This is a genomic window from Amycolatopsis sp. WQ 127309, from assembly GCF_023023025.1.
Classification (GTDB): domain Bacteria; phylum Actinomycetota; class Actinomycetes; order Mycobacteriales; family Pseudonocardiaceae; genus Amycolatopsis.
The window spans coordinates 10,506,115-10,563,208 of sequence record NZ_CP095481.1 but is presented as its reverse complement, the minus strand read 5'-3'; the positions used below and the strand labels follow the sequence as shown (position 1 = coordinate 10,563,208).

The 57,094-nt window shown below is 72.4% G+C and carries 53 protein-coding genes and 1 riboswitch (2 of these 54 running past the window's edge); of the genes, 42 read left to right on the top strand and 11 right to left on the bottom strand.

Annotated elements, in window-relative coordinates; genetic code table 11:
* The 3 genes in view from MUY22_RS46665 to MUY22_RS46655 are tightly spaced (at most 28 nt apart) and all read right to left on the bottom strand, a layout consistent with a single transcriptional unit that may run on beyond the window.
* Positions 1–828, bottom strand: partial view of a DUF3488 and transglutaminase-like domain-containing protein gene (locus MUY22_RS46665; protein WP_247054605.1) — the 5' portion only. Its footprint begins 1,680 nt before the window's first position; the window shows 828 of its 2,508 coding nt (coding positions 1–828); its start codon is at positions 826–828; its stop codon lies beyond the left edge, outside the window.
* Positions 825–2,099 (bottom strand): DUF58 domain-containing protein, encoded by a 1,275-nt coding sequence (locus MUY22_RS46660; RefSeq protein WP_247054603.1) that lies wholly within the window; start codon positions 2,097–2,099, stop codon positions 825–827. The genes MUY22_RS46665 and MUY22_RS46660 overlap by 4 nt, the downstream gene beginning before the upstream one ends.
* Before the next feature lie 28 nt (positions 2,100–2,127).
* Positions 2,128–3,201: a MoxR family ATPase gene (locus MUY22_RS46655; protein WP_247054601.1), complete on the bottom strand. Its 1,074-nt coding sequence runs from the start codon at positions 3,199–3,201 to the stop codon at positions 2,128–2,130.
* A gap of 316 nt (positions 3,202–3,517) precedes the next feature.
* Here MUY22_RS46655 and MUY22_RS46650 point away from each other — a divergent pair, with 316 nt between their 5' ends.
* The 17 genes from MUY22_RS46650 to MUY22_RS46570 all read left to right on the top strand — a co-directional run bounded on the left by MUY22_RS46650 (position 3,518) and on the right by MUY22_RS46570 (position 22,413).
* Positions 3,518–3,868, top strand: a complete 351-nt coding sequence (locus MUY22_RS46650; protein ID WP_247054599.1) for a hypothetical protein — start codon at positions 3,518–3,520, stop codon at positions 3,866–3,868.
* 4 nt (positions 3,869–3,872) lie between these two features.
* Entirely contained in the window at positions 3,873–4,406 is a 534-nt protein-coding gene (locus MUY22_RS46645; protein ID WP_247054597.1) for a DUF3558 domain-containing protein, read from the top strand.
* Positions 4,407–4,488: 82 nt separating this feature from the next.
* Positions 4,489–4,992, top strand: a complete 504-nt coding sequence (locus tag MUY22_RS46640; RefSeq protein ID WP_247064455.1) for a PPE domain-containing protein — start codon at positions 4,489–4,491, stop codon at positions 4,990–4,992.
* The gene (locus MUY22_RS46635; protein WP_247054595.1) at positions 4,989–5,744 is read left to right on the top strand and encodes an ESX secretion-associated protein EspG; all 756 of its coding nucleotides are present in this window, start codon (positions 4,989–4,991) and stop codon (positions 5,742–5,744) included. Before MUY22_RS46640 ends, MUY22_RS46635 begins: the two co-directional genes overlap by 4 nt.
* 586 nt (positions 5,745–6,330) lie before the next feature.
* The gene (gene mraZ, locus MUY22_RS46630) at positions 6,331–6,762 is read left to right on the top strand and encodes a division/cell wall cluster transcriptional repressor MraZ (RefSeq protein WP_247054593.1); all 432 of its coding nucleotides are present in this window, start codon (positions 6,331–6,333) and stop codon (positions 6,760–6,762) included.
* A gap of 226 nt (positions 6,763–6,988) precedes the next feature.
* Positions 6,989–7,942 (top strand): 16S rRNA (cytosine(1402)-N(4))-methyltransferase RsmH, encoded by a 954-nt coding sequence (rsmH, locus tag MUY22_RS46625; RefSeq protein WP_247054591.1) that lies wholly within the window; start codon positions 6,989–6,991, stop codon positions 7,940–7,942.
* Complete coding sequence (locus MUY22_RS46620) at positions 7,939–8,685, top strand: hypothetical protein (protein WP_247054589.1); 747 nt, start codon at positions 7,939–7,941, stop codon at positions 8,683–8,685. Before rsmH ends, MUY22_RS46620 begins: the two co-directional genes overlap by 4 nt.
* Positions 8,685–10,610, top strand: coding sequence for a penicillin-binding protein 2 (locus MUY22_RS46615; protein ID WP_247054587.1), 1,926 nt, complete (start codon positions 8,685–8,687; stop codon positions 10,608–10,610). The genes MUY22_RS46620 and MUY22_RS46615 overlap by 1 nt, the downstream gene beginning before the upstream one ends.
* A 236-nt stretch (positions 10,611–10,846) precedes the next feature.
* The gene (locus MUY22_RS46610) at positions 10,847–12,391 is read left to right on the top strand and encodes a UDP-N-acetylmuramoyl-L-alanyl-D-glutamate--2,6-diaminopimelate ligase (protein WP_247064453.1); all 1,545 of its coding nucleotides are present in this window, start codon (positions 10,847–10,849) and stop codon (positions 12,389–12,391) included.
* Entirely contained in the window at positions 12,388–13,893 is a 1,506-nt protein-coding gene (murF, locus tag MUY22_RS46605) for a UDP-N-acetylmuramoyl-tripeptide--D-alanyl-D-alanine ligase (protein ID WP_247054585.1), read from the top strand. Before MUY22_RS46610 ends, murF begins: the two co-directional genes overlap by 4 nt.
* Positions 13,890–14,966 (top strand): phospho-N-acetylmuramoyl-pentapeptide-transferase, encoded by a 1,077-nt coding sequence (mraY, locus tag MUY22_RS46600; protein WP_247054583.1) that lies wholly within the window; start codon positions 13,890–13,892, stop codon positions 14,964–14,966. Before murF ends, mraY begins: the two co-directional genes overlap by 4 nt.
* A 1-nt stretch (position 14,967) precedes the next feature.
* Positions 14,968–16,374, top strand: coding sequence for a UDP-N-acetylmuramoyl-L-alanine--D-glutamate ligase (gene murD / locus MUY22_RS46595; protein WP_247054580.1), 1,407 nt, complete (start codon positions 14,968–14,970; stop codon positions 16,372–16,374).
* Positions 16,361–17,866, top strand: a complete 1,506-nt coding sequence (gene ftsW, locus MUY22_RS46590) for a putative lipid II flippase FtsW (protein ID WP_247054578.1) — start codon at positions 16,361–16,363, stop codon at positions 17,864–17,866. Before murD ends, ftsW begins: the two co-directional genes overlap by 14 nt.
* A complete protein-coding gene (gene murG / locus MUY22_RS46585; protein WP_247054576.1) occupies positions 17,863–18,987 on the top strand; it encodes an undecaprenyldiphospho-muramoylpentapeptide beta-N-acetylglucosaminyltransferase in 1,125 nt (374 codons plus the stop codon). The genes ftsW and murG overlap by 4 nt, the downstream gene beginning before the upstream one ends.
* Positions 18,980–20,377, top strand: a complete 1,398-nt coding sequence (gene murC / locus MUY22_RS46580) for a UDP-N-acetylmuramate--L-alanine ligase (protein ID WP_247054574.1) — start codon at positions 18,980–18,982, stop codon at positions 20,375–20,377. Before murG ends, murC begins: the two co-directional genes overlap by 8 nt.
* Positions 20,378–20,381: 4 nt before the next feature.
* Positions 20,382–21,224: a cell division protein FtsQ/DivIB gene (locus MUY22_RS46575; protein ID WP_247054573.1), complete on the top strand. Its 843-nt coding sequence runs from the start codon at positions 20,382–20,384 to the stop codon at positions 21,222–21,224.
* A gap of 364 nt (positions 21,225–21,588) precedes the next feature.
* Positions 21,589–22,413, top strand: a complete 825-nt coding sequence (locus MUY22_RS46570; protein ID WP_247054571.1) for an NAD(P)H-binding protein — start codon at positions 21,589–21,591, stop codon at positions 22,411–22,413.
* A 10-nt stretch (positions 22,414–22,423) separates the two neighbouring features.
* Here MUY22_RS46570 and MUY22_RS46565 read toward each other — a convergent pair whose 3' ends face one another.
* Both MUY22_RS46565 and MUY22_RS46560 read right to left on the bottom strand, forming a co-directional pair.
* Positions 22,424–23,407: a LuxR family transcriptional regulator gene (locus MUY22_RS46565; protein WP_247054569.1), complete on the bottom strand. Its 984-nt coding sequence runs from the start codon at positions 23,405–23,407 to the stop codon at positions 22,424–22,426.
* Positions 23,408–23,522: 115 nt separating this feature from the next.
* A complete protein-coding gene (locus MUY22_RS46560) occupies positions 23,523–24,698 on the bottom strand; it encodes an MFS transporter (protein WP_247054567.1) in 1,176 nt (391 codons plus the stop codon).
* A 77-nt stretch (positions 24,699–24,775) separates the two neighbouring features.
* Between MUY22_RS46560 and MUY22_RS46555 the strand changes: the two genes are divergently transcribed.
* The gene (locus tag MUY22_RS46555) at positions 24,776–25,324 is read left to right on the top strand and encodes an ABATE domain-containing protein (RefSeq protein WP_247054566.1); all 549 of its coding nucleotides are present in this window, start codon (positions 24,776–24,778) and stop codon (positions 25,322–25,324) included.
* A gap of 48 nt (positions 25,325–25,372) precedes the next feature.
* Here the strand turns inward: MUY22_RS46555 and MUY22_RS46550 are convergent, their stop codons facing one another.
* Positions 25,373–25,807, bottom strand: a complete 435-nt coding sequence (locus tag MUY22_RS46550) for an OsmC family peroxiredoxin (RefSeq protein WP_247054564.1) — start codon at positions 25,805–25,807, stop codon at positions 25,373–25,375.
* Positions 25,794–26,252 carry a MarR family winged helix-turn-helix transcriptional regulator gene (locus MUY22_RS46545; RefSeq protein WP_247054561.1) on the bottom strand — a complete coding sequence of 153 codons (459 nt, stop codon included), beginning with the start codon at positions 26,250–26,252 and terminating at the stop codon, positions 25,794–25,796. The genes MUY22_RS46550 and MUY22_RS46545 overlap by 14 nt, the downstream gene beginning before the upstream one ends.
* 85 nt (positions 26,253–26,337) lie before the next feature.
* On the opposite strand from MUY22_RS46545, the gene MUY22_RS46540 reads away from it, so the two are divergent.
* On the top strand, positions 26,338–26,844 hold the full coding sequence (locus MUY22_RS46540) for a DinB family protein (RefSeq protein WP_247054559.1): 507 nt from the start codon (positions 26,338–26,340) through the stop codon (positions 26,842–26,844).
* On the opposite strand, the gene MUY22_RS46535 is transcribed toward MUY22_RS46540, so the two are convergent.
* Together MUY22_RS46535 and MUY22_RS46530 are read right to left on the bottom strand one after the other, a co-directional pair.
* A complete protein-coding gene (locus MUY22_RS46535; protein ID WP_247064451.1) occupies positions 26,831–27,607 on the bottom strand; it encodes a DUF1295 domain-containing protein in 777 nt (258 codons plus the stop codon). The genes MUY22_RS46540 and MUY22_RS46535 overlap by 14 nt on opposite strands.
* Positions 27,607–28,878, bottom strand: coding sequence for a cyclopropane-fatty-acyl-phospholipid synthase family protein (locus tag MUY22_RS46530; protein ID WP_247054556.1), 1,272 nt, complete (start codon positions 28,876–28,878; stop codon positions 27,607–27,609). The genes MUY22_RS46535 and MUY22_RS46530 overlap by 1 nt, the downstream gene beginning before the upstream one ends.
* An 82-nt stretch (positions 28,879–28,960) precedes the next feature.
* Between MUY22_RS46530 and MUY22_RS46525 the strand changes: the two genes are divergently transcribed.
* The 12 genes from MUY22_RS46525 to MUY22_RS46470 all read left to right on the top strand — a co-directional run bounded on the left by MUY22_RS46525 (position 28,961) and on the right by MUY22_RS46470 (position 38,596).
* Positions 28,961–30,232 carry an NAD(P)/FAD-dependent oxidoreductase gene (locus tag MUY22_RS46525; protein WP_247054555.1) on the top strand — a complete coding sequence of 424 codons (1,272 nt, stop codon included), beginning with the start codon at positions 28,961–28,963 and terminating at the stop codon, positions 30,230–30,232.
* Positions 30,226–30,960: a DUF1365 domain-containing protein gene (locus MUY22_RS46520; RefSeq protein ID WP_247064449.1), complete on the top strand. Its 735-nt coding sequence runs from the start codon at positions 30,226–30,228 to the stop codon at positions 30,958–30,960. The genes MUY22_RS46525 and MUY22_RS46520 overlap by 7 nt, the downstream gene beginning before the upstream one ends.
* Positions 30,953–31,567 carry an ECF RNA polymerase sigma factor SigK gene (gene sigK / locus MUY22_RS46515; RefSeq protein WP_247054553.1) on the top strand — a complete coding sequence of 205 codons (615 nt, stop codon included), beginning with the start codon at positions 30,953–30,955 and terminating at the stop codon, positions 31,565–31,567. The genes MUY22_RS46520 and sigK overlap by 8 nt, the downstream gene beginning before the upstream one ends.
* 11 nt (positions 31,568–31,578) lie before the next feature.
* Positions 31,579–32,328, top strand: a complete 750-nt coding sequence (locus MUY22_RS46510; RefSeq protein ID WP_371827713.1) for an anti-sigma factor domain-containing protein — start codon at positions 31,579–31,581, stop codon at positions 32,326–32,328.
* Between the two features lie 253 nt (positions 32,329–32,581).
* Complete coding sequence (ftsZ, locus tag MUY22_RS46505) at positions 32,582–33,886, top strand: cell division protein FtsZ (protein WP_247054548.1); 1,305 nt, start codon at positions 32,582–32,584, stop codon at positions 33,884–33,886.
* An 80-nt stretch (positions 33,887–33,966) separates the two neighbouring features.
* Positions 33,967–34,671 (top strand): peptidoglycan editing factor PgeF, encoded by a 705-nt coding sequence (gene pgeF, locus MUY22_RS46500; RefSeq protein WP_247054546.1) that lies wholly within the window; start codon positions 33,967–33,969, stop codon positions 34,669–34,671.
* Positions 34,668–35,396 (top strand): YggS family pyridoxal phosphate-dependent enzyme, encoded by a 729-nt coding sequence (locus tag MUY22_RS46495; protein WP_247054544.1) that lies wholly within the window; start codon positions 34,668–34,670, stop codon positions 35,394–35,396. Before pgeF ends, MUY22_RS46495 begins: the two co-directional genes overlap by 4 nt.
* 97 nt (positions 35,397–35,493) lie before the next feature.
* Positions 35,494–36,093 (top strand): cell division protein SepF, encoded by a 600-nt coding sequence (locus MUY22_RS46490; RefSeq protein ID WP_247054543.1) that lies wholly within the window; start codon positions 35,494–35,496, stop codon positions 36,091–36,093.
* Positions 36,094–36,208: 115 nt separating this feature from the next.
* A complete protein-coding gene (locus tag MUY22_RS46485) occupies positions 36,209–36,484 on the top strand; it encodes a YggT family protein (protein ID WP_013224824.1) in 276 nt (91 codons plus the stop codon).
* Between the two features lie 52 nt (positions 36,485–36,536).
* Positions 36,537–37,385 (top strand): DivIVA domain-containing protein, encoded by an 849-nt coding sequence (locus MUY22_RS46480; protein WP_247054541.1) that lies wholly within the window; start codon positions 36,537–36,539, stop codon positions 37,383–37,385.
* Positions 37,386–37,519: 134 nt separating this feature from the next.
* Positions 37,520–38,182 carry a hypothetical protein gene (locus tag MUY22_RS46475; protein ID WP_247054538.1) on the top strand — a complete coding sequence of 221 codons (663 nt, stop codon included), beginning with the start codon at positions 37,520–37,522 and terminating at the stop codon, positions 38,180–38,182.
* 270 nt (positions 38,183–38,452) lie between these two features.
* Positions 38,453–38,596, top strand: a complete 144-nt coding sequence (locus MUY22_RS46470) for a hypothetical protein (RefSeq protein WP_247054536.1) — start codon at positions 38,453–38,455, stop codon at positions 38,594–38,596.
* Here MUY22_RS46470 and MUY22_RS46465 read toward each other — a convergent pair.
* Positions 38,593–40,161, bottom strand: a complete 1,569-nt coding sequence (locus MUY22_RS46465) for a soluble NSF attachment family protein (RefSeq protein WP_247054535.1) — start codon at positions 40,159–40,161, stop codon at positions 38,593–38,595. The genes MUY22_RS46470 and MUY22_RS46465 overlap by 4 nt on opposite strands.
* 373 nt (positions 40,162–40,534) lie before the next feature.
* Here MUY22_RS46465 and ileS point away from each other — a divergent pair, with 373 nt between their 5' ends.
* The 10 genes from ileS to MUY22_RS46415 all read left to right on the top strand — a co-directional run bounded on the left by ileS (position 40,535) and on the right by MUY22_RS46415 (position 53,288).
* Positions 40,535–43,702 (top strand): isoleucine--tRNA ligase, encoded by a 3,168-nt coding sequence (gene ileS, locus MUY22_RS46460; RefSeq protein ID WP_247054533.1) that lies wholly within the window; start codon positions 40,535–40,537, stop codon positions 43,700–43,702.
* Positions 43,703–43,834: 132 nt separating this feature from the next.
* Positions 43,835–45,463, top strand: a complete 1,629-nt coding sequence (locus tag MUY22_RS46455) for a penicillin-binding transpeptidase domain-containing protein (protein ID WP_247054531.1) — start codon at positions 43,835–43,837, stop codon at positions 45,461–45,463.
* A 43-nt stretch (positions 45,464–45,506) separates the two neighbouring features.
* Positions 45,507–46,187, top strand: a complete 681-nt coding sequence (locus tag MUY22_RS46450; RefSeq protein ID WP_247054529.1) for a helix-turn-helix transcriptional regulator — start codon at positions 45,507–45,509, stop codon at positions 46,185–46,187.
* 97 nt (positions 46,188–46,284) lie between these two features.
* Positions 46,285–47,763 carry a potassium/proton antiporter gene (locus tag MUY22_RS46445; RefSeq protein ID WP_247054527.1) on the top strand — a complete coding sequence of 493 codons (1,479 nt, stop codon included), beginning with the start codon at positions 46,285–46,287 and terminating at the stop codon, positions 47,761–47,763.
* Positions 47,764–48,585: 822 nt separating this feature from the next.
* A complete protein-coding gene (locus MUY22_RS46440) occupies positions 48,586–49,236 on the top strand; it encodes a M23 family metallopeptidase (protein WP_247054526.1) in 651 nt (216 codons plus the stop codon).
* A gap of 93 nt (positions 49,237–49,329) precedes the next feature.
* A riboswitch (SAM riboswitch) is annotated at positions 49,330–49,444 on the top strand.
* Between the two features lie 38 nt (positions 49,445–49,482).
* Positions 49,483–50,826 carry an aminotransferase class V-fold PLP-dependent enzyme gene (locus MUY22_RS46435; protein WP_247054524.1) on the top strand — a complete coding sequence of 448 codons (1,344 nt, stop codon included), beginning with the start codon at positions 49,483–49,485 and terminating at the stop codon, positions 50,824–50,826.
* A 70-nt stretch (positions 50,827–50,896) separates the two neighbouring features.
* Positions 50,897–51,472, top strand: coding sequence for a hypothetical protein (locus MUY22_RS46430; RefSeq protein WP_247054522.1), 576 nt, complete (start codon positions 50,897–50,899; stop codon positions 51,470–51,472).
* Positions 51,421–51,669 carry a hypothetical protein gene (locus MUY22_RS46425; protein ID WP_247054520.1) on the top strand — a complete coding sequence of 83 codons (249 nt, stop codon included), beginning with the start codon at positions 51,421–51,423 and terminating at the stop codon, positions 51,667–51,669. The genes MUY22_RS46430 and MUY22_RS46425 overlap by 52 nt, the downstream gene beginning before the upstream one ends.
* Positions 51,670–51,744: 75 nt before the next feature.
* On the top strand, positions 51,745–52,362 hold the full coding sequence (lspA, locus tag MUY22_RS46420; protein WP_247064447.1) for a signal peptidase II: 618 nt from the start codon (positions 51,745–51,747) through the stop codon (positions 52,360–52,362).
* Entirely contained in the window at positions 52,359–53,288 is a 930-nt protein-coding gene (locus MUY22_RS46415; protein WP_247054518.1) for an RluA family pseudouridine synthase, read from the top strand. The genes lspA and MUY22_RS46415 overlap by 4 nt, the downstream gene beginning before the upstream one ends.
* Here the strand turns inward: MUY22_RS46415 and MUY22_RS46410 are convergent.
* A complete protein-coding gene (locus MUY22_RS46410) occupies positions 53,285–54,301 on the bottom strand; it encodes an AsnC family protein (protein ID WP_247054516.1) in 1,017 nt (338 codons plus the stop codon). The two genes, MUY22_RS46415 and MUY22_RS46410, sit on opposite strands and share 4 nt — an antisense overlap.
* 134 nt (positions 54,302–54,435) lie before the next feature.
* Between MUY22_RS46410 and MUY22_RS46405 the strand changes: the two genes are divergently transcribed.
* Positions 54,436–57,094 carry the 5' portion of a DUF885 family protein gene (locus tag MUY22_RS46405; RefSeq protein ID WP_247054514.1) on the top strand. The gene runs 2,333 nt beyond the window's last position, so 2,659 of the gene's 4,992 nt are visible here — the first part of the coding sequence; it begins with the start codon at positions 54,436–54,438; its stop codon lies off the right edge, out of view.

The window sequence follows — 57,094 nt, the reverse complement described above, 5'->3', positions numbered from 1 at the left end:
GAACCCGCCGGCGCCCGCGCCCGGGCCGTCGCCGCCGTTGCCGAACGGGATCCGCCCGACCGTGCCGACCCAGGTGATCGCCCCGCCGAAGAGGCCGAGCACGACGGCCGCGGCCACGACCGCGACCGGCGCCGACAGCACGCCCGGCTTGCCGCTGCGCCCGGGGGCGTCGCGGGTGCGCCAGCGCTGGTGCCGGTGGTTGCCGTCGACGGCGAGCAGGCCGGCGAACGCGGCCCCGCCGAGCAGGAACGTCCACCAGGGCAGCATGTCCTCGGACAGCGCGGCCGGCACGGCGTAGACGCAGAGCAGCACGAGCCCGGTCGCGGCGGGCGCCGCGGCGGCCACCGTCAGCGTGTCGACCAGGACGGCGACCAGGCCGATCAGGATCGTGATGAGGCAGAGGATCGGCTGGCTGCCCTCGACCGGTGGCAGCCCGACGCGGATCTGCTCGGCCGCCGCCGAGAGCGTGTTCCCGAGCTCGGTGAAGGCGTCCGGGCCCGGCACGACCAGCAGGATCCCGTGCGTGGTGAAGGCGCCGGTGATGAGGAAGAGCAGGACCAGCAGCTGGCCGAGGCCGACCAGCACGGTCGGCACCTGCAGCGAGCGCAGCGCGAGCCCGGTGGCGCCGATCAGCAGGACGGCGACGAACAGGTAGCCGAACCAGGCCAGGCCGGCCACGACGCTGGTCACCGACGTCGCCGCGCACAGCGTCGCGATCGCGGCGCAGGCCGGGGCGAGCAGGCTGGCGCGCCAGGCGGAGAGCGGGTGCTGGGAGGACGGACGCCGGGGCGGGGTGGCCGGCGGACGCGGCGGGGCGGCGGTGCTCATCGGTTCCCGCCGATCAGAGTGCCGCGGCGGGCGCCCGCCTGGCAGAGCTCGGCCCACACCTGCGGCATCGGCGAGCCGGGGCCGGCGATCACCACGCCCCAGCCGGCCGCGCGCAGCAGCGCGGCCGAGTCCTCGGTGGCGGCGGCCCGCTGCTCGGGCGCGCTCACCCCGGCCGACCACGTGGGCGTGTCGAGCAGGACGGCGAGGCTGCGGATGCCGCGCGGGCGGAACTGGGTCAGCTCGTGGACGGCTTCGGTGCTGACGGTGCCGAGCACGGCGACCAGCTCCTGGCCGTCGGCCGGGTCGCGGGCCAGCGTGATGTCGCGCTGGTGCGCCGGCTGCAGCGCGGCGAGCGCGTCGAGCACGATGTGGTCGTAGTGGTCGCCGCCGTCGCCGGGGGTGTCGGCCAGCGTGACGCCGTGCTCGCTGACCAGCCGGACGCGGTGCCCGGCGCGGCGCAGGTGCAGCGCGGCCGACGCGGTGAACGACACCGCCCACTCCAGGCTGGCGGCGGGACCGGAACCGTGGTGCGCGGCGGCGCGGTTGTCGAGCAGCACCGTGGTGCCGCCGCGCCAGGGCCGTTCCTCGACGCGGACCATGATCTCGTCGCGGCGGGCGGTCGAGCGCCAGTGCACCTTCCGCAGGTCGTCGCCCTGGCGGTACTGCCGGACGATGACGTCGGCCTCGCCCTGCCCGGCGTGCAGCCGGACGGTGCCGTCGTCGCCGACGCCGATGCCCGCGCCGCTCGGCAGCCCCCACAGCGCGACGACGCGCGGGACGACGACCAGCCGCGAGTGCCCGATCAGCTCGCGTTCGAACTCGCACAGCCCGAACGGGTCGGTGATCGTCGCGCGCAGCGGCCCGACCTGCTGGATCCCGCGCAGCACCGGCTGCAGCGGGTAGCGCAGCGCGACGCGCCTGTCGTGCGGGAGCCGTTCGACGACGAACCGCGGCCGGGAGCCCAGCGCGTACGGCACGCCGTCCTCGAGCAGGATCTCGCCGGCCGGCAGCCGCCCGCTGCGCCACAGCTCCAGCTGCACCTCGCCGTTCGCGCCGACCGCGACGCGCTGGGGGTGCAGCGCCCGGGTGGCGCCGATCCGCAGCCGCGTCGCCGAGATGAACACGGCGACCAGCAGCGGCAGGGCCACCACGAAGACGGCGACCCGCAGCAGGTCGCGTTCGTTGAGGACGAACGAGCACACCGCGGCCGCGAGCCCCGCGGCCAGCAGGCATCGGCCGCGGGTGGTCAGGCCGGACAGGGCACGCAGCATGCGGTTCTCTTCACCTTCGCCGAAGGGACTACTGGCGCGGGCCGGAGCCCTGGGGCACCGGGACGCGGTGCAGGACAGCCCGCACGACGTCGGTCGCCGAGCGGCGGGCCGCGTGGGCCTCGGTGGTGAGCATGAGGCGGTGCGCCAGCACGGGGACCGCGACGGTGTGCAGGTCGTCCGGGACGACGTAGTCGCGACCCGACAGCGCCGCCTGGGCGCGCGCCGCGCGGACCAGGTGCAGCGTCGCGCGCGGGGACGCGCCGAGCCGGATCTCCGGCAGCTGCCGCGTCGTCGCGACGAGGTCGACCGCGTAGCGGCGGACCTCGGGGGCCAGGTGCACGCCGCGGACCGTCTCGATCAGCCGGTGCACGGTCTCGCCGTCGGAGACCGGCTGCAGGTCCTCGATCGGGTTGTGCCCGGCGTGCTCGTCGACCATGGCCAGCTCGGCCTGCTGGTCGGGGTAGCCGATGGAGACCCGCGCGGTGAAGCGGTCGCGCTGGGCTTCGGGCAGCGCGTACGTGCCTTCCATCTCGATCGGGTTCTGCGTGGCGATCACCATGAACGGCTCTTCGAGCTTGTAGGTCGAGGTGTCGACGGTGACCTGGTGCTCTTCCATGCACTCCAGCAGCGCCGACTGCGTCTTCGGCGAGGCGCGGTTGATCTCGTCGCCCACCACGATGTTCGCGAACACCGGGCCGGGGCGGAAGTCGAACTCGCCGGACTGGCGGTTGTAGATGGAGACGCCGGTGACGTCGCTCGGCAGCAGGTCCGGCGTGAACTGGATGCGGCTGACCGTGCAGTCGATGGACCGGGCCAGCGCCTTGGCCAGCGACGTCTTCCCGACGCCGGGCACGTCCTCGACCAGCAGGTGGCCCTCGGCGAGCAGGGTGACCAGTGCGATCCGGATGACGTCGGGTTTGCCGACCAGCACCCGTTCGACGTTGGCGGCGATCTTCCGGGCGGCCTCGTGCAGTTCGTCCAGCGACACTCTGCCCGGCCGGGCGTTCACCCGGCCGTTGCCCGAGGCGTCCGCCGGATAAGGCGGTCGCCCGGATGCCTGCTCGCCCGATCCGGGCGTCGCAGACTGGATTCTCGACGTCACTCGACCTCCTGGTGGCGCATGGCTGGGCGCGGAGTGCGCACCAGCCGGGCCGGTCGGCCCCCTGGCTGCTGTCCGCGCAGCGACCAGCCTTCCATCCAGTGTGTCAAACCCGGGCGAACCGAGGGGCGGAACCCCGCGAAGCCGCCGGCCTGACCGTCGCGATGGCGATCGATGACACTGCGCAAGCAGGGACGATACTCCGATCGGGTGCAGTGTCACCCGATTCCGGGTGCTCCTGCTGACGCCCTGCACGGCGTACGCTCTTCTTGTCAGAGGTCGCCCGACTGTTTCCGCTTTCGGAGAGGCGTAACCGCTTATGAGCGAGGTGCGAACGCAGCCGCCGTTCGACGTCCGCGGGTTCGCGGTCGCGCCCGAGCTGGCGACCGACGCCTACGCGAAGCTCGGCCAGCTGCAGGACGTCGTCGGCGAGATGGTGCGCGAGGCCAAGGTGCTCGGCCGCAGCGTCCCGCTGGGCGGCGGGTACGCCGGGGAGATCGGCAAGTTCATGGCCGAGTACGGCATCGGCGGGCAGGGCTCGGCCGTGCAGCAGCTGACCGCGTTCGGCAAGGAGCTCGAGACGCTCAAGCACCGGATCGGCCAGGCGCTGGCGAAGTACCAGCACGCCGACGAGACGGCGGCGGACGGCGTGGACTGCACGGGTGGCTGAGGGCGTGCACAAGAAGTATCTGTGGGCCCCGGCCCTCTTGCTGCTCGCGGCTTGCGGACAGCAACCCGCGCTGCCGGCCGTCGCGGGCGGCGCTTCGACCGTGGCGCCGTCGACGTCGCGGCCCCCGGCCGAGCCCGGCACGCTGGCCGCGCTCGACCCGTGCACGCTGCTTTCGCCGCAGGACCGCTCCAGCGCCGGGGTGAGCGTGCTCGGCAAGCCGAAGGACATCGCCGGCGCGCGGGCGTGCGACTGGACGGTGCCCGCGAGCTTCGGCGTCACCGTGACCCTCGACGAGCGCAACGGCCTGGCCGACCTCGCCGTCGCGAAGAAGACGGCCACCAGGACCACGGTCGGCGCCCACCCGGCGCTGCGCGTCTCGGACAAGAAGGCCGCCGACGGCACCTGCGCCGTGCTGCTCGGGGTGGGGGACTCCGGCAGCGTCCAGGTCGACGTCAGCAACTCCGGCTTCACCGACACCACGCTTGCGTGCCGCCGCGCGGGCACGGTGGCCGGGCTGGTCGAACCCAAGCTGCCCTGACCCGACGACCGGAAGGTGTGCCGTGCCCGACGCCGAACCCCCCGTCCCCGCCGCGCGGTACGAGTCCTACAGCCACGAGGCGATGGCCGCCGAGGTCGAGCGGGACAACGACCCGGTCGCCGCGGGCGAGGTGGGCGCCCGCTGGGACGGGCTCGCGAAGCGGCTGCACGAGTCGACCGCCGACCTGGCCGCGCTGATCGCCGGCACGCACGACACCTGGCAGGGGCCGGGCGGTGACGCGGCGCGCGCCTCGCTCGGCCGGGCCGCGCAGTGGCTGTCGCACTCCGCCGCCGTGTCGGCGTCGGTCGGCACCGCGGTCGGCGCGCAGGCGGACGCGGCCGCGCGGGCCCGGGCCGACATGCCGCCGCCGGTGACCTACGACCCGGCGGCGATGATCCGCGACGCCGCCGGCGCGGGCAACATCCTCGTGCTGGCCGGGCTGGCCGACGAGATGGAGGCGCGCCGCGCCGAGGCGGAAGCCGCGCGGCAGAAGGCGATCGACGTCCTCCGGACCCGGGACACGGCCCTGCGTGGCCACGTCCCGGCCGGGACGTTCGCGGCCCCGCCGGCGCTGGGGCAGGCTTGATCCGCGTCTCCGCGTCGGCGTTCGACATCCTCTGGACGGACCTCGGCCACGACCGGCCGCCGGAGCCGCTCGGCGTGCGCAGCGTCGGCGGCACCGACGAGGAGCGCGAAGGGGTCCGCAAGGCGGTCTACGAGAACCTCGCCGGGCGCGGGCTCTACGACGGGACCCGGCTGGAACCCGCGCTGGCGCACCGGCTGGAGCTGCTCGCGGCGGGGGAGGTGTTCGTCGCCTGCGAGGCACTGGCCGACATGACGGCGGCGGTGCCGTTCCGCGCGGTGGCGGCGGTCCGCGGCCGCCGCGGCGTGCTGGCGACCCAGCCGGAGCAGACGATCAGCTTGGACGGCATCCGCGAAAGCGAGCTGTGCACGGCGATCGTCGACGTCCTGCCGGAACTGACGGCGGGCCCGGGCTACGGCGTCAGCCTCGCCGCGGCCGCGCTCGCCGCCGGCGTCGAAGACCCGGTGTTCGCCGAGCGCGGCGCGCGCTCGGCGGCGTCGTCGGCCCAGCTGCGGGAGGTGCTGGCGATCCAGGCCCGCCCGGTGTACGCGGCGGGCCAGTTCAGCGTCAGCCGCCGGGCCGCGTCGGGCCGGGTCGAGCGCACGGGCGGCTTGACGTGGTTCGACACCGACGTCGGCGCCTACTGCGCGACGAAGACCGCGGGCCGCGGCGGGCAGGAGTGGGTGACCGTCACCCCGGTCGACAGCGCCCGCCTCGCGTCCCGCGTCGCCGCCCTGCTCACCCCCGAAACCTGACCCGGGTGCCCGAAGGGGCACGAACCGTGGCCGGACGGGCAGTCCCGGTGATCAAGCCCAGGACCCGCGTGATCGACGGCGGAAGTCACGTGATCGGGGCCGTGACTCGCGTGATCGAGGGCGGAACTCGCGAGTTACGGGTCCCGTCACGCGAATGGCGGCTGCGATCACGCGAGTTCCGGGTTCCGTCACGTCGGTGTGCTGGTCACCCGGGTTCCCCGCTTCTCACCACCCGTGTCCCCACCGGACCCCACCCGGATCCCCACCGCACCCCACCGGAGTCCCCACCCGGCCCCGCGGCGGGTGGTACTGGTTCTTTCGCGGCCGTTATGCGGACGTTTCGGGGGCAGCTGAGGTTGCTTTGGTCCACCACGGCGGGGGATCTTGGCCACGGTGCCCCACCGCACCCCCCACTCACCCCCACCTTGCTGACCAGCGCAAACGGGAGACACGACGGAGTGAGACGCGGTTTTGTCGCGTTGACTGTGGTGAAAAGTGGGGTACGGTGGTGGCCAGTGGGGCGGAAGGGAAGCCCCGGAGCCGCAGCCAGTGGTCCGCCACCGGATGCGGTAGGGAGGTGGAGGCCGTGTTCCTCGGCACCCACACCCCGAAGCTGGACGACAAAGGGCGGCTCGCGCTGCCCGCGAAGTTCCGCGACGCCTTGGCCGGCGGGCTGATGCTCACGAAGGGGCAGGACCACTGTCTCTTCGTCTTCCCCCGCGCCGAGTTCGAGCAGATGGCGCGCAAGGTCGCCGAGGCCCCGTTCACGAACGAGGCCGTCCGGGCCTACCAGCGTTACCTGTTCGCCGGGACGGACGAGCAACGCCCTGACGGGCAGGGGCGCATCAGCATCGCGCCCGAGCTCCGCCGCTACGCGGGGCTCAGCAAGGAATGCGTGGTGATCGGGGCGATCACCAGGCTGGAGATCTGGGACGCCGAAGCGTGGCAGGGGTACCTGGAGGAACACGAAGACAGCTACGCGAAGGCTCGAGAGGAAGTACTGCCGGGCGTCTTCTAGGCGCGTGGTCGCGGTGCACCCACGTCGTCGGGGGACGGGGGTACGCCACCGCCCGCGCACCGTGGAGACGCCCACCCGGATGCCGTGAGGCCTCTGTCCGCTCAATGGCCCTGGTGCACCTTCCCCGGTACCAGGTCAGCAGCGGGCGGACAGGGACCTGACGGCATCCGCTGCATTTCCCCCCGAGTCGCCCACGGAAACGGGCACCGAGAAAGGGGGAGGGGACATGACGGCACCCGAGCACGTCCCGGTGCTGCTCGACCGCATCGTCGAGCTGTTCGCTCCCGTGTTCGCCGACCGCGACGCGATCCTCGTGGACGCGACCGTCGGGCTCGGCGGGCACTCCGACGCCATCCTCGAAGCCTTCCCGCGCCTGCGCCTGGTCGCTCTCGACCGGGACCCGGCCGCGCTGGAGCGCTCCGCCGAACGCCTGGCCCGCCACGGCGACCGCGTCGACTTCGTGCACACGATCTACGACGAGCTGCCCGAGGCGCTGGCCGGGCTGGGACTGTCCCGTGTGGACGGCATCCTGTTCGACCTCGGCGTCTCCTCGATGCAGCTGGACCGCGCCGAGCGCGGGTTCGCCTACTCGAAGGACGCGCCGCTCGACATGCGGATGGACCCGACGACCGGGTTCACCGCCGCCGACGTCCTCAACACCTACGCCCCCGGCGAGCTGATCCGGATCCTGCGCGACTACGGCGAGGAACGGTTCGCGCAGCGGATCGTCCGGTCGGTCGTGAACGCCCGCGAGAAGGAACCGTTCACGATGAGCGGGCGCCTGGTCGAGCTGCTCTACGACGCCGTACCGGCGGCGAGCAGGCGCACCGGTGGGCACCCGGCCAAGCGGACGTTCCAGGCGCTGCGGATCGAGGTCAACGGCGAGCTCGAAGTGCTGCGCCGGGCCATGCCCGCCGCGCTGCGCGCGCTCGCCGTCGGCGGCCGGATCGTCGTCGAGTCCTACCAGTCACTGGAGGACCGGCTGGTCAAGCAGGCACTGGCCGAGCTCGCGAAGTCCCGCACGCCGGAAGGACTTCCCGTGGAGCTGCCGGGGCACGGACCGGAGCTGAAGCTCCTGACCCGAGGGGCCGAAAAGGCCGGCGAAGAGGAGACCGACCACAACCCGCGCGCCGCTTCGGTGCGGTTGCGGGCCGCCGAGAGGATCGGAGAGCCGCGATGACCGCTCCCACGAAGCGCCGGGCCGGCGGGCCCGCGACGCGCAAGCGTGACAGTAGTGTCGCGCGCGGGACCACCGTCGAGGTGGAAACCGAGCCGAAGACCGACGAGCCGGGCCAGGCCGCGCCCCGGCGCGCGTCGCGCGGGCGGACGTCCGCGGCCGAGCGCGCCTACGCCCGCCGCGCCCAGCGCGCCGACCTGCTGAAGGAGCGCGAGCCCCGTACCGCGCCGAAGGCGAAGCCGGCGGAGCGCCGGCCGGACGTGCCCAAGCCCAAGCTGAAGCTCCGGCTGCCGAAGTCGCGGGCGTCGTTCGTGCTGCTCATGATGGCGCTGCTGGCCGCCGGCGTGGCGACCACGCTGTGGCTGACCACGCAGGCGATCGCCGACTCCTACCGCCTCGAGCAGCTGCGCACCACCAACTCGAACCTGGCGGAGACGAAGGAGCAGCTGCAGCGCGACGTCGCCAAGGCCGAGTCGCCCGCGTCGCTGGCCCCCGCGGCCCAGCAGCTGGGCATGGTGCCCGGTGGCGACCCGGCGCGGATCCTCGTCGGGCCCGACGGGAAGACGTCGCTGGTCGGCGAGCCCAAGAAGGCCAAGGCGGACACCCCGGCGGTGCCGGCCGCGCCGCCGGCCGCCCCCGCCGCGGGCACGCAGTCGCAGCAGGGCGCGCCGATCGAGGGTGACCAGCCCGCGGTGCCCGCCGAAGACCAGCCGGCGCCGCCGCCGGCCCAGCCCGGGGGCCAGTGATGGCCGCGAGCCGGGGCGGTCAGGCCCGGGCGCGCAACGCGGGCAGCGCGCGGCGGACCTACGCCGCCGGGACCCGGAGCGCGGCCGCGAGCCGGGGCAACGGCGGCCACCGCAGCCGGTTCTCCGCGGTGCGCCTCATCCTGGTCGCCGTGCTCGTCGTCGCGGGCGCGAAACTGGTGCAGGTGCAGTGGTTCGAGGCCGGCGAGCTGTCGCTGGCCGCGGAGAAGCAGCGCACCCAGACCATCGACATCCCGGCCCAGCGCGGGTCCATTGTGGACCGCAACGGCGCCAAGCTGGCGTTCAGCGTCGAGGTCCGCACGCTGTCGGTGAACCTCAAGGCGTTCCACAAGAGCATGGACGACCTGGCCGTGAAGACCCCCGGCACGAAGAAGACGTTCGACACCGAGACCGGCGCGGCCGCGAAGTACATCGCCGCGAAGGTGCCGAGCCAGCTCACCGAGCAGCAGCTGCTGGACCTGTTCCACAAGCAGGCGTCCTTCACCTACCTCGAGAACAACGTCGAGCCGTCGGTCGCCGCCGACATCGTCAAGCAGTTCCCCTGGATCGGCGTCGAGAAGCGCGCGCTGCGCGAGTACCCGGGCGGCAGCCTCGCCTCCAACATCGTCGGCGCCGCGAACTGGCGCTCCGACGACCCGGACGTCTCCAAGCACAACCTGCACGGCCTCGTCGGGCTGGAGCTGGTCCGCGACAACGACCTGGCGGGTACGCCGGGGCGGATGCTGGTCAACACCAAGAACGGCAGCGACAACGTCGTCATCCCGGGCACCGAGCGCGACCTGCAGGCCGCCGTCCCGGGGTCCGACCTCGAGCTGACCATCGACTCCGACCTGCAGTACGAGGTGCAGCGGCAGCTGACGGACTACGTCCAGCAGTCGCACGCCAAGGGCGGGCAGGCCGTGGTCGTGGACGCGAAGACCGGCGAGGTCTACGCGCTGGCCAACGACAAGTCGTTCGACCCCAACGACCAGTCGACCTGGACGACCGACGACCTGGCCAACCCCGCGGTCACCACGCCGTTCGAACCCGGCTCGGTGAACAAGATCGTCACCGCCACCGGGGCGATCGAGTACGGCGTCGCGACGCCGGAGTCGACCACCGCGGTGCCCGGCGCGCTGCAGATCGCCGACAAGACGGTGCACGACGCCTGGACCCACGGCACGCAGAACTTCACCACCGCCGGGATCTTCGCCAAGTCGTCCAACATCGGCACGCTGCTGCTGGCGCAGAAGATCGGCCCGGACCGCTACTCGGACCTGCTCAAGAAGTTCGGGCTCGGCCAGCGCACCGGCGTCGGCCTGCCCGGCGAGAGCGCGGGTGTGGTGCCGGCGCAGAGCCAGTGGTCGGCGACCACGTTCGGCAACCTGCCGATCGGGCAGGGCCTGTCGATGACCGTGCTGCAGATGGCCGGGATGTACCAGGCGATCGCGAACGACGGCCTGCGCGTCGAACCGCGGATCGTCAAGGCGAAGGTGAACCCGGACGGCACCACGGTGCCCGAGCCGGCGCCGAAGTCGGTGCAGGTGGTTCCCGCGCCGACGGCGAAGACGGTGCGCGACATGATGCGCGCGGTCGCGCAGAACGGCAAGGGCCTGCAGAAGGGCACCGCGCCGACGGCGGCGGTCGAGGGGTACCAGATCTCCGGCAAGACCGGCACCGGCCAGCAGGTCGACCCGCGGACGAAGGCCTACAGCGACCACCTCTACAACATCACCTTCGCCGGCATCCTGCCCGCCGACCACCCGCGGTTCGTCGTCGGCATCCGGCTGGACGCGCCGGACACCACGCTGCCGGTGGGCCACTCCGCCGCGCCGCTGTTCCACACCATCGCCTCGTACCTGACGCAGCGGTTCCAGATCCCGCTGTCCGACGGCCCGGCGCCGGAGGTCCCGCTCATCGAACCGTGAGCACGGTCTGTGAAAGCCCCCTCACCGCGGTGAGGGGGCTTTTCCGTGCTCACCGTCCACATCGGCCCCGCGCGTGCGGGAAACTGTTGCGCCGCAAGAGGGTCTGCCGGCGCGTCTAGCACATGTGCCGGGCGCGCACGCAATCGCCGTACCGCGTGCGGGCCCCCGAACCGGCCGCCGGTAGCCTCTTGGCCGTGTCCGTGTCCTCGTCCAGTTCCCCGGTGCCGGAAAGCCCGGTGAAAGCGGTCCCCGCACCGCCGCGCCCGGCGCGCATCGTCCCGGTCCCGCTGGCGACGCTGCTCGCCAGGGCGGACGCCCGCCTGATCGCCGGCTCGCCCGACGCCGCCGACCTCACCGTCACCGGCACCACGCTGCGGGCCCAGCACGTGCTGCCCGGCGACCTGTTCGCCGCGCTGCCCGGCGCCCGCGCGCACGGCGCCGACTTCAGCGACCAGGCCGTCGCCGCCGGGGCCGTCGCCGTCCTCACCGACGCCGCGGGCGCCGAGCGGCCCGCGCTGCGCGACGCCGGCGTCCCGATCCTCGTGCACGCCGACCCGCGCGCCGCCCTCGGCGAGATCGCCGCCTGGATCTACGGCGAGCCGTCGCTGCGGCTGTCCGTGCTCGGCGTCACCGGCACCTCCGGCAAGACCACGACGTCCTACCTGGTCGACGCCGGGCTCGAGGCCGCCGGGCTGACCACCGGCATGATCGGCACGGTCGAGACCCGGATCGCCGGCGAACGCCTGGTCAGCGGGTTCACCACGCCGGAGGCCCCGGACCTGCAGGCGCTGCTCGCGGTGATGCTGGAGCGCGGCGTGACGCACGTGGCGATGGAGGTCTCCAGCCACGCGCTCGCGCTCGGCCGGGCCAACGGCACCCGGTTCACCGTCGGCGCGTTCACCAACCTCTCCCAGGACCACCTGGACTTCCACAAGGACATGCAGGAGTACTTCGCCGCGAAGGCGCTGCTGTTCGACGGCCGCTCGACCACCGAGGTCGTCGTGGTCGACAGCGCGTGGGGACAGGCCCTGCTCACGCCGCAGACGGTCACCGTGACCACGGATCCCGGCACCGACGCCGCGTGGAAGGCCACCGACCTCGAAGCCACCCCGCACGGCGAGCAGACGTTCACCCTGCACGGCCCGGACGGCGTCAGCGCGCCCGCCCGGATCCCGCTGCCGGGCGAGTTCAACGTCGCCAACGCCGTGCTCGCCGCCGCGATCCTGAGCACCGCCGGGGTCGGCCTGGAGCACATCGTCGCCGGGCTCGCCCGGGTGCAGGTGCCGGGCCGGATGGAGCGCGTCCACGTCGGCCAGGAGTTCACCGCCGTCGTCGACTACGCCCACAAGCCGGCCGCGGTCGCCCAGGGCCTGGACGCGCTGCGTGCCCGCACCGACGGCCGGATCATCACCGTGCTCGGCTGCGGCGGCGACCGGGACACCGCGAAGCGCCCGATGATGGGCGAGGCGGCGGCCCGCCGCAGCGACATCCTGATCGTCACCGACGACAACCCGCGCTCCGAGGACCCCGCGGCCATCCGCGCGGCGATGCTGGCCGGCGCCCGGGGCGTCGGCCCGGCCGAAGGCGGCGAGATCGCCGAGATCGGCGACCGCCGCGAGGCCATCGCGCGCGCCGTCGCGCTCGCCGGCCCGGGCGACATCGTCTTCCTCGCCGGCAAGGGGCACGAGACCGGCCAGGAGGCCGGCGGCGTCGTGCACCCGTTCTCCGACCGCGACGAGCTGGCCGCGGCCATCCGCAACAAACTCGAGGTGAGTGTGTGATCGTGCTCAGCCTGGCCGAGATCGCCGACGTCGTCGGCGGCCGGCTGCACCGCGCCGACCCGGGCGCCCAGGTGACCGGCAGCGTGGAGTTCGACACCCGGAAGCTCGTCCCCGGCGGCCTGTTCGTCGCCCTGCCGGGGGAGAAGGTCGACGGCCACGACTTCGCGGCGCAGGCCGTCGAGTCCGGTGCCGTCGCCGTGCTGGCCGCCCGGGAGGTCGACGCGCCCGCGATCGTCGTGCCTCCACTGGCGGCGGGGGAAGCCCACGAGCGGTCGGTCGCGCTGACCGGCGACCAGGACGGCTCCGGCGCGGCGGTGCTGGGCGCGCTCGCGAAGCTCGCCCGCTACGTCGTGCAGCGCCTGGCCGAAGGAAATCTGACCGTCGTCGGCGTCACCGGCTCGTCGGGCAAGACGTCCACCAAGGACGTCATCGCGCAGCTGCTCGAACCGCTCGGCCCGACGGTCGCGCCGCCCGGGTCGTTCAACAACGAGCTGGGCCACCCCTGGACCGCCCTGCGGGCCGACGCGAGCACCCGGCACCTGGTGCTGGAGCTGTCCGCGCGCGGGCCGGGCCACATCGCCCACCTCGCCGAGATCGCCCCGCCGAAGATCGGCGTGGTGCTCAACGTCGGCTCCGCGCACGTCGGCGAGTTCGGTTCCCGCGAAGGCATCGCGAAGACCAAGGGTGAGCTGGTCGAGGCGCTGCCCGAAGACGGCGTCGCGGTCCTCAACCTGGACGACCCGCTGGTCGCGGCCATGGCGAGCCGGACGAAGGCCCGCGTGGTGTTCGTCGGCGAGACCGCCTCCGCCCACATCCGCGCGGAGCGCATCACCCTCGACGACGAGGCCCGCGCGTCCTTCCGGCTGGTCACCCCGGCCGGCGACGCCGACGTCACGCTCCCGCTGCACGGCGAGCACCACGTCGGCAACGCGCTGTCCGCCGCGGCGGTCGCCCTCGAACTGGGCGCGACCCCGGCGGCGATCGCCGCCGGGCTGTCGTCGCTCGAACGGCGGTCCGCGCGGCGCATGGAGGTCGTCACGCGCGCCGACGGCGTCACGGTCCTCAACGACTCGTTCAACGCCAACCCCGAGTCGATGCGGGCCGGCCTGAAGGCCCTGGCGGCGATGACGCGCGAGAGCGGCCGCCGGTCCTGGGCCGTGCTCGGCGTGATGGGCGAGCTCGGCGCGGACACGATCCCCGCGCACGACGAGATCGGCCGGCTCGTCGTGCGGCTCAACATCGCCAAGCTCGTCGTGATCGGCCCCGAGGCGGCGGCCATGCACCAGGGGGCCACCCAGGAGGGCTCCTGGGGCGAGGAAGCGAAGCTGGTACCCGACGTCGAGGCCGCCGCCGCCCTGCTGCATGATCAGCTCCGTCCCGGGGACGTGGTGCTGGTCAAGGCCTCCAAAGCCGCCGGTCTCTGGCGGGTGGCCGAAGCTCTGCTCGACCCCGGGAACTCCCCCCAAGACAACCGAGAACGCTCGAACGGTGGTGACGCGTGATCAGCATCCTGATCGCGGCCGCTGCGGGCCTGCTGGTCTCCATCCTGCTCACGCCCTACCTGATCCGGGTCTTCTCCCGGCAGGGCTTCGGCCAGGAGATCCGCGAGGAAGGCCCCCAGGGACACAAGTCCAAGCGCGGTACCCCGACCATGGGCGGTGTCGCGATCATCATCGCGATGGTCGTCGGGTACTTCGCCGCGCACCTGATCAACTGGATGTTCAACGCCCGCAGCGGCGCGCCGACGGTCTCCGGGCTGCTCGTGCTGATGCTCGCGGTCGGCCTGGGCGTCGTCGGGTTCCTCGACGACTTCATCAAGATCCGCAAGCAGCGCAACCTCGGGCTGAACAAGACCGCGAAGCTGGTCGGCCAGCTCGTCGTCACCATCGCCTTCGCGGTCCTGGCCCTGAACTTCCCGAACGAGCAGGGCATCACGCCGGCGTCGGAGAGCCTCTCCTACGCCCGTGACCTCGCGCTGATCACCTTCCCGTCGGTGATCTTCGTGATCTTCTGCTACATCGTGATCTCCGGCTGGTCGAACGCGGTGAACTTCACCGACGGCCTCGACGGCCTGGCCGGCGGCGCGGCGGCGATGGTGCTGGCCACCTACGTGGTCATCTCGTTCTGGCAGGAGCGGCTCTCCTGCGCGAACGGCCCGGCGGCCGCCTGTTACGACGTCCGCGATCCACTCGACCTGGCGGTGGTCGCCGCGGCGGCGGCCGGCGCGTGCGTCGGGTTCCTCTGGTGGAACGCGGCCCCGGCGAAGATCTTCATGGGCGACACCGGCTCGCTGGCCCTCGGCGGCCTGGTCGCCGGGCTGTCGATGACCACCCGCACCGAGCTGCTCGCCATCGTCATCGGCGGCCTGTTCATGGTCGAGATGATCTCGGTGGTCGCGCAGATCGCGGTGTTCCGGACCACCCGGCGAAGACTGTTCCGGATGGCCCCCTTCCACCACCACTTCGAACTGGCCGGCTGGGCCGAAACCACGGTGATCATCCGGTTCTGGCTGTTGTCGGCGATCTGCTGCATGTTCGGCCTCGGCCTGTTCTACTCCGAGCAGCTCGGGGGCTGACGTGCAGATCGACGGTCGTCACGTCCTGGTCGCCGGTGCCGGTGTGACCGGCAAGTCGATCGTTCCCGTGCTGGTCGAGCTGGGCGCGCGCGTCACCGTCACGGACGGCAACGCCGAGCGCCTGGCCGAGCTGGACGGCCTGGGCGCCGAGCTGGTGCCCGGGCTGGCCGAGCCGCCGTCCGACGTCGTCCTCGTCGTCACCAGCCCCGGCTGGCGCCCGACGTCGCCGCTGCTGGTGGCCGCGGCCGAGGCGGGCGTCGAGGTGATCGGCGACGTCGAGCTGGCCTGGCGGGTCGGGCAGCTGCGCGAGCACCCGCCGTCGTGGCTGGTCATCACCGGCACCAACGGCAAGACGACCACCGCGGGCATGCTCGAGTCGATCCTGCGGGCCGCCGGCGCCCACGCCGTGGCCTGCGGGAACATCGGCTACGCGGCGCTCGACGCCGTGCAGGCCGGGTACACCGTGCTGGCCGTGGAGCTGTCGAGCTTCCAGCTGCACTGGTCCTCGACCCTCGCGCCGGACGCCGCGGTCGTGCTGAACCTCGCCGAGGACCACATCGACTGGCACGGCTCGATGGACGACTACGGCGCCGCCAAGGGCCGCGCGTACGCCAACGCCAAGGTCGTGGTGCACAACGCCGACGACGAGTGGTCGAAGCGGATCGCCGACGAGCACGCGCCGCAGAGTGCCCGCCGCGTCGCGTTCCGGCTGGACACGCCGTTCGCCGGCGAGCTCGGCCTGGTCGAGGACCTGCTGGTCGACCGCGCCTTCACCGCCGACCCGGCGGTCAGCGCCGAGGAGCTGGCCACGATCGCCGACGTCCGCCCGGCCGGCCCGCACAACGTCTCGAACGCGCTGGCCGCGGCCGCGCTGGCCCGCGCCCACGGCGTCACGCCCGACGCCGTGCTCAAGGGCCTGCGCGGCTACCAGCCGGCGCCGCACCGGGCCGTCGAGGTCGCCGAGGTCGCCGGCATCCGGTACGTCAACGACTCGAAGGCGACCAACCCGCACGCGGCCGCCGGGTCGCTGCGCGCGCACGAGAGCATCGTGTGGATCGCCGGCGGCCAGCTCAAGGGCGCCTCGGTGGACGAACTGGTGAGCAGCATCGCGGGCCGCCTGCGCGGAGTTGTGCTACTCGGGGTGGATTCACCCGTGATCGCCGCCGCGGTTGCGCGACACGCGCCGGATGTCCCGGTGAACAGCCTCCATCCGGGTGACCATGAACCCATGACTGCGGCGGTGAGTGCGGCCAGCGCGATGGCCCGGCCAGGTGACGTGGTGCTGCTCGCACCCGCCGCGGCGTCGTTGGACATGTTCACGGGTTACGGCGAGCGCGGCGACGCGTTCGCCGCCGCGGTGCGCGTCCTCCACGACGACGCAGCGGGGGCGCCGAGTGACGGCAGTTGAGCAGGCCAAGAAGCGGCAGCCACCGCCGAAGCGGCCGCGCCGGGAGCGCAAGGAGAGCGGCTTCGTCGTCTTCCGGACCGCGCTGACCGCGTGGCTCTCGCGCCCGCTGGCGTCCTTCCACCTCGTGCTCGCCCTGACCGGCGTGCTCACCGTGATCGGCATCGTCATGGTGCTCTCGGCGTCGTCGGTCGGCTCGTACGACCCGAAGACCGGCAGCGGCGTGTACGCGCTGTTCACCAAGCACCTGGTCTTCGTCGCGCTCGGCGGCGTCGTGTTCTGGGTGGGCATGCGGGTCAAGCTCGAGCGGATCCGGCGGATGTCGGCCACCGCCACGGTCGTCTGCCTCGGCCTGCTGGTCCTGGTGCTGACCCCGCTGGGGTCGACCGTGAACGGCTCGCAGGGCTGGTTCCGGATCGGCGACTTCACCTTCCAGCCGGTCGAGGCCGCGAAGGTCGCGCTCGCGTTCTGGGGCGCGCACATCCTGGTGATCAAGTACAACGTGATCCACCAGTGGCGGCACCTGCTGGTGCCCGTGGTGCCGATCGCGCTGCTGATGTTCGCCCTGGTCATGCTGCAGCCCGACCTGGGCGGCACGGTCACCCTGGCCGTGGTGCTGCTGGCTCTGCTGTGGTTCGCCGGCGCGCCGAAACGGCTGTTCGGCGTCATCCTCGCGGGCGGCCTGGCCGGCGTCCTCGTGCTGGCGCTGATCGCGCCCTACCGCCTCGCGCGCGTCATGTCGTTCCTCTCGCCGGACCCCGACACCAGCGCCGCCGGCTTCCAGGCCAACCAGGCCAAGCTGGCGCTCGCCGACGGCGGCTTCCTGGGCAAGGGCCTCGGCCAGGGCGCGTCCAACTGGGGCTACCTGCCGAACGTGCAGAACGACTTCATCTTCGCCCTGATCGGCGAGGAGCTCGGGCTGGTCGGCTGCGTCGTCGTGCTCGCCCTGTTCGGCGGGGTCGCCGTCGTGGGCCTGCGGATCGCCACCCGCAACATCGACCCGTGGATCCGGATCGTCTCCGGCACGCTGACCGTGTTCCTCGTGGCGCAGGCCGGCATCAACATCGGCTACGTCGTCGGCCTGCTGCCGGTCACCGGCGTCACGCTGCCGCTGATCTCCTACGGCGGCACCTCGCTGGTGATCACCATGCTCATCATGGGCGTGCTCGCGAACGCCGCCCGGCACGAACCGGAGGCGGTGGCCGCGCTGCGGACACAGGGGCCGGGTAAATTCGGGCGTCTGCTGCGGCTGCCCGCGCCCGACCCGTACCGCCCGCCCGCCACGCGCAAGGGGGCGGCACGCGCCGGGGCGAAGGCGGCCAGGCCCGCGCCCCGTGCGGCGCGGCCCGCCCCGGCGCAGGAACGGCGCAAGTCGGTCCGCGAGCCGGTGCGCCGCAGCGCGGCACGGACGAGCACGGCCACGTCTCGCGGGGCCGCGCGGACAACAGCGAGCCGTGGTACCCGGAGTACCGCGAACCGGAGAGGTCATTGGTGAGTAAGCCCGTCAAGGGAACCGAGCGAACCGTCGCGGGCAAAGCGCCCGTGGTCGTGGTCGCCGGTGGTGGCACCGCAGGACACATCGAACCCGCCCTCGCCCTGGCCGACGCCGTCATGCGGCTGCGCCCGGACGCGACGGTGGTCGCGCTCGGCACCGAGCGCGGTTTGGAGAACAAACTCGTCCCGGCCCGCGGGTACGCCCTCGAGCTGATCCCGCCGGTCCCGCTGCCCCGCAAGCCCACGCCGGAGCTGCTGCGGCTGCCCCTGAAGGTCCGCGACTCGGTGCGCAGGACCCGCGAGGTGCTGGAGCGGGTCGGCGCGGACGTCGTCGTCGGCTTCGGCGGGTACGTCGCCCTCCCGGCCTACCTAGCCGCGCGCGGGCGCACCCCGATCGTCGTGCACGAGGCCAACCAGTCGCCGGGCCTGGCGAACAAGGTCGGCGCGCGGTTCGCCGCGCGCGTCGCGGTCGCCGTCCCCGGCACGCCGCTGCCCAAGGCCGAGGTCGTCGGGATCCCGCTGCGGCGGTCGATCACCTCGCTCGACCGCGCCGCGCTGCGCGCCGAGGCCCGTGAGTACTTCGGGCTGGACCCGGACGCGCCGACGCTGCTGGTGTTCGGCGGCTCGCAGGGCGCGCAGTCGATCAACAGCGCGGTGTCCGGCGCGGCGAAGGAGCTGGCCGACGCCGGCATCGGCGTGCTGCACGCGCACGGCCCGAAGAACACCCTGGTCGTGCAGGAGTTCCCGGGCAAGCCGGCGTACGTGCCGGTGCCCTACCTGGAGCGGATGGACCTGGCCTACGCGGCGGCCGACGTCGCGATCTGCCGCTCCGGCGCGATGACCGTCGCCGAAGTGACCTCGGTCGGGCTGCCCGCGGTGTTCGTCCCGCTGCCGATCGGCAACGGCGAGCAGGCGACCAACGCCCGCCCCGCCGTCACGGCCGGCGCGGCGCTGATGGTCGAGGACGCCGACCTCACCGCGGCGAAGGTCGCCGAGCTGGTCGTCCCGCTGACCGTCGACGCCGACCGGGTCGCGAAGATGGGTGCCGCCGCGGTCGGCATGGGCCACCGCGAGGCCGACGAGCTGCTCGCCAAGATCGTCCTGGAGGCCGCAGGTGCCTGAGCTCCCCGAAGAACTGCGTCGCGCGCACCTGATCGGGATCGGCGGCGCCGGCATGTCCGGGATCGCGCGGATCCTGCTGGCCCGCGGGGCTTTCGTGTCCGGTTCGGACGCCAAGGAGTCCCGCGCGCTGCTGTCGCTGCGGGCCCAGGGTGCCGAGCTGTTCATCGGCCAGAGCGCTGCGAACATCTCCGCTTTGGCCGAGCCGCCGTCCGCGGTCGTCGTCTCGACGGCGATCAAGGAGACCAACCCCGAGCTGGCCGCGGCCCGCGCCGCCGGGATCCCGGTGCTGCACCGGGCGCAGGCGCTGGCCGGTCTGATGGCAGGCCACCGCGTCGCCTGCATCGCGGGCACGCACGGCAAGACGTCGACGACGTCGATGCTCACCGTGGCGCTGCAGCACTGCCGGCTCGACCCGTCGTTCGCCATCGGCGGCGACCTCAACGAGTCCGGCGCCAACGCCCACCACGGTGAGGGCGGCGTCTTCGTCGCCGAAGCCGACGAGAGCGACGGCTCGTTCCTGACCTACTCGCCGTCGGTCGCGGTCGTGACCAACGTCGAGCCGGACCACCTGGACCACCACGGCACCGCCGAGGCCTACACCAAGGTGTTCACCGAGTTCGTCGGCCGGATCGTGCCGGGCGGGCTGCTGATCGTCTGCGGTGACGACCCCGCGGCCGACGAGCTGGGCGACCAGGCCGCGGAGCAGGGCGTCCGCGTCCGGCGCTACGGCCGCACGGTCACCGGTGAGGGCGACGCCCGCATCCTCGGCTACACGCCGGCCCCGGACGGCGGCGTCGTCCGCCTGGCCCTGGACGGTGCGGAGCTGTCCGTCCGGGTCGCGGTGCCGGGGGAGCACATGGCGCTCAACGCGATCGCCGCGCTGCTCGCCGGGCTCGAGCTGGGTGCCCCCGCGGCCGAGCTGGCCGACGGGCTCGCCGCGTTCGGCGGTGTGCGCCGCCGGTTCGAGTTCAAGGGCCGCTCCGGCGACGTCCGCGTCTACGACGACTACGCCCACCACCCGACCGAGGTGGCCGCGCAGCTGCGCGCGGTGCGGACCGCGGCCGGGACCGGCCGGGTCGTCGTCGTGTTCCAGCCGCACCTGTACTCGCGGACCAAGCTGTTCTCGGCGGAGTTCGCTTCGGCTTTGTCCCTGGCGGACGAGGTGGTCGTGCTGGACGTCTACGGCGCGCGCGAAGAGCCGGAGCCGGGCGTCAACGGCGCGTTGATCGCGGACGCGGTGACGGTGCCGGTGCACTACGAGCCCGCCTTCGACGTCGCGGCCGGACTGGTCGCCGGGCTGGTGAAGGGCCACGACCTCGTCGTCACCATGGGCGCCGGCGACGTCACGCAGCTGGGCCCGGAGATCCTCGCCGAGCTGGACAAGCGCTGACGCCATGAGTTCGACCAGCCAGCGCCGCCGTCCGTCCGAAGAGGACGAGCGGGATCGCGCTGCCCTGGCCCGGGAGCGGCGCGGCCGGCGGTCCGAAGAGGAACGCCGCCGGACCCGCGCCACCGCCACGCGGCCGCAGGCCCGGGCCCGCGCCACCCGCCCGAACCGGCGCGTCGAGATCCGGCGCCGCTGGGTAGCGCTGCTGAGCGTGCTGACGTTGATCGCGCTGGTCTACCTGCTGTTCTTCAGCTCGATGCTCGGCGCGAAGGACGTCTCGGTGACGGGCTCGCGCACGGTGACGGCCGACCAGATCCGCGCGATGGCCGCGGTCCCGCTCGACAAGCCCCTGCTGCGGCTGAGCACCGACGAGATCCGCGACCGGGTGGCGGGCATGCCGGGCATCGCCACGGTCGAGGTGTCGCGCTCGTGGCCGAACACGGTCGACATCACGGTGACCGAGCGCACGGCGATCGCGTTCTTCGACAGCGGCCCGGGCGGCGACGGCGTCCACCTGGTCGACGACGGCGGCGTCGTCTTCAAGACGGTCCCGGCCCGCCCGGCGGGCCTGCCGGAGCTGAAGCTGCCCAAGGTCTCGGCGGACGACCCGGTGACCCGGGCGGTGACGGCGGTCCTCGGCGTGATCCCGGAGCAGCTGCTGAAGCAGGTGACAACGGCGACGGCCAAGACCCCGGCGAGCGTGGAGTTCACGCTGTCGAGCGGCAAGATCGTCCGCTGGGGGACCGCGGAGCAGACGGACCGCAAGGCCAAGGTCCTGGCGGCGCTGCTCACCCAAGAGGGCAAGGTCTACGACGTCGCGGCACCCGAACTGCCGACGATCACGTCCTGATTTCCGCTGGATCCCTTCCCCGGAACTCGTGTGCCCCGAACGGGGAGCGCCCAGAAGCACTGCCCACCACTTGCGTTGAGTTGGCCATCAGCACCGAGCGGCACCCGCGGCCTCCTGCTTGTCTTGGGGCGTCTGCTCGTCGCCTTCATCGCCGTGCTCGGCCTCGCGGCTTCATCGTGCACAAGACCGGAGACACCAAAGGGCTCCGCGACCTCGCGATCCTGGTTCGCGCCGTGCGTCCGTCGTGGCCGTTCAAGTGGCCCCGTCGGCACTGACGTCCTCTCGCTGATCCAGGCAAACCCTGTGCCCTGAGTTCTCGTATGCCGTACGATCTCGTACGGCATACGAGAACGAGGAGGGCATCATGACGATCCTGGTGACCGGCGCGACCGGCAGCGTCGGACGGCTGGTCGTGGACGAGCTGCTGGCGGCCGGTGCGGACGTGCGCGCGCTGACCGTCGATCCCGGGCGGGCTGCCCTCCCGGAGGAGGCCGAGGTGGTCGTCGGCTCCCTGGCCAGACCGGACGAGGTGCCGCTGAAGGGCGTCGACGCCGTGTACCTGGCTCCGATGGCGCGGACCGTGCGGCGGTTCTGCGAGCTGGCGGCCGGCGCGGGCATCGAGCGGGTCGTCGCGCTGTCCGGCAGCAGCATCGGCGATGGGCACGCGGCCTCCAGCGGCAACGCCTACGCCGCCGTCGAAGCGGCGGTCGAGCGGGCCGGGTTCGCGCGGACCTTCCTGCGGCCCGGGTCCTTCATGAACAACACCCTCGACTGGGCCGGCATGGTGCGCGGGGGCGAGGTCGCCATGGCCTACGGCGACTCGACGCAGACCCCGATCGACCTCGGTGACATCGCCGCGGTAGCCGCGCGCGTGCTGACCACCGGCGGGCACGTCGGCGCCACCTATGTCCTCAGTGGACCCGAAGCGATCAGCCTGCGCTGGCAGGTCGCGACGCTCGAAGCCGTGCTGGGCAAGGAGATCCGGTTCCGCGAGCTGACTCCCGGCGAGCAACGCGCGCGGTGGCTCGGCTTCGGCGTCCCGGAAGAGGTCGCCGGCTGGCTGCTGACCGGCTTCGAAGCGACCACGCGCACCCCGGAGGTGCCGACCGGCGTCGTCGAAGAACTGCTGGGGCGCCCGGGAACGACCTACGCCGAGTGGGTCGCCGCGCGCCGGGAGCACTTCGCCTGACGGAACCCGCTCAGATCCAGCCGCGTTCCTTGGCGAGCAACGCGGTCTGGAACCGGTTGGCCGCACCGAGTTTGGCCATCACGTCGGCGACGTGCTTGCGGAACGTCCGCACCGACACGCCCATCTCGCGCGCGCCGAGCTCGTCCTTGTCCGCTTGGCAGAGGATCGCCAGCACCTGCTTCTCGGTGGTGCTCAAGCCGGCGCGCGCGGTCGGGTCGGCGGCGCCCACCGGCGTCGCCTGCCGCCAGACGCGTTCGAACAGGCTCACCATGTTCGCGACCTGCCCCGGCCGCGACACGACGACGGCGCCGCGTTTGCTGTCCTCGGCGTCGATCGGGGCGACGAAGACCGTGCGGTCGAACAGGATCAGCCGTTCGAGCCGGCCGCCTTCGGCCGTGCGGACCTCGGCGCCGTGCGCGCACAGGTCGAGCAGGTACGACCGGGTCCGCTCGTCGTCGAGGATCTCGGCCCGCACCACCGTGCGCATCCGGACGCCGCGGCGCAGGCAGCGCAGGTCGAGCGGCCGGGCGGCCGAAATCGTCTCGGGGCTCCACGGTCCGCTCGGCTGCAGGCCCATGATTTCCCTGCGGGCGAAGAAGGCCAGCTCGTCGAGCTTCTCCCGGACGCGGTCGAGACCCTGGACGTGCTGGACGTCCGGCCGGGTCCCGCGCGGCGCGGCGGCGGTGAAGTCCTCGTACAGCGGGCCGATCCGGCTCCGGCACGCGTCGAGCCGGCCGACCTGGTCCCGCAGCCGGGCGATCTCGAGCGAGATCAGGTTCTCCAGGGCGATCGCCGGGTCGAGCCCCTCGAACGTCTGCGCGTCGACCTGCCGGACCAGCCCGAGCCGGACGAGCTCGCGGACGATCCCGGCGGTTTCCGCGCGGTCGAGGTGCAGGGCTTCGGCGAGACCGGCGGCGGTCATCGTCTTGTCCCGCAGGCAATGGCGGTACGCGCGCTCGGCGGTGGCGTCGAGCCCGAGGTCCGCGAGGGTCATGGATCGCTCCCCTGGGTAGCAGCCCAAGGGCGTACGGTAGCAGTTTCGCGATACCCGGACAGCGGCCATGCGCTGACAAGAACGGGGGAATTCGCCGGGCTGCGGTGACTTTGCGTCAGCGCCGGGTGCGCGTCATCCCGGCCAGGGCGAGCAGCGGCAGCACCCCGGCGAACACGGCGACCGCCGTCCAGCCGCCGAGGTGGTAGGCGATCGAGCCGGCCTGCGAACCGATGGCGCCGCCGACGAAGAACGTCGCCAGGTAGATGCTGTTGATCCGGGCGCGCGCCGACGGGTCGAGCTGGTAGATCGTGTGCTGGCCGACGACCAGGGTGGCCTGCACCGCCGCGTCGATCGCGATCGCGGCGATGGCCAGCAGGACGACGCTGTGCGCGCCGAGCCCGGCGACCGCGAACGCGGCCGCGCACACGATGAACGCGGTCGTGGTGAGCCGGCGGCCGTGCCCATGGTCGGCCCAGCGCCCGGCGAGCGGGGCGATCAGCGCGCCACCGGCGCCGGCCAGGGCGAACAGGCCGACGCCCAGCTGGGAGTAGTTGAACGGCGGGGCCGTCAGCACGAACGCGATCGTCGTCCAGAAGGCGCTGAACGCGCCGTACATCGCCGACTGGAAGAGCGCGCGGTGGCGCAGCGCGGGGTGTTTCCGCACCATCGCCAGGGTCGAGCGGATCAGCCGCCCGTAGCCGACGTCGGTCTTGGGTGCCCGCTTCGGCAGGCTGAACCGCAGCACGACGGCGAGCACGGCCATCGCCACGGCGGAGATGAGGAACACCACGCGCCAGCTGGTGACCTCCGCGAGCAGGCTGGCGATCACGCGCGAGAGCAGGATGCCGAACACGAGCCCGCTCACCACGCGCCCGACGATCCGCCCGCGGATGGCGTCGGGGGCCAGGTCGGCGGCGAACGGGATGAGGATCTGCACGACCACCGACGTCGCCCCGACGAGCAGGGAAGCCAGCAGCAGCACGGCGAACCCGGGTGCGAAGCCGGTGACGACGAGCCCCGCGCAGGTGACGGCGAGCAGGCTCGAGACGAGCGTGCGGTTCTCCAGCCGGTCGCCGAGCGGGACGAGCAGGAGCATGCCCGCGGCGTACCCGATCTGCGTCGCGGTGACGATCCCGCCGGCGGCGGCCTCGCCGACCCCGAAGGTGTGCCGCAGCTCGGCGAGCAGCGGCTGGGCGTAGTACAGGTTGGCGACCGTCAGTCCACAGGAGACGGCCAGCAACAGCACCAGCCAGCCGGGCGGCGCTTCCTGCTGCGGCTTCGTCTCGGTCATCGTCACCCCTCGGGAACCGGTTTGATCGGTTCCCGGACGGTACCAGTCAAACCGGTTCCCGAGGTACGGTGACGTGCATGACAGAGCGGTTCCGGTCGGGCGCGGGCAGGTTGTGCCTCGATTTCGTGCGCACGCTGCGGTATCGCGGCACGTCCGATGCTACGGAGGAGCTGCCGGACGGCGCTTCCTGGCGTGCGTGGATCGAGGAGTTCGGCAAGTTCGGAGAGGCCGTCGTGCCGTCGGACGCTTCGGTCCGCGACGCCCGGGTGCTGCGCGAGGCGATCCACGAACTGGTCTCGGACGGCGCCGTCTCGTGCCGCCCGGCGACCCGTCAGCGCCTGAACCGCTTCGCGGCGTCGCCGGTCCCGGCGCCGGCGCTGACCCCGTCGGGCGAACTCCGCTGGCGCGCCGGGGATCCCGCGTCGGCGATGTTCTCGGTGCTGGCCCGCGACGCCCTGGACCTGGTGACCTCCCCGGCGTTCGACCGGATCCGCCACTGCGCGGGCGCGCGGTGCGGGGCACTGTTCCTGGACACGTCGAGGCCGGGAACGCGCCGGTGGTGCTCGATGGACGTCTGCGGGAACCAGGCGAAGAAGTCGACTTATCGAGCCAAAGCCGCCCACTGACGGCGAACGGCCGCCCTGCCGGAGCGGGACGGCCGTTGCGCTGAAACCTCAGACCAGTGCCGCGTCCAGGGTGATCGTCGTGCCCGCGAGGGCCTTCGACACCGGGCACGTCTTCTCCGCCGTCTCCGCGTACTCCGCGAACTTCTCCGCGCTCACGCCGGGCAGTGCCGCGCGCAGGGTGATCGCGATGCCGCTGATCTCGAAGCCGCCGCCGGCGGCCGGGCCGAGGGTGACCTCCGCGCTGACGTCGATCGAGTCCGCCGTCAGCTTCTCGGCCTCCAGCACGCCCGACAGGTTCATCGCGAGGCACGACGAGTGCGCCGCGGCGATGAGCTCTTCGGGGCTCGTCTGGCCGTCGGGGTTGCCCGCGCGGGTCGGGAACGAGACGGAGAACGTGCCGGCGTTGGACGAGTCCAGCGTGACCTCGCCCTTCCCCTTCTGCAGTCCGCCGGTCCAGTGGGTGGTCGCGTCACGGCTGGGCATGGGTGCCTCCAGGTGGGTAGGCGGCGGCTGACGCCGTCAACCGCCGCAGGGTTTCGATCAGCTGTCGCCGCTCGGTGTCGTCGAGGCCCAGTGCGCAGCCGATGGCCGGGGGGACGCCGGTGGCGCGCTCGCGCATCGACCGGCCCTCCTCGGTCAGGCCGACCACCACGGTGCGTTCGTCGGCGGGCCGCCGCGTCCGCGTCACCAGTCCGTTGGCCTCGAGTCGTTTGAGCAGCGGGGAAAGCGTGCCGTAGTCCAGGTGCAGCCGTTCGCCGATCTCCTTGACCGGCCGGTCGCCGGACTCCCACAGCACCAGCAGCACCAGGTACTGCGGGTACGTGAGGCCCAGCTCGCCGAGCAGGGGACGGTACGTGTCCGTCACGGCCCGGGACGCCGCGTACAGCGCGAAGCAGGCTTGCTCGTCCAACGAGAACTCATCCGGCACGTCCGCAAACCTAGCCCACGATTACATCGTGCGCAAGGTATTCGGCCCGCGAAAGTGTCGGACCCTTCTGGCAGAGTCCCCGGCCATGACCGAACGACCGGACCGCCCGAAGATCCCGCTCACCGGCGGCGAGCGGGAGATCCTCACCAGCCTGCTCGACTACCACCGCGCCACCGTCGCCTGGAAGAGCGGCGGGCTGAGCCCCGAGCAGGCCCGGCGGGTCCACCTGCCGAGCGAGCTGACGACCGTCGCCGGGCTGCTCGCGCACCTCACGCTCAACGAGTGGTACTGGTTCGCCGTGGTCGTCGACGGTGAACCGGACACCTGGGAGGAGAAGCTGGAGCTGGACCCGGACGCGGAGTTCCGGGTCGCGCCCGAGGCGACGGTGGAGCAGCTGCTCGCCGGCTACGAAACGCAGTGCGTCCGCAGCCGCGAGATCGTCGCGCAGCACGACCTCGCGGACGAGGTGACGCACAAGGACGAGACGTTCAACGTCCGCTGGGTCGTCGCGCACATGATCGAGGAGACGGCCCGGCACGTCGGCCACCTCGACGTGCTGCGCGAGCTGACCGACGGGCTCACGGGGGAGTGACGCGCTTGGGGGGCAGGGGGAAGAACCCGCTGGTGCGCTCGACGTAGTGGGCGTACGCCGGGCGCGTGCGGGCCATTCCCTTCTCCAGCAACGGTTTCCCCGTACCGCGGGCCAGGGTGTAGGTCATCGCGATCGGGGAGAGGATCGTCAGCGCGCCCGGCCACGTCGAGCACGCCAGGAGGTACAGGCCCCACCAGACGCACGCGTCGCCGAAGTAGTTCGGGTGCCGCGTGTAGCGCCAGAGCCCGGTGTCGAGCACCTTGCCCTGGTTGCCGGGGTCGGCCTTGAAGCGGCGCAGCTGGTCGTCGCCTGCCGTCTCGAAGGCGAATCCGACCAGCCACACGGCGACGCCTAGCCAGCCCAGCACGCCGATGTCCGTGCCGTACTGCGCGAACTGCACCGGCAGTGACACGAAGTACAGCACCACGGCCTGCACCAGGTACACGCGCACGAACATCTTCGCCGGCGACGCCTTCCTGGCCATCCGCACGTACCGCGGGTCCTCCGGCAGCTTGTGGTTGCGCAGGTGCAGGTGCGTCGAGAGGCGCACGCCCCAGACGACGGTCAGCGCCGTCACCACCAGCCGCAGCGGCAGCGGCCCGTCGCCGAACGGGAACGCGGCCAGCGCGACGATCGCGAAGCCGAGCCCCCAGAACGTGTCGATCGTGTCGTAGCGCTTGCGCGCCCGCGCGATCCCGAAGGTCACCACCACCGCCACGACCGTGACGCCGGCGGTGACCAGCAACGTGCCGCCCAGGGGCATCAGTTCCACTCCCGGGTCGCCGGCATGCCGCTGACGCCGCCGGCGTCCGGTCGCACGCTCAGGATCTGGTCCACACCCATCCGGTTCTCCTCGAACGCCAGCGCCCCGCCCACCAGGTAGAGGCGCCAGACCCGCGCGCCGGACTCCCCGATGAGCGCGACGACGTCGGCCCAGTTCTCCTCCAGGGTGTCGGCCCAGGCCCGTACCGTCCAGACGTAGTGCTCGCGCATCGCGTGGACGTCACGCACCTCGAGGCCGGCGGTTTCGAGGTGTTCGACGGTCCGGCCGACCGGGCGCATGGTCATGTCGGGCGCGATGTAGCGCTCGATGAACGCGCCGCCGCCCGGGGCGACGTTCCCGCGGGACATCTGCTGGATCAGCACGCGCCCGCCGGGCTTGACCATCTTGTGCAGCGTCGCGGCGTAGGTCGGGTAGTTGACCTCCCCGACGTGCTCGCCCATCTCGATCGACGCCACCGCGTCGAACGGCGCGTCCGGCAGCTCGCGGTAGTCCTGGCGCCGCACCTCGACGCGGTCTTCGAGGTCGTGCTGGGCGAGCCGGCCGCGGATGTGCTGCAGCTGCTCGGCCGAGAGCGTGATGCCGACGGCGTGCACGCCGTGGTGCTTGGCCGCGTGGACCAGCAGCGAGCCCCAGCCGCAGCCGACGTCGAGCAGCCGCATGCCCGGGCGCAGGCCCAGCTTGCGGCAGATCATCTCCAGCTTGTCGGACTGCGCCTCCGCCAGGCCGTAGCCCGGCTCGTCGGAGGTGAAGTACGCGCTGGAGTAGGCCATCGAGTCGTCCAGCAGCAGCTGGTAGAAGGCGTTGCCCAGATCGTAGTGGTGGGCGATGGCGGACTTGTCGCGCAGCAGGCTGTGCAGCTTCCCGGACAGCCGGGCCTCTTCGACGGGCGGCTTCGGGGGCAGGCCGATGACGCCGAGCGCACCGGCGAGCTTGGCGGCCTCCGCCCACTCGCGCGGGCCCAGCTTCACCCGCTTGAGCTCACCCGCGCGGGTGAGGGACCAGATGCGGCGGAAGCCGTCGGCGAGATCGCCTTCGACGTCGAGGTCACCGGTGACGTAGGCGCGGGCGAGACCCAGCTCACCCGGCGCGAAGAGCAGGTGGCGGAGGGCGCGGCGGTTGCGCAGCACCACGGTGGGCGCGTCCACTGGTCCGGCGCGGGTTCCGTCCCACGTCCGGAGGCCGATGGGGAGCTGCCCGCCGAGGAGCTTTTCGGCGAACGAGGCGAGGCGGTGCGCGGTGCTGTTCGGCATGTCCGGGATTCGCTCCCTGCTGCGCGGTGGATTGGTGCCGCGCTCATCCAATCCACATCGGCGGCGGCGGCGAAGTACCGGTGTGGAGATCACGGGAGAACGCATCGCCGTCATCGGCAGCGGGGTGGCCGGACTGACTGCCGCCTACCTGCTGCAACGCAAGTACGAGGTCCTGCTGTTCGAGGCCGACGACCGGCTGGGCGGGCACGCGCACACCCACGACGTGCCCAGCGCCCACGGCGGCACCATCGGCGTGGACTCCGGGTTCATCGTCCACAACGAGCGCACCTACCCGACGCTGCTGCGGCTGTTCGGCGAGCTCGGCGTGCAGACGCGCGACACCGAGATGTCGATGAGCATCCGCTGCGACGGCTGCGGCCTGCAGTACGCCGGCGCGAAGGGGCTGCCCGGGCTGTTCGCCCAGCGCGGCAACGTCGTCCGCCCGCGCTACGTCCGCATGCTCGCCGAGGTGAAGCGGTTCCACCGCCACGCGAAGCGGCTGCTGGAGGCGAAGGACGCCGGTGATGTGACGCTCGGCGCGTTCCTCGCCATCGGCGGCTACTCCCGCTACTTCGTCGACCACTTCATGCTGCCGGTGGTCTCGACGGTCTGGTCCGCCGACCGCAGCGACACCCTGCGGTACCCGGCGCGCTACCTGTTCGAGTTCCTCCGCAACCACGGCATGCTGAGCGTCAAGAACTCGCCCGCCTGGCGGACGGTCGTCGGCGGCTCCCGCGAATACGTCGAACGCGCGGCCAAGCAGCTCACCGCCGTGCACCTGTCGACGCCGGTGCGGTCGGTGCTGCGGACCGCGGGCGGCGGCGTCGAGATCCGCGACGACGCCGACACCCCGCACCGCGTCGACCGGGTCGTCATCGCCACGCACGCGGATCAGGCGCTTTCCTTGCTGGCCAACCCGTCCGGCACCGAACGCGACGTGCTCGGCGCGTTCCGCTACTCGGAGAACGAGGCCTGGCTGCACACCGACACCAGCGTGCTGCCGTCGCTGGCCGACGCCCGCGCGGGCTGGAACTACCGGGCCCCCGAGTGCGGCGCCCCGACCGGCGCGGTCCAGGTCAGCTACGACATGAACCGCCTGATGCGGCTGGACGAGCCGACCGGGTACGTCGTCACGCTCAACCCGGGCGAGGGCACGGGCCGCACCGGGCTGGTCGCCAAGATGCGCTACGAGCACCCGGTCTACACGCCGGAAGCCGTTGCGGCGCAACGGCGGCTGCCCGAGCTGAACGACGGCGTGATCGCCTACGCCGGCGCCTACCACGGCTGGGGCTTCCACGAAGACGGCTGCGCCTCCGGGGCGCGGGCCGCCGAAACCCTGGGGGTCACCTGGTGACGACCGCGCTCTACGACGCCACCGTCGCGCACGTGCGCCGGATCGACCCGCCGCACGCCTTCGCGCACCGCGTGTACCTGTGGCTGGTCGACCTCGACGCGCCGCCGCGGTTGCCGTGGTGGGCGCGCCCGTTCGCCGGTTTCGACCGCCGCGACCACTTCGTGGCCGGCGACGACCGGGGGATCCGGGAGAAGCTCGACGGGTGGCTCGCGGAGCGCGGGGTGGACCTGCGCGGCGGCAAGGTCGTGATGCTGGCCGCCGCGCGCGTGCTCGGGTACGTGTTCAACCCGATCAGCGTCTACTGGTGCCACGGTCCCGACGGCACGCTCGAGTGCGTCGTCGCCGAGGTGCACAACACCTACGGCGGCCGGCACGCCTACCTGCTGCACCCGGACGAGGCCGGGCTCGCGCGCGCGGAAAAGGAGTTCTACGTCTCGCCGTTCCAGGAGATGGACGGCGAGTACCGGATGCGCCTGCCCCACCCGGAAGCGTTGCTCGACCTCACGGTGGCGTTGCGCCGTGGGGGCACCACACCGCTGGTCGCTACGCTTCGGGGAGTTCGCCGCCCGGCGAGCCCGCGGTGGCTGGCCCGGCTGGTCCTGGCCCGGCCCCTGCTGCCGCAGCGGGTGTCCGCGCTGATCCGCCGCCACGGGATCGCCCTGTGGCTGCGGAAGGCGCCGGTCATCCCGCGCACCCCGCAGAACGCCGGAGGACAGCTGCATGGATGAGGCGGCTCGCCAGCGCCACATGGCCCCCGTGCCCGCGGACGAACCCGAGGGGCAGGCCGGCCCCAGCGCCGAAGAGCTGATGGTGCGCGTCGCCAAGGGCGACGAGCGGGCGTTCGAGCTGCTCTACGACCAGTTCTCCGGGCCGATCTTCGGGCTCGTCCGCCGGATCGTGCGCGACTCCGCGCAGTCCGAAGAGGTCGCCCAAGAGGTGCTCGTCGAGCTCTGGCGCACCGCGACGCGCTACTCGCCCGAGAAGGGCTCCGCGCTGAACTGGGCGATGACGCTGGCGCACCGCCGCGCCGTCGACCGCGTCCGCTCGGCGCGCGCCAGCACCGAGCGCGAGCAGAAGGCGACCTTCGAAGCCGCCCGCGGCCGCCCGTTCGACGAGGTGGCCGAATCCGTCACCGCGAGCCTGGAACGCTCCCAGGTCCGCCGGTGCCTGTCCTTCCTGACCGACCTGCAGCGCGAGTCCGTGCTGCTGGCCTACTACCAGGGCTACACCTATCGCGAGGTGGCCGAAGTGCTGTCGACGCCGCAAGGAACGATCAAGACGCGGTTGCGGGACGGCCTGATCCGCCTGCGGGACTGTTTGGGGGTGACCGCGTGAGCACACCGGAGATGCACACGCTGGCGGGGGCGTTCGCGCTCGACGCCGTGTCGGACATCGAGCGCGCGGAGTTCTCCCGCCACCTCGAACAGTGCGAGTCGTGCGCGCAGGAGGTCGCCGAGCTGCGCGCGACCGCGGCCCGGCTGGGCGTGGCGATGGCCGAAGAGCCGCCGCCGGAGTTCAAGGACCGCGTCATGACGGCCATGCACGCCACCCGGCAGCTGCCGCCGCGGACGCGGCCCGGCTCGGCCGAGCGGAGCCGCCGTTCCGGGCGCGCCCCGCGCTGGGCGGTGTTCACGGCGGCCGCCGCGGCCGTCGTCGGGCTCGCCGCGGGCGGGGTGTTCGGCGGGATCGCGCTGACCCAGCAGCAGGAGCTGCAGACCGCGCAGACGCAGCTCGACCAGGCCCAGGCGCGGTACGCGCCGGTGGCGGCGCTGCTGTCGGCGCCGGACGCGAAGACCGGCCACGGCGAGGCACCGACCGGCGGCGGCGTGACGGTCGTGCTGTCCCGGTCCCAGAACCGCCTGATGGTGATGGACGCCGGCCTGCCGTCGCAGCCGGACGGCAAGGTCTACCAGGCCTGGCTGCTCACCGGCACCGAAGCGCCGCGTTCGGCCGGCGTGATCGCGGCCGACAGCGGGCTGGTCGTGGCGGACGGCGTGGGCAGCGCCGACAAGGTCGCGGTGAGCCTCGAGCAGGCCGGTGGATCGCCCAGCGGGGCGCCCACGGACGTCCTCATGAGCATGCCCGCGCCCGCCTGATCGGGGTCGTTTCGCGAGCCATAGCAGACCCCGCGCGGGGGCCGCTTCCGGCTCCTCGCTCTTGCGCGCACGAACGTGTTGTGGCAAAACACCTTTGCGACACACGGCGTGCCTACTGGATTAGAGCCTGCCTGGTGCCTACCGTCCTGCCTAACGTCGGCGGTTGACATAACTCTCAATCTGGGGTTTAGGTTGAGAGTTGATCACCGGCCGGCGGGCTGTACGGGCACAACGATCAGGAAGGCGGACTTCGATGACGCCCCCGCACAACTACCTTGCGGTGATCAAGGTGGTCGGCATCGGCGGTGGCGGCGTGAACGCCGTGAACCGCATGATCGAGGTCGGCCTCAAGGGTGTCGAGTTCATCGCGGTGAACACCGACGCCCAGGCACTGCTCATGTCCGACGCCGACGTCAAGCTGGACATCGGCCGCGAGCTGACCCGTGGCCTCGGCGCGGGCGCCGCCCCCGAGGTCGGCCAGAAGGCCGCCGAAGACCACCGTGAAGAGATCGAAGAGGTCATCAAGGGCGCCGACATGGTGTTCGTGACGGCCGGCGAAGGCGGTGGCACCGGTACCGGTGGCGCCCCGGTCGTGGCGCAGATCGCCCGCAAGCTGGGCGCGCTGACCATCGGCGTCGTGACGCGCCCGTTCACCTTCGAGGGCAAGCGCCGCGGCAAGCAGGCCGAAGACGGCATCCAGTCGTTGCGCAACGAGTGCGACACCCTCATCGTGATCCCGAACGACCGGCTGCTGCAGCTCGGCGACATCGGCGTCTCGCTGATGGACGCGTTCCGCTCCGCGGACGAGGTGCTGCTCTCCGGTGTCCAGGGCATCACCGACCTGATCACCACCCCGGGCCTGATCAACCTCGACTTCGCCGACGTCAAGAGCGTCATGTCCGGCGCGGGCTCCGCCCTGATGGGTATAGGGAGCGCACGCGGTGAAGGCAGAGCCATCCAGGCCGCGGAGAAGGCGATCAACTCGCCCCTCCTCGAAGCCTCCATGGATGGTGCGCACGGCGCACTGCTTTCGATCGCGGGTGGTTCGGATCTGGGCCTGTTCGAAATCAACGAAGCGGCGTCGCTGGTGCAGGAGTCCGCGCACCCGGACGCGAACATCATCTTCGGCACGATCATCGACGACTCGCTCGGCGACGAGGTGCGCGTCACGGTGATCGCGGCCGGCTTCGACGCCGGCGCGCCGACCCACAAGAAGCTCGACCCGTCGACCTTCGGCTCCGGTTCGCGCCAGGGCGCGGGCACGGCGTCGGCCTCGGCCGGGCAGGTCTCGAACCAGCAGGGACCGCCGTCGGGGGCCACCCCGGTGCCGTCCGCTTCGGGCTCGGGCTACCCGGTCGCGCCGCCGCGGTCGCACACGCCGCTGCCGTCGGCCGGCGGCCAGAACACCGGCGGGCTCCCGCAGCCCGGTGGCGGTTCGCGTGGCTACTCGCCGATGGGCTCCAACGCGACCCAGGGCAGCCTGCCCGGGCGCGCCATGCCGGTGCACGACGACCCGTCGGACGACGAGGTCGACGTGCCGCCGTTCATGCGGCGCTAGAAACTGTGGTCCGTGAAGGCCTCCTTACCGGCTCTAAAGGCCGGGAAGGAGGCCTTCACGGCGTTTGGGAGGATGGCACCATGCGGGTTCGGCGAGTGGTCACGACCAGGGCGGGTGGCGCGTCACGGCCGCCGTACGACACGTTCAACCTGGGGGACCACGTCGGCGACGACGACGGTGACGTCTACGCGAACCGCAAGCGGCTCGCGGCCGAGCTGGGCCTGGCCGAGGACAAGCTGGCCTGGATGGAGCAGGTCCACGGCCGGACGGCGACCACTGTGGACGGCTCGGAGACCGGCGCCGCCGAGGCGACCGACGCGCTGGTGACCGCGACGCCGGGCGTCGCGCTGGTGGTGCTCGTCGCCGACTGCGTCCCGATCCTGCTGGCCGACGCCGAGGCCGGGGTGGTCGCGGCGGTGCACGCGGGCCGCGTCGGCACCCGGGTCGGCGTCGTCCCGGCCGCCGTGGCGGCGATGCGGGACGCGGGCGCCGAGCCGCAGCGGATCGAAGCGCTGCTGGGCCCGGCGATCTGCGGCGACTGCTACGAGGTGCCGGCCGCGATGGCCGCCGACGTCGAGAAGCACGTCCCCGGCACCGCCTGCAAGACCCGCAAGGGCACGCCCGGTCTCGACCTGCGCGCCGGGCTCTGGCAGCAGCTCGCCGGCCTGGGCGTCGGCAAGATCGGCGTCGACCCGCGGTGCACGAACGAGGACAAGACGCTCTTCAGCTACCGGCGCGACGGGACGACCGGGCGGCTCGCCGGCATCACCTGGATCGAGGCATGACCGACCGCAAGGCCGAGCTGGCCGCGAACCTGGCGGAGGTCGAGGAGCGGATCGCGGCTGCCTGCCGCGCCGCCGGGCGGGCCCGCGACGAGGTCCGGCTGATCGCCGTGACCAAGACCTTCCCGGCGTCGGACGCCGCGCTGCTCGCCGACCTCGGCGTCACCCACGTCGGCGAGAACCGCGACCAGGAGGCCGGGCCGAAGGCGGCCGAGGTCGCCGAACTGCGCCCCGGCTCCGCGCTGCGGTGGCACATGGTCGGCCGGCTGCAGCGGAACAAGGCCCGGTCCGTGGTGGAGTGGGCGCACGAAGTGCAGTCGCTCGACTCGGCCCGGCTCGCCGACGCGCTCGCCAAGGCCGTGCACACCGCGCGTTACGCCGGTAAACGTGACGAACCGCTCGACGTCCTGATCCAGGCGAGCCTCGACGACGACACCGAGCGCGGCGGCTGCCCGCTCGGCGAGCTCGCGGCGCTCGCCGAGCACGTAACTCACACGGGTGAACTGCGGTTTCGTGGCCTGATGGCCGTCGCGCCGCTCGGCGCCGATCCCGGGGAAGCCTTCGAGAAGCTCGCCCGCGCGGCGGAAAGCCTCCGAAAAGATCACCCGAATGCCGCAGAAGTCTCCGCCGGGATGAGCCATGATCTCGAGCAGGCGATCACGCACGGCTCAACCTGTGTGCGTGTCGGAACCGCACTGCTCGGCGGGCGCGGTTTAGCCTCGCCGTAGGGAGCTCGTGTGCCGGTCACGTTTAGTGGTCGTCCATACGGGGCACTGACGGCGTGGAGAAGCGTTGGTGCGGGAGCGGCTAGGGCTAGGGAGAGGCATGAGCGCGCTGCAGAAGCTGAAGGCCTACTTCGGGATGGTGCCCGCTGACGACGACGGTTACGACGTCGAAGAAGATTATCGACGCGGCTACGCGGACGACGAGTACGACTCCTACGAGGAGCCTGCTCCTCGGTCGCGCTCACGGTACCGCGACAGCGAGGACACGTACGACGAGCCCGTCAGCCGAGCCCGTTCACGCTCCGTGCCCGGGTCGGAGCCCGCGGTCCACGGCGCGCTCGCCATGGACCGGCAGCCGGAGCCCGTGGCGCGCCTGCGACCGGTCACCGAGCCGGTCGTGCGCCAGCCGGTGCGTGACCCCTTGAGCCGGATCACGACGCTGCACCCGACGAGCTACGCGGAAGCGCGCGCCATCGGCGAGCACTACCGCGAGGGCATCCCGGTGATCATGAACCTCACCGAGATGGACAACGCGGACGCCAAGCGGCTCGTGGACTTCGCCGCCGGGCTCGCTTTCGCGCTGCGCGGGTCGATGGACAAGGTCACCAACAAGGTGTTCCTTCTCTCACCGCCCGATGTGGACGTGACCGCGGAGGACCGCCGGCGGATTGCCGAGGGCGGATTGTTTCTGCGCGGCTGAAGTCGCGCGGACCGCTGAGCGCAAGCAAACGTGATTTTGTCGACCCGATGCCGCGTCGACCCCCTCAACTGCGTCTTCGACGTGGACGCCCGGTTAGAGTAGGTACGTGGAAGCTGTGTGGCTGGTCGTCTGGTACGTGCTGTTCGCGTTTTGGCTGTTGCTGACGGCACGTATCGTGGTCGAACTCGTCCGCACCTTTGCACGGGAGTGGCACCCGGCCGGAGGGGTTGCGGTGACGCTCGAGACCATCTACACAGTGACGGACCCGCCGGTTCGCCTGTTCAGGCGAATCATCCCGATGGTGCGGATCGGCGGCGTCGGACTGGACTTATCGATTATGGTTCTGCTGTTGGTTGTGTTCTTCGCGATGCAACTGGCGACTCCAAGTTGATCGGGGAGACTTGGGTGGACCCTGCAGGCCATGGAGTGCGTGAGGTGATCTGATGTCGTTGACCCCCGCTGACGTGCATAACGTCGCGTTCAGCAAGCCGCCCATCGGCAAGAGGGGCTACAACGAGGACGAGGTGGACGCGTTCCTCGACTTGGTGGAGACCGAGCTGGCCCGCTTGATCGAGGACAACAACGAGCTGCGCCAGCAGATGGAGCAGCTCGACGCCGAGCTCGAATCGACTCGTAGTGAGCTCGACAGCGCGAAATCCGCACAGCCCCCGATGCGGGAAGAGCCGTCCCGGCGTCTCGCGCCGGTGCCGCCGCCGGCGTCCGCGATGGAGCAGACCCAGGCCCACTCGATGGTGGCCGACAGCGGCGAGCCCAACGTGCAGGCGGCCAAGGTCCTCGGGCTCGCCCAGGAGATGGCCGACCGGCTGACCGCCGAGGCGAAGACCGAGTCCGACGGGATGCTGGCCGAGGCCCGCACCAAGTCCGAGCAGCTGCTCTCGGACGCCCGGGCGAAGTCCGACTCGATGGTCAACGAGGCGCGCACGCGCGTCGACACGATGCTGAACGACGCGCGGACCCGTGCGGAGACGTTGGAGCGCCAGGCGCGCGACAAGGCCACCACGCTGGAACGCGAGTCGCAGCGCAAGTACACCGAGACGATGAACAGCCTGAACTCCGAGAAGGGCGGGCTGGGCAAGAAGATCGAAGAGCTGCGCACCATCGAGCGGGAGTACCGCACGAGGTTGCGCGGGTTCCTCGAGTCCCAGCTGCGCGAGCTCGACGACCGCGGCTCCGCCGCACCGGCCTCGGCTTCCTCGAACTCCGGGCAGTCGTCCGGATCGTCGAGCGGCGGCCAGGGCTACTCGTTCGGCCCCCGGGCCGAAGCGGGCTGATTTCTCCGGGCACACCCCGCCGGCGCCGGCAGTTCTGCGGCGCCGGCGGGGTTCTGCCACGGTCAGGAGTCGATCCGGTACCGCACGTGGGCGGGTCGTGGACCGAACCCGGCCCGTTCATGCTGTAATTCACCGTGCTCTACATCGTGCTGGTACTGGTACTGGCGGCTCTGGGGTTGCTCGTCTCCGCGCTCATCACGGCTTCTTCGCTGTGGGCGTGGGTTTCCATCGGCCTCTCGGTGCTCGCCGGGGTGATCCTCGTCGTCGACTGGCTGCGCCGTCGCCGGCGATCCGCGACGCCCGCCGCCGCGCCTGCTTCCGTCGTCGAGCCTTCGGAGCCGGCGTCCGACGCACAGCCGAGCCTGTTCAAGGAGCCGGAGAAACCGGTCGGCGAGGACCAAACCGTCCTCATTCCCGCCGCCGGTGAGCTGGGAGATCCGGCCGACACGCCCGAACCCGACGTCACCGAAGAACCCGCCGCCGAGACTTCCGAGTCTCCTGAGGCACCCGCTGCTTCCGCCGCCACGGCCGCGTCCGCGGCTTCCGTGGCGGAAAAACAGCCCGACGACGCCGAACCCGGTGAGGAATCGACGTCGGACGCGGACATCGCGTTGCTGGCCGACCTCGAGGACGAGGTCGTCGTCGTCGACGAGCACCCCCGCTACCACGTCCGCGGCTGCACGTGGGTCGGCGCTCGCGACACCATTCCCATCGGCATCGGCGAAGCCCGGCAGCTGGGCTTCACCCCGTGTGCTCGCTGTGCCCCGGACGCGACGCTGGTGGCCGCGCACCGCTGACCACGCCGAGGCAGGTTTCGAGCGCCCGCTCGCCTGCCGGCGTCAAGCGCAGCGCGCGGTGCGCCCGGGCCCCGGCGGGTCACCCAGCCCGTGTCCACGAACCGCGTCGCGACGACGGCGGCTCGGGAACCCAGCGTGTACGGGTGTTCGCGCAGGGAAGCCGAAATCCGGTCGCCTGCGCGTGGTCCGCTCACCGTCCACGGTAGCCAGTGCGCCCCGGGCCGGCAGCGCCGAGGTGACGGCGACCCCGAGCCGTCCCGCGAGGTGGACGTGGCACGTCCTCGCCGCCGCGCCAACGTCGCCGGCTGGGCCGGCGAGAACCGGGCGAGCGTCTCCAGCAGCTCGGCGGCCCTGTGGCTGACGGCAATCCTCGTGACGCCGGCCGGCGTGCGAACCCGGGAGGCTGTGTCCTAGTCCGGCAGTTCCGCCAGCAGCGCCTCGACATCCCTCCGCTTGCGGCTCGCGTGGTCCGGCAGCAGGGCCAGTGTCTCGGTCAGCTTTTCCCGGGCCTCGGCGAACTTTCCGAGTTCGACCAGCAACTGTCCACACAGGAACTCCGCCACGGCGATCATCGGGGTCGCGTCGATCGCGCGCAGCTCGGCCGCCGCTGTGGTCGCTCGGGTGTAGGCCGCCGCCGGGTGGCCCAGGTCCGACAGCACTCGGGCGCCGTCGAACGTGGTCATCGCGCGCTCCCACGCCGCGTCCGGGTCCGCGGGGTCCGGCTCGGCCGCGTCCGCGGTGGCCAGCGCCGTCAGCGTCCGGTCGGCGTCGCCGTCCCGGAGCCAGGACAGCAGCGCTCGCCGCAGTGTGCGGAGTTCGGATGACTTCAGGCCTGCTTGCTCGAAGTGCCCCGCCGCTCGGGTGTACTCGGCCGCCGCTTCGGCGTCGCGGTCCAGCTCGGTGAGGACGTCCGCCAGCGCCTCCCTCACCTCGCCCGCGACGGCCGGCGAGGCGACGGCGAAGTACTCGGCCGCCGCACCGAACAACGCCAAAGCCTGCTCCGGGCGGCCGAGAGCGCGATACGCGTGGCCCAGCAGCATCCGGCCGTTCGCGAGGTCCCGCCCGGCTCCGGCCCGGGCCAGTACCGGCTCCGCGTCGGTGACGGCCGCCGCCGCGTCCTCCGGGCGGTCGAGGTCCAGGTACACCCGTGCGAGGTCGACGCGGGTGGCGGCCGCGTCGACCGGCTTGCCCGCCGCGGTGAAGTCCGTGATCGCCGAGTGGAACGCCGCGATCGCGTCTTCCGGGCGGTCCAGTCGCCGGGCCAGCTTCCCCCGGAGCCGGCTGACCTGGGCCTGGATGCCCAGGTCCGTGCCGGCGTCGATGCCGGTGGTGGCGGCGAACGCGCCTTCGACGTCGCCCTGGCTCCGGCGGAACCGCGCGGCCAGCAGCCGGGCGTGCGCGGTGCGTTCCGGGGACCCGGCTTCGGTGTAGCGCGCCGCGGCCTCCGTGGCCAGCTCGATCGCCCGCGGAAGGTCGCCCAGGTTGGCGGACAGGACCGCCTGGCGGGCCAGCCACAGCCCGGCCAGCTCGGGTCTGCCGGTCGCGTGGATGGGGGTCTCGGCGCGGTCGAGGACCTCCCGGGCGCCCGGGAAGTCCTGCCGCGCGAAGTGCGCGGTGGCCAGCCGCAGCAAGGCGAAGCTGTGTCCTTCGGCGTCGCCGAGCGCTGCCACCCGGTCGGCGACGGCTTCGAGCGCGGTCTCGGCGGCCGCCGGCGCGAGCAGCAGGAGCCGGGCGCCCCGTGCCGACTCGGCCAGCACGGCGTTGCCCGCCTCCTCGGCCACCGCGGCGGCCCGCTCCAGGTCTCGCGACGCGGCAGCCGGGTCGTCGCGGTTCGCCGCCGCCATCAGCCGCAGCGCCAGCAGCTCGCCGGTGGGCTCGGGACACAGCTCGTCGAACCGGGCCCAGATCGCGTCGGTGGCCCGGCCCAGCAAGGACTCGCGCGCGGCGAGGTCGACCAGCTCCGCGCCGGACAAATCCATGAACGTCCCCCGTGTTTCGCCCGCTGCACACCGAAAAGCGGCGCCCGGCGATGCTAACGGCGACGCGTCCGCGAAGGCGTCTTCATTTCCGGCGGCGGCCCTCGTGACAACCCGGTTGCGCGGAGCGGTTAACCTGGTATCAGCACAGCGTCGATCCGGCCATCACCGGGGAGCTTCCGGAAGAACCGAGCCTCACCGCTCGCAGTAGAATCGGACGGGTGCGGCCCGTGACAGCCGTGGAACGAGCGGCCCGGCAGCCTTCATCGCCGGGCAAGCGGGGTGGTACCGCGGAACGCCGGAAGGCGTCTCGTCCCCGTGTGGGTGACCGGGAGCCGGTCGTCCGTACGAGAGTGACGAACCGAGGAGCACCCGGATGTACCCCCAGGCCAAGCTCGGCGACAGCGCCGGAGTGCCGTCGCAGCCGTCCTTCCCCGAGCTGGAGACCCACGTCCTCGCCTACTGGGAGAGCGACCGGACGTTCCAGGCGAGCATCGACGCGCGCCCCGCCGGCGAGCACGGTGACAACGAGTACGTCTTCTACGACGGCCCGCCGTTCGCCAACGGCCTGCCGCACTACGGCCACCTGCTCACCGGGTACGTCAAGGACCTGGTGCCGCGCTACCAGACGATGAAGGGCCGCAAGGTCGAGCGCCGCTTCGGCTGGGACACCCACGGCCTGCCCGCCGAGCTCGAGGCGATGCGCCAGCTCGGCATCACCGAGACGTCCGAGATCGAAGAGATGGGCATCGCGAAGTTCAACGAGGCTTCGCGCGAGTCCGTGCTGCGCTACACCGGCGAGTGGCGCGACTACGTCACCCGCCAGGCGCGCTGGGTCGACTTCGACAACGACTACAAGACGCTCGACGTCACCTACATGGAGTCGGTGCTGTGGGCGTTCAAACGCCTGTGGGACAAGGGACTCGTCTACGAGGGCTACCGCGTCCTGCCCTACTGCTGGCGCGACGCGACGCCGCTGTCCAACCACGAGCTGGGCATGGACGCCGACGTCTACCGCAACCGCCAGGACCCGGCCGTCACCGTCGGGTTCCGGATGGAAGGCAACGACAACGAGCTCGACGGCACCTACCTGCTGATCTGGACGACCACGCCCTGGACGCTGCCGTCGAACCTCGCCACCGCGGTGCACCCCGAGGTGCAGTACGTCGTCGTGGAGAGCGAGAACTTCCCCGGCAAGCGGTTCCTGCTCGCCGAAGCGCGCGTCGCCGCGTACGCGCGTGAGCTCGGCGAGGAACCGGCGGTCGTCGCGCGCTACGCCGGCGCGCAGCTGCTCGGGAACCGTTACGCACCACCGTTCCCGTACTTCACCGGCACCGAGAACGCGCACCGCGTGCTGGCGGCCGACTACGTCACCACCGACGACGGCACCGGCGTCGTGCACATCGCGCCCGCCTACGGTGAAGAGGACAAGGCCGTCACCGACGCCGCCGGGATCCCGCCGGTCACGCCGGTCGACGCGCACGGCAAGTTCGACGACACCGTGCCCGACTACGCCGGGCAGCAGGTGTTCGACGCCAACCCGAACATCGTCCGCGACCTCAAGAACGGCACGGGTTCGGCCGGGCAGCAGGGTTCCGTGCTGCTGCGCCACGAGACCTACGACCACTCCTACCCGCACTGCTGGCGCTGCCGGAACCCGCTGATCTACCGCGCGGTGTCGTCGTGGTTCGTCGCGGTGACGCAGTTCAAGGACCGGATGGTCGAGCTCAACCAGCAGATCACCTGGTACCCGGAGAACGTCAAGGACGGCCAGTTCGGCAAGTGGCTGGAGAACGCGCGCGACTGGTCGGTCTCGCGCAACCGTTACTGGGGCACGCCGATCCCGGTGTGGCAGTCGGACGACCCGGCCCACCCGCGCACCGACGTCTACGGCTCGCTCGACGAGCTGGAGGCCGACTTCGGCGTGCGGCTGGACAACCTGCACCGGCCCCACATCGACGAGCTGACCCGGCCGAACCCGGACGACCCGACGGGCGCGTCCACCATGCGCCGCGTCCCGGACGTCCTGGACGTCTGGTTCGACTCGGGCTCGATGCCCTACGCCCAGGTGCATTACCCGTTCGAGAACGCCGAGTGGTTCGAGCACCACTACCCGAGCGACTTCATCGTCGAGTACATCGGCCAGACCCGCGGCTGGTTCTACCTGCTGCACGTGCTGGCCACGGCGCTGTTCGACCGCCCGGCGTTCCGCACCTGCGTCTCGCACGGCATCGTGCTGGGCTCCGACGGCGCGAAGATGTCCAAGTCGCTGCGCAACTACCCGGACGTCAACGAGGTCTTCGAGCGCGACGGCTCCGACGCCATGCGCTGGTACCTGATGGCGAGCCCGATCCTGCGCGGCGGCAACCTGGTCGTCACCGACAAGGGCATCCGCGACGCCGTCCGCCAGGCCGTGCTGCCGCTGTGGAACTCGTACTACTTCCTCGCGCTGTACGCGAACGCCGAGGGCGTGGAAGGCAAGTGGCGCACCGATTCCCCGCACGTCCTCGACCGGTACGTGCTGGCGAAGACGCACGAGCTGGTCACCGACGTCGAGTCCGCGATGGACCACTACGACGTCGCGGGCGCGTGCCAGACCGTCCGGGACTTCCTGGAGACCCTGACCAACTGGTACGTCCGGCGCTCCCGCGATCGCTTCTGGGCGGGCGATCAGGACGCGATCGACACGCTGCACACGGTCCTGGAGGTGACGTCGCGGGTCGCGGCGCCGCTGCTGCCGCTGACCACCGAGGTGGTCTGGCGCGGGCTCACCGGCGGCCGCTCGGTGCACCTGAGCGACTGGCCGAACGCGCTCGACCTGCCCGCGGACGCGGCGCTGGTGACGGCGATGGACCGGGTCCGGCAGGTGGCGTCGTCGGCGCTGTCGCTGCGCAAGAGCAACAAGCTGCGCGTGCGGCTGCCGCTGTCGTCGCTGGTCGTGGCGGCCGACGACGCCGAGTCGCTGGGCGCCTTCGCCGACATCCTGCGCGACGAGGTGAACGTCAAGGCGGTCGAGCTGACCGCCGACGTCGCCGCGCACGGCGGGTTCGAGGTCGCGGTGAACGCGCGCGCCGCCGGGCCGCGGCTGGGCAAGGACGTCCAGACGGTGATCAAGGCGGTCAAGGCGGGGGACTGGTCGCTGCAGGGCGGCAAGGTCGTCGCGGCCGGGATCGAGCTGCAGGAAGGCGAGTTCGACCGGCGGCTGGTCGCCAAGGGCGGCGGCGCGGCGGCCGAGCTGCCCGGCGGCTCGGGGCTGGTGCTGATCGACACCGAGGTGACGCCGGACCTGGCGGCCGAAGGCCTGGTCCGCGACCTGGTCCGGGTCGTGCAGCAGGCCCGCCGAGACGCCGGCCTCGACGTCGCCGACCGGATCGCGCTCGGAATTGACGCGCCCGACGACGTCGTCGAAGCGGCTACGCGGCACGAGAAGTTCCTCGCCTCGGAGACGCTGGCGACGTCGGTGACCCACGGCCCGGTGGCCGAGGGCTTCGCCGGGACGGTCGGTGACGGCACGAAGGTGACCGTCTCGGTCGCCAAGGCCTGAGGCGGCGACCGGCCCGGAACCGATCACGAATCGGTTTCGGGCCGGTCGCTTTCTCACCCGAAAGGGCCGGGAATCGGCAAGCTGGGCCCTTGTGCGCGCGGGAGGCGCGCACGGGGGAGGGGTACGCGAGAAATGAGTCCTGGCAGAAAACGCGGCATTCTCATCGGCGGCGCGCTGGCGGTGGTCGCGGTCGTGGTGGCGGCGTTCTTCCTGTTGAACAGCGGGAGTGCGCCCGAAGCGGCCGCCGGCCCGGGTGAGACGGCCGTCGAAAGCCCCGGCGCGCTCGACCCGAACTCGGCGATCACCGAGTACCTGCAGGATTTCGCCGAGAACAACCCAGACGCCGCGGCCCGGCTGACCGACGACAACACGGCGGCGGCGGTGGCGCTGCGGGACGCGCGCAACACGCTCCAGCCGTCGGCGCTGTCCGCGAAGCTGACCGTGCTGCAGCCGACCCCGGCCGGGGCGAAGCAGACGAGCGGGACCTACCACCTGGCCTGGACGCTGAAGGATCGTCAGGTCTGGTCCTACGACGTGCCGTTCACGCTGGCCCAGGCCGGCGGCAAGTGGCTCGTGCACTGGGCGCCGGCGCTGCTGCACCCGAAGCTCGAAGCGGGCCAGCGGCTGGCGATCAGCACGGCCGTCCAGGACAGCACCGCCGTCGCCGACCGCGACGGCAAGCCGCTGATCATCAGCGGGGCCGGCGGCCTGCGCCCGGCCGACGGCAACCCGGCGCCGCTGCTGCGGTCCGCGTTGCTCGGCCAGGCCACGGCCGCGGCGGGCACCGGGTTCGCGGTCGTCCGCACCGACACCGGCGGCAAGAACCTGGAGACGCTCTTCGGGAAGGCGTCGGACGAGGGCGCGAAGCCGCTGACGTCGAGCTTGAGCGTGGGCGCGCAGCAGTCCGCGCAAGCCGCGGTCGACGGCTACTCCGGATCCGCGATGCTCGTCGCGCTCGACTCAGGCTCGGGCGACATCCTCGCCGTCGCGCAGAACGCGGCCGCCGGCCTCTCGCCGAAGGCCCTGAACGGGCTGTACGAGCCGGGGTCGTCGTTCAAGATCGCCACTTCGGTCGCGGCGATCCAGCAGAGCGGCCTCAACGCGGCCTCGCCGGTCGACTGCCCCGGCGTCGCGACGATCGGCACGCGCACGGTCAAGAACGAGGGCTTCGAGCTGGGCGCGACGAACCTGCAGACGGCGTTCGCGCGCTCCTGCAACACCACGTTCGGTCAGCTCGCGCTGAACCTGCCCGCGGACGGGCTCGTGAAAGCGGCGAACGAGCTGGGCCTCAACGCCGACTACGAGATCCCGGGCCTCAAGACCGAGCTCGGCAAGGTCGAGCCCGCGGCGAGCAAGGACGAGCAGGTCGAGGACGGGTTCGGCCAGGGCCGGATCCAGGCCAGCGCGCTCGGCGGCGCGATGATGGCCGCGACGGTCGCGAGCGGCAAGGCGATCACCCCGAAGCTGTGGCACGACCTCGACACCGTCGTCGTCAAGGGGTACTCGCCGCCGCCCGCGTCCGTGCTGGGCGAGGTCCGGAAGATGATGCGCGCGGTCGTCACCAGCGGCACCGGCAAGGCGGCGGCGGGCGCCGGGAGCGTGTTCGGCAAGACCGGCACCGCCCAGTTCGGCGACGGGCAGCAGGCCACCGGCTGGTTCGTCGGCTACCGCGGGAACGTCGCCTTCGCCGTCGTCCTGGAGAACTCGAACGACTCGGGACCGGCCGTCCAGCTGGCCGCGAAGTTCCTCAAGGGCGTCTGACGCTTCGGCGGCCACCGAAGCCGGCGGGTCGTACCGTGGGGACATGGAGACGATCGCGCTGGCGGAGGTGGCCGCGGTGCTCGCCGACCCGAGCCGCGCCACCATGTGCCTCGTCCTGCTGGACGGGCGGGCGTGGACGGTCGGCGAGCTGGCCAAGGCGGCCGGGATCGCGCTGTCGACGGCGAGTGAGCACGTCACTCGGCTGGTCGGCGCCGGGTTCGTCGCCCGCGTGAAGCAGGGGCGGGCCAGTTACGTCCGGATCGCCGACCCGCGCGTCGCCGAGCTGATCGAGCACCTGGCCCAGCACGCCGAGCACCGGCCGGTGACCGGGCTCAGGTCGTCGGTGCGGGTGCGGCGGCTCGGGTTCGCGCGCACCTGCTACGACCACCTGGCCGGGCAGGTCGGCGTCGCGCTGCGTGACGGCATGCTCGCCGCCGGGCTGGTCAGCACCGACGCCGGGCTGACGCTGACCGGCCGCGGCCAGGAGGTGCTCGCCGAGCTGGGCGTGCCGGTGCCGGACGGGCGGCGCGCCCTGCTGCGCGACTGTCTGGATTGGACGGAGCGCCGCGATCACCTCGCCGGGTCGCTGCCCGCGGCGTTGCTCGGCAAGGCCGTCGACGCCGGCTGGGTCGCCGCCGAAGGCCATCGCGCGGTGAAGGTGCTGCCCGCGGCTGAGAAACCGTTCGCCGCGCTCGGCGTCGATCTGGCGTTGCTCCGGCCTTAACACACCGGTTGTCCGACTCGTCCCAGTGGTACACGAAGGAGTTAACCCGGCCGCTTCACTATTCTGAGGGCCCCACAGCACTCGGGAGGGAGGCGGCATGGACCAGCTTCCCGTGCTGCTCGGCGTCGGCGGTGTCGTCCTGCTCGCCTCCGTGCTCGCCGTGCGCGTCTCGATCCGGCTCGGCCTGCCCTCGCTGCTGCTCTACCTCGGCATCGGCGTCGTACTGGGGGAAGCCGGTTTCGGCATCCGCTTCGACAACCCCGGCCTGACCCAGTCGCTCGGCCTCGCCGCGCTCGTCATGATCCTCGCCGAAGGCGGGCTGACGACCCGGTGGTCGGCGGTGAAACCCTCGCTGGGCATCGGAATCGTACTGTCCACAGTGGCCGTCGTGGTCAGCATCGCGGTCACCGGCGCGGCCCTGCACTGGCTGCTGGGCCTCGACTGGCGGCTCGCGCTGCTGTGGGGCGCGGTGCTCTCGTCGACCGACGCTGCGGCGGTCTTCTCGGTGCTGCGCACGGCCGGGATCGGCAAGCGCCTGGTGGGCGCGCTGGAGCTGGAGTCCGGCATCAACGACGCGCCGGCCTACATCGCCGTCGTGGTGCTGGCCGAGGGCACCACTGTGGACTGGACGCTGCCGTTCCTGGCGGTCTACGAACTGGCGGCGGGCCTGGCGATCGGGCTGGCGTTCGGCTGGCTCGGCGGCATCGCGCTGCGGCGCGCCGCGCTCCCGGCGACCGGTCTGTACCCGCTGGCCACGGTCGCGGTGTGCGTCGTGGCGTACTCGTCCGGGCAGCTGCTGCACGCGTCGGGCCTGCTCGCCACGTACGTCGCGGCGCTGGTCCTGGGCAACTCGCGGCTACCGCACCGCTCGGACACGCTGTCGTTCGCCGAAGGCCTGGGCTGGCTGGCGCAGATCGGGCTGTTCGTGCTGCTCGGGCTGTTCGCGTCGCCGAGCCGGCTGCTCGAGACGCTGGTGCCGGGCCTGGTCGCGGGCGCCGTCGTGCTGCTGCTGGCCCGGCCGATCTCGGTGGTGCTCTCGATGCTGCCGTTCCGGCTGCCGTGGCGGGAACAGGCGTTCCTGTCGTGGGCCGGCCTGCGCGGCGCGGTGCCGATCGTGCTGGCGATGATCCCGCTGTCGGAAGGCCTGCCGGGTGCCCAGCGCCTGGTCGACGCGGTGTTCGTGCTGGTCATCGTCCTGACGCTGCTCCAGGGCGCGACCCTCGGCCCGCTCGCGCGCTGGCTGGGCCTGTCGAAGAAGTCCGAGGCGTACGAGATCGACGTCGACTCCGCGCCCCTGGACGAGCTGGGCGCCGAGCTGCTGCAGGTCCGCATCCAGCCGGGCTCGAAGCTGCACGGCGTCTACCTCTCGGAGCTGCGCTTGCCGGTGGGCGCGACGGTGAGCCTGGTCGTGCGCGCGGGCTCGGGCTTCACGCCGCAGAAGACGAGCCGCCTGCAGGAGCACGACCAGCTCCTGGTGGTCACGACGGCCACGGCCCGCGACGACGCCGAGCGCCGGCTGCGCGCGGTCGACCGCGCCGGCCGCCTGGCCCGCTGGCGCGGCGAGTCCGGTATCTGACGCGGTTCGCGGTTTGCCGGCTGGCGTCCGCTCTGTCTCGCAGCGGTGTCGCCCGCTGGGTCGGCTGGTGGTCGGGGTCGGGCCGCTGGGTTGCCTGCGGGTCGTGGCTGATCGGATGCGCGGTCTCGCCGGTGTGTCGCCGCGTCGGCTTGCTTGAGGTGAGCGGGGGCTGATCGCAGGTTGCCTGCTTGGGCCACCGTGCCGTCCGCTGGGCTTGCTTGAGGCGAGTGGGGTCGATCGGCGGGTGGCCCGCTTGGTCGCCATGCCGCCTGCGTCGGCTTTGCGGTGAGCGGGGCCGATCGCGGGTTGCCCGCTTGGTCATCGCGCCGTCCGCTGGGCTCGTTGGCGCGGCGAATCGGGCCGCTGGTCGCTCGCGGGTTGGGCGGAACCGTGTCCACTCGGCTCGGCCTCGCCGCCGGGCCGTCCGCGTCGGCTCGCTTGCTGCTAGCGCGGCGTCGATCGCGGGTTGCCCACCTAGCCACCGTGCCGTCTGCTGCGCTCGGCGGTCGCGAGCCCGGCCGGGCGCGAGTTGTCCACATCCACTTCAGTTGTCCACAGATTTCCGGCACTCACGTTTTTGCAGGTCAGTGGCGGTAGACTGGACAGGGGACGCCCCCCAGGGAGTGGTGGGGGCTGCGTTCGGGCCGGGCGGTTGTCCGGTGCCTGTCCGCTCTTCGCGTCGACCTGGTGATCTTCTCCCGCGAGGGTGAGTGATCCTCACAAAAACCTCACCTGATCTTCCCCGCGTTCCCTCTTTTGGCTTACTCTGCGCTCCATTCATTACCTCGAATGGGTGAACGTAGAGCCAGAGGAGTACGCCGGGTGACGAAGCGATACGTGTGTGGGGCCGGGCTGGTCGCGGGGATCGTCCTGGGTGTGGGGCTCGCCGCCGCTCCGGGGGCGGCTGCCGAGGTGGGGCCCTTTCCGGTGCTGGCGCTGCCGTTCAAGGCCGGCCAGCAGGTGTACTCCGCCGGCATCCACTCCGACGACGGCAGCACCGGCGTGGAGAACGCCCTCGACCTCAGCCCGGCCGACAAGACCGTGCGGGCGCCGCTGGCCGGGACCGTGCACCTGCAGCACTGCGCGGGCGGCGACTGGGTGACCATCGACCACGCCGGCGGGTGGCGCACCGGGTACTACCACATGGAAGGCATCAAGGTCACCGACGGTGAGCAGGTCGAGGCCGGCGACGTGCTCGGCTCGACCGGCAACGCCCTGCCGTGTGGTGGCAGCAGCACCGGGGCCCACGTGCACTTCACACTGTGGACGCTGCCGGACGCCGCCGACTGGGACGGTCTCGCCTACAGCCAGGTCTCGACGACCGTCGCGGCGGCGCACGGCGAGCCGATCGACGGGAAGACGTTGGGCGGCTGGCTGTTCACGGCGGGCGCGGACCAGTACACCGGCACCGCCACGCACCTCTCGGACCACGCCGTGACGCAGCTCCCGGGCCGTTTCCGCGCGAAGCCCTGACGCTTCTCCATTCCTGCTCGACTTGTGGTCGGTGTCTCAGAATGTGCTGTGGGGGCTGGTCGTCACGCCGATTCTCGGTTACCTTTTGAATCAGGTCATGAGTGCCAGCGTCAAGCCCCGGCTTGCTGGCCGGCAACCCTCCTACCGCGGTGGGGTGCCCCGGGTGAAGACCGGGCCGGTCGCGCCGTGCGACCGGCAAGCGCGGGCCCCTCGCCGGGGCCCCCCGGAACGCCGAGGAGGCTAACGATGACTCTCGCCATCGACCGCACCAGCACACAGACCCAGGAAACCCTTGCGTCGCAAGGTATTCCCACGGTCGCTGGTGCCTCGCTGCGAGTTCCGCTCGTCACCGGCGGAGACATCGGCTACGCCAATCTCGACCACGCGGCCAGCGCGCCCTGTCTCGACGCCGTCCGCGTGGCCGTCGACGAGTTCCTGCCCTGGTACGCCAGCGTCCACCGCGGCGCGGGCTTCGCCTCGCAGGTCTCCACCAAGCTCTACGAGCGCACCCGCGCCACGCTGCGCAGCTTCGTCGGCGCGCGCCGGACCGACACGGTCGTGTTCACCCGCAACACCACCGACTCCTTCAACCTGCTCGCCCGCAGCCTCCCGCCGCGCACCGCGGTGATCGTGTTCGACACCGAGCACCACGCCGCGCTGCTGCCGTGGCAGGGGCCGAACGTCCGGCGCCTGCCGACCCCGCGCACCCGGCTCGCTGCAGTGTCCGCTGTGGACGAAGCCCTCGCGGAATCCCCGCAGGGGCCGCGTTTGGTGGTCCTCACCGGAGCGTCCAATGTGACCGGTGAGCTGCTTCCGGTGGCGGAGATCGCCGCGGTGGCCCGCCGGCACGGCGCCCGCATCGCCCTCGACGCCGCCCAGCTCGCGCCGCACCGCAGGATCGCGATGCAGGACCTGGACGTCGACTACGTCGCCCTCTCCGGCCACAAGCTGTACGCGCCCTTCGGCGCGGGCGCGCTGATCGGCCGCGCCGACTGGCTGCGCGCCGCCCGCCCGTACCTCGCCGGCGGCGGGGCGACCAAGCTCGTCACCGAGGACGCCGTCGTCTGGAACACCGGCCCGGAGCGGCACGAAGCCGGTTCGCCCAACACCGTCGGCGTGTACGCGCTCGGCGTCGCCTGCGAAACCCTGAGCCGGAACTGGGCCGCCGTCGAAGCGCACGAGCAGGCCCTGCTCGTCCGGCTGCGCAAGGGCCTCGAGGGCATCCCGGGCTGCTCCGAGCTGCGGTTGTTCGACGCGCCGGTCGACCGCGTCGGCACGGTCAGCTTCGTCGTCGCCGGTTTCGACCCCGGCTGGCTCGCGGCGGTTCTCTCGGCGGAGTACGGCATCGGCGTCCGCGACGGCGCCTTCTGCGCCCACATCGCGGCCAAGCGCCTGATCGGCGTCACGGGCGGTGAAGGGCAGCAGGCGGTGCGCGTCAGCCTCGGCCTGGGCAGCACCGAGGAGCACGTGGATCGCGTGCTGCTGGCGCTGCGCCAGATCGTCGCCCGCGGCGCGCGCTGGGGGTACACGAAGGCGGGCGGCCGCTGGGCCCCGGTCGGCGACCCGCGGGAGCTGCCGCCGTTCTGCTGAGCGTTAGCCTGGGCCGATGGGGCGGCAGTGGATTCCGTTGGCGTTGCCGGGTTTAGCGGAACTGGTCCTGGTGACGGCCGAACTGTTCCACCGGTCGGCCGTCACCGCGGAACTGACGGCGCGGTTGCCGCCGGCGACCGCCGGCTACGTGGGCCTGTTCGGCTTGACGATCGACGGTTACGGCACCGAAGCGCGGTTCCTCAGCCTCGATGACACCGTCGTGGCCTACACCGGCGGCGCCGGCCCGGCGTGGCAGTACGCGCTCATCGCGGCGTTCCTCGCCATCGTGGTCTCCTACGCCGTTGCGGGCGGGCTGCGCGCGAGGGCGGTGGTGACGTCGATCGCCGCCGTCGTGCTCGCCGTCCCGGTGCTGGACCTGCTGCTGTTCAGCCAGTTCGGTCTCGACGCGGCCACCCGCGGCCCCCTCCTGGCGACGCTCGGGCTCGCGCTGGTCGCCTGGTACGAACGCAGTCCGCTGGTGCTCGCGGTGGCCGTGGCCGCCGGCGCGGTGGCCGTGGTGATCGCGGACCTGCCGGGGGCGCTGCTCTCCGCGACCGTGCTCGTGGCCGGGGCGTTCGCCGCTCTCGTGCCCCGATGGGGGAGGGACGGCGTCTCTGGTTCCCGCCGGGGTTCGCCCAGCTCGTGATGGCGGTCGTCACGCTGGTGACGGCGGCGTACGAGCGCAGCTGGTTCCTGGTGGCCGTCGCCTTGGTGTTCGCGCTGGTCAGCCTGGTGTTCTCGACGCCGGTGACCGGGGCGCCGAGCGCGGCGGGGGTGCTGTTCGCCGCCGCGTTCGCGGTCCTCCTGCGGCGTCCCCGCGACACTGCCGCCGGGGCACCCTGACCAGGCGTGGACAATGGACCGGTGAGCACCGAGTCCAGCGCTGGAGAACCCGACACCGACGCCGCCGCCGAGGCGGTGCCCGAGCCCGTCCAGGAGACGCCGGAAACCCCGGCGGCGACGGCGGCGACGCTGCCGAAGCGCCGGGTGGGCTGGGTGTTCGCCGTCGCGGTGGTGCTCTGGGCGATCGACCTGATCACGAAGAACCTGGTCACCGCCAACCTGGAAGGCAAGGAGCCGGTCCGGATCCTCGGCGGCCTGATCTACCTGCAGGTGATCCGCAACCCGGGTGCCGCGTTCTCGATGGCCACCGGCATGACGTGGGTGCTGGCGCTGGTCGCGCTCGCCGTCGTCATCGCGATCATCTGGATCTCGCGGCGGCTGCGCTCGATCGGCTGGGCGATCGGCCTCGGCCTGGTGCTGGCCGGCGCGCTGGGCAACCTCACCGACCGGATCTTCCGCGCGCCCGGCGGGCTGCAGGGCCACGTCGTCGACTTCATCTCGGCGTTCGCCCCGAACGGCAAGGGCTTCGCGATCTTCAACATCGCCGACTCGGCGATCTGCGTCGGCGGCGCGCTGATCGTGCTGCTGTCCCTGCTGGGCAAGGACTACGACGGCACGTCGACCAAGGACAAGGCCAAGGACAAGAAGCAGGCCGAACCGGCCGCGGAAACCCAGCAGGAGGACCAGGCGTGAGCTCGCGGATGCTCCCGGTGCCCGACGGGCTCGACGGGATGCGGGTCGACGCCGGCCTCGCCAAGATGCTCGGGCTGTCCCGCACGGTCGTCGCCGAGCTGGCCGAGTCCGGCGACGTGCTGCTCGACGGCCACCCGGCGGGCAAGTCTGACCGGCTCGCCGCGGGCGGGCTGCTGGAGGTCACGCTGCCCGAGCCGGCAAACCCGGTGGAGGTCGTCGCCGCGCCGGTCGAAGGCATGCGGATCCTGCACGACGACGACGACATCGTGGTGATCTCGAAGCCGGTCGGCGTCGCCGTGCACCCGAGCCCGGGCTGGACCGGCCCGACGGTGGTCGGCGGCCTCGCCGCGGCGGGCCTGCGCATCGCGACGTCCGGCGCGGCCGAGCGCCAGGGCGTCGTGCACCGGCTCGACGCGGGTACCACCGGCGTGATGGTAGTGGCCAAGAGCGAGCACGCGTACACCGTGCTGAAGCGCGCGTTCAAGGAACGCACGGTCGACAAGGGCTACCACGCGATCGTCCAGGGCCACCCGGACCCGACGCGCGGCACCATCGACGCCCCGATCGACCGCCACCCCCGCCACGACTACAAGTTCGCGGTGGTCCAGGGCGGCCGCCCGAGCGTGACGCACTACGAGGTCGTCGAGGCGTTCCGCGCCGCGTCCCTGGCGCACATCAAGCTCGAAACCGGGCGGACGCACCAGATCCGCGTCCACTTCTCGGCGTTGAAGCACCCGTGCGTCGGCGACCTGACGTACGGCGCGGATCCGGTGCTGGCCCGCAAGCTGGGGCTGAACCGCCAGTGGCTGCACGCCAAGACACTCGGTTTCGCCCACCCGTCGGACGGCCGCTGGGTCCAGTTCGAGTCGGAGTACCCGGACGACCTGGCCAACGCCCTCAAGATCCTGCAGGACGAGAGCTACTAGTCCTCGATCGACCAGATCACGGTGCGCTCGTCCGGTTCCGGCCGCGGGCTCCAGCGGACGGAAACCACCCGGGTCGTGTCCGGCAGGACGTACACCGTGTGGCCGCCCAGGGTTTCGCCCGGTTTGACGCCGATCTTGTGCGGCGGCCGCGAGGTCAGCGACACCGGGGCCTTGCCGATCGTCCTGCCGTCGACGGTGAGCAGCTCGAGGTAGTTGTCCGGCAGGGACGCGAACGGGATCGCGCCGCGGTTGGTGATCTCCGTGTGGACGACCACCGAGCGCTCGCCCTCCTCCAGGCGGTAGCCGGCCGCGCCGAACAGGAAGTCCGCCGGGTCCTGGACCTCGAGCAGCTGCACCGTCAGCTGCTCGCCCTCCAGGCCCTGGGTCTCCATGACCTCGCCGAGCCGGCCCTTCTTGCCGCCGGGCGCGCCGGCCGGGCGCGCGGGCTCGTCGCCGCGGGCCCACGACGCCGTCTGCGGCACGCCCCACGTGCTCACCACGGGGTCGGGCCGCGCCGGGGGTGGCGGGGCGAACTGCTGCTGCTGTGGTGGCCGGGGCGGCGGCCCGGGGTAGCGCCCGGACGGCGTGCCCTGGACGTTGTACGGCCCCGAGGGCGCACCTTGGACGTTGTACGGCCCTGAGGGCGCACCTTGGACGTTGTACGGCCCGGACGGCGCGCCTTGGACGTTGTACGGGCCCGAGGGCGCCCCTTGCGCGTTCGGCGGTGGCATCGGCACCGGCTGCGACGGCGGGGCCTGGGCCGGGAACTGCTGCGAGCCGGGTGGCCGGTTCGCCCACGACGGCGGCGACCCCGCGATGGCCGCGCGCAGCCCGTTCGGGTCGCTTTCGACGCCGACGAGCAGCGGCAGCCCGCTGCCGGACAGCGCGACCAGCCGGTAGGCGACTTCGCGGGGATCCATGCCGACCTTGGCCGCGAGCTCGTGCACGGCCGCCTTGCCCAGCTCGGCGAGCGCGGCGAGCAGGCGGGTATCCACGGGATCGGTCACAGCCACTCGGTGCACGCTACCGCCTCGCCCGTCCGGTCGCGTCGAAGGCCGTCCGCCCCCGGGCGGCGAGCGCGCGTTCCTGTCGGTGATCTCCGTTAGGGTCGCGAACGAGCACACCATCGACGCTGGGGGTCCTGCCCATGACCGCGGTCACCGAACTCGCCGACGAGTTCGTCGAAGCCCTGTACGCCGCCGATCCGCTGATGCCCGCGCTGCTGGGCACGCGCCCGGCGGAGCCCGGGCTGCCGGACGTCACGGCCGCCGCCGAACAGGCCCACCGCACCCGGCTCGCGGCGTTCGCCGAGCGCGCCCGCGCGCTGGACCCGGCCGGGCTGTCGGCCGAAGACCGCGTCACCCGTGAGGTCCTGATCACGTCGGCGGAAGACCGGATCGCGGCGATCGACTCCCGGCTGGCCGAGTTCACCGTGACGGACATGTTCACCGGTCCGGCGGCCATGCTGCTCACCGCGCTGCCGATGACGTCCGTGACCGCGGGGGCGGCCGCCGAAGCCCAGCTGGGGCGGCTCGCCGCGGTGCCGGAGTTCCTGCGCCAGGCCGCGCGGCGGCACACCGAGGGCCTCGCCGACGGCCTGACGCCGGTGGCCCGCCTGGTCGAGTCCGCTGTCGCGCACGTGGACCGCTACCTCGCCGACCCGGCCGCCGACCCGCTGCGCCGCCAGCCCGCGCCGGACGACGAGTTCGCGCGCCGGCGTGACGAGCTGCTCGCCGACGTCGTCCGCCCGGCCTTCGCCGGGTACCGCGAGTTCCTGGTCACCGAGGTGGCGCCGCACGGCCGCCCGGACGACCGGCCCGGCGTGTCGTGGCTGCCGCGGGGCGAGGAGATCTACGCGCGGCAGGCCCGGCTCCACACCACCACCGACCGCGCTCCGGCCGAGCTGCACCAGACCGGCCTGGACATCATCGCCGCGCTCGCCGTCGAGTACCGCGAGCTGGGCGCCAAGGTGTTCGGCACCGGCGACCTCGCCGAGATCTTCGAGCGCCTGCGCACCGACCCCGCGTTGCGCTGGACCAGCGGCGAAGAGCTGCTGGAGACGGCCCGCGCGGCCATCACCCGGGCCGACGCCGAGGCGCCGAAGTGGTTCGGCCGGATCCCGCCGCAGCCGTGGACGGTCGAGGCGGTCCCGGAGGACGCCGCGCCCGGCGCGCCCATGGCGTACTACATCCACCCGGCGACCGACGGCTCCCGGCCGGGCATCTACTTCGCGAACACCTACGAGGCCACCGAGCGGCTCCGGCACACGGCGGAGACGACGGCGTTCCATGAAGCCGTGCCCGGCCACCACTTCCAGCTCAGCACCGCGCTCGGCCTGACCGATCTGCCGCTGCTGCGGCGCATCGGCGACTTCACGGCCTACACCGAAGGCTGGGGCCTCTACAGCGAGCGGCTCGCCGACGAGATGGGCCTCTACTCCGACGACGTCGCCCGGCTCGGCATGCTCGCCGGCGACTCGATGCGCGCGGGCCGGCTGGTCGTCGACACCGGGCTGCACGCGCTGGGCTGGAGCCGGCAGCAGGCGGTCGACTACCTGGTCGAGCACACGCCGATGGCGCGCGTCGAGATCGAGGCCGAGGTCGACCGCTACATCGCGTGGCCGGGCCAGGCCCTGGCGTACATGGTGGGGCGGCTGGAGATCCAGGGCATCCGCGCGGCCGCCGAGCGGCGGCTGGGCACCCGGTTCGACATCCGCGCGTTCCACGACGTCGTGCTGGCCGGCGGCGCGCTGCCGCTGTCGGTGCTCGCGTCGGTCGTCGACGAGTGGGTGGCCGGGCACGGCGACACCGTCGGCGCCCTGGCCGACGAGTTCGTCGCGCTGATGTTCGAGCACGACCCGCTGGCCCCGTCGGTGCTCGGCCTGCCCGGGGACCACGACCGGCTCGCCGACCAGACCCGGGCAGGCCAGGAGCACTTCCGCGCGGCCTACACCGCGCTCGCCGCGCGGGCCCGGGCCATGCCGGCCGGGGAGCTGACGCCGGAAGAGGCCGTGACGCGCGAGGTCATCGTCGCCTCCGCCGAGGTCGAGGCCGATCGGCTCGCCTCGCGGATGACCGACATCGCGGTCAGCACCGGCTTCACCTCGCCCGCGCTCGGCCTGCTCATGCAGCTGCCCTTCTACAAGCTGGACGACGAGAAGAAGGCGCGCGGCTACCTCGCCCGGCTCGCCGCGATCGAGCCGTTCCTCGCGGAGCTCACCGAGCGGCAGCGCGAAAGCCTCGCCGACGGCCTGGTGCCGCCGGCCCACCTCGCCCGGGTCGGTGTCGAGTACATCGACCGCTACCTCGGTTCGCCGGACGGCGACCCGTTGAAGGCGGACACGGCCGCGGCGGTCGACGGCTTCGCGGCCGAGCGCGACCGGCTGCTCGCCGAGGTCGTCCACCCGGCGTACGCGCGCTACCGCGACTTCCTGCGCACCGAGGTCGAACCGGCCGGGCGGCCCGAAACGGCGCCGGGCATCGGCCACGTCCCGGGCGGCGCCGAGCGGTACGCCGCGATGATCCGCGCGGAGACGACGACCGAGCGCACCGCGCAGGACCTGCACGACACCGGCCTCGCGCTGATCGAACAGCTCGCCGGCGAGTACCGCGAGCTGGGCGGGAAGGTCTTCGGCACCACCGACCTCGCCGGGATCTTCGAGCGGCTGCGCACCGACCCGGCCCTGCGCTGGCGCGACGGCGACGAGCTGCTCGCCGGCGCCCGCGACGCCATCGCCCGGGCGGAAGCCGTGGCCCCGCAGTGGTTCTCGCGCGTCCCGGCGGAGAAGTGCGAGGTCGCGCCGGTCC

Coding starts and splice junctions, on each gene's coding strand:
- sigK (WP_247054553.1), top strand. CDS start 30,953: ATGGATGAGGCGGCTCGCCAGCGCCACATGGCCCCCGTGCCCGCGGAC.
- MUY22_RS46530 (WP_247054556.1), bottom strand. CDS start 28,878: ATGCCGAACAGCACCGCGCACCGCCTCGCCTCGTTCGCCGAAAAGCTC.
- MUY22_RS46660 (WP_247054603.1), bottom strand. CDS start 2,099: ATGCTGCGTGCCCTGTCCGGCCTGACCACCCGCGGCCGATGCCTGCTG.
- ileS (WP_247054533.1), top strand. CDS start 40,535: ATGTACCCCCAGGCCAAGCTCGGCGACAGCGCCGGAGTGCCGTCGCAG.
- MUY22_RS46565 (WP_247054569.1), bottom strand. CDS start 23,407: ATGACCCTCGCGGACCTCGGGCTCGACGCCACCGCCGAGCGCGCGTAC.
- MUY22_RS46465 (WP_247054535.1), bottom strand. CDS start 40,161: ATGGATTTGTCCGGCGCGGAGCTGGTCGACCTCGCCGCGCGCGAGTCC.
- pgeF (WP_247054546.1), top strand. CDS start 33,967: ATGCGGGTTCGGCGAGTGGTCACGACCAGGGCGGGTGGCGCGTCACGG.
- MUY22_RS46540 (WP_247054559.1), top strand. CDS start 26,338: ATGACCGAACGACCGGACCGCCCGAAGATCCCGCTCACCGGCGGCGAG.
- MUY22_RS46510 (WP_371827713.1), top strand. CDS start 31,579: ATGCACACGCTGGCGGGGGCGTTCGCGCTCGACGCCGTGTCGGACATC.
- MUY22_RS46620 (WP_247054589.1), top strand. CDS start 7,939: ATGACCGCTCCCACGAAGCGCCGGGCCGGCGGGCCCGCGACGCGCAAG.
- MUY22_RS46450 (WP_247054529.1), top strand. CDS start 45,507: ATGGAGACGATCGCGCTGGCGGAGGTGGCCGCGGTGCTCGCCGACCCG.
- MUY22_RS46535 (WP_247064451.1), bottom strand. CDS start 27,607: ATGCCCCTGGGCGGCACGTTGCTGGTCACCGCCGGCGTCACGGTCGTG.
- MUY22_RS46650 (WP_247054599.1), top strand. CDS start 3,518: ATGAGCGAGGTGCGAACGCAGCCGCCGTTCGACGTCCGCGGGTTCGCG.
- MUY22_RS46425 (WP_247054520.1), top strand. CDS start 51,421: ATGGGGGAGGGACGGCGTCTCTGGTTCCCGCCGGGGTTCGCCCAGCTC.
- MUY22_RS46480 (WP_247054541.1), top strand. CDS start 36,537: ATGTCGTTGACCCCCGCTGACGTGCATAACGTCGCGTTCAGCAAGCCG.
- MUY22_RS46445 (WP_247054527.1), top strand. CDS start 46,285: ATGGACCAGCTTCCCGTGCTGCTCGGCGTCGGCGGTGTCGTCCTGCTC.
- MUY22_RS46495 (WP_247054544.1), top strand. CDS start 34,668: ATGACCGACCGCAAGGCCGAGCTGGCCGCGAACCTGGCGGAGGTCGAG.
- MUY22_RS46640 (WP_247064455.1), top strand. CDS start 4,489: ATGGCCGCCGAGGTCGAGCGGGACAACGACCCGGTCGCCGCGGGCGAG.
- MUY22_RS46575 (WP_247054573.1), top strand. CDS start 20,382: ATGAGTTCGACCAGCCAGCGCCGCCGTCCGTCCGAAGAGGACGAGCGG.
- MUY22_RS46555 (WP_247054566.1), top strand. CDS start 24,776: ATGACAGAGCGGTTCCGGTCGGGCGCGGGCAGGTTGTGCCTCGATTTC.
- MUY22_RS46560 (WP_247054567.1), bottom strand. CDS start 24,698: ATGACCGAGACGAAGCCGCAGCAGGAAGCGCCGCCCGGCTGGCTGGTG.
- MUY22_RS46570 (WP_247054571.1), top strand. CDS start 21,589: ATGACGATCCTGGTGACCGGCGCGACCGGCAGCGTCGGACGGCTGGTC.
- MUY22_RS46490 (WP_247054543.1), top strand. CDS start 35,494: ATGAGCGCGCTGCAGAAGCTGAAGGCCTACTTCGGGATGGTGCCCGCT.
- ftsZ (WP_247054548.1), top strand. CDS start 32,582: ATGACGCCCCCGCACAACTACCTTGCGGTGATCAAGGTGGTCGGCATC.
- MUY22_RS46550 (WP_247054564.1), bottom strand. CDS start 25,807: ATGCCCAGCCGTGACGCGACCACCCACTGGACCGGCGGACTGCAGAAG.
- MUY22_RS46615 (WP_247054587.1), top strand. CDS start 8,685: ATGGCCGCGAGCCGGGGCGGTCAGGCCCGGGCGCGCAACGCGGGCAGC.
- MUY22_RS46435 (WP_247054524.1), top strand. CDS start 49,483: ATGACTCTCGCCATCGACCGCACCAGCACACAGACCCAGGAAACCCTT.
- MUY22_RS46455 (WP_247054531.1), top strand. CDS start 43,835: ATGAGTCCTGGCAGAAAACGCGGCATTCTCATCGGCGGCGCGCTGGCG.
- rsmH (WP_247054591.1), top strand. CDS start 6,989: ATGACGGCACCCGAGCACGTCCCGGTGCTGCTCGACCGCATCGTCGAG.